The 57,180-nt window shown below is 73.0% G+C and carries 50 protein-coding genes (2 of these 50 running past the window's edge); 27 read left to right on the forward strand and 23 right to left on the reverse strand.

Annotated elements, in window-relative coordinates; all coding sequences use genetic code 11:
* The 3 genes in view from BU204_RS02650 to BU204_RS02660 are tightly spaced (at most 19 nt apart) and all read left to right on the forward strand, a layout consistent with a single transcriptional unit that may run on beyond the window.
* On the forward strand, positions 1 to 439 hold the 3' portion of the coding sequence (locus BU204_RS02650; protein WP_075123870.1) for an ABC transporter ATP-binding protein. 356 nt of this gene lie to the left of the window's left edge; 439 of the gene's 795 nt are visible here — the last part of the coding sequence; its start codon lies off the left edge, out of view; the stop codon is at positions 437 to 439.
* A gap of 19 nt (positions 440 to 458) precedes the next feature.
* On the forward strand, positions 459 to 1,469 hold the full coding sequence (locus tag BU204_RS02655) for an aliphatic sulfonate ABC transporter substrate-binding protein (RefSeq protein WP_075123871.1): 1,011 nt from the start codon (positions 459 to 461) through the stop codon (positions 1,467 to 1,469).
* Positions 1,462 to 2,253, forward strand: coding sequence for an ABC transporter permease (locus BU204_RS02660; RefSeq protein WP_075123872.1), 792 nt, complete (start codon positions 1,462 to 1,464; stop codon positions 2,251 to 2,253). The genes BU204_RS02655 and BU204_RS02660 overlap by 8 nt, the downstream gene beginning before the upstream one ends.
* 19 nt (positions 2,254 to 2,272) lie before the next feature.
* On the opposite strand, the gene BU204_RS02665 is transcribed toward BU204_RS02660, so the two are convergent.
* The gene (locus BU204_RS02665) at positions 2,273 to 3,514 is read right to left on the reverse strand and encodes an NAD(P)-binding domain-containing protein (RefSeq protein ID WP_075123873.1); all 1,242 of its coding nucleotides are present in this window, start codon (positions 3,512 to 3,514) and stop codon (positions 2,273 to 2,275) included.
* A gap of 6 nt (positions 3,515 to 3,520) precedes the next feature.
* Entirely contained in the window at positions 3,521 to 4,078 is a 558-nt protein-coding gene (locus BU204_RS02670) for an OsmC family protein (protein WP_075123874.1), read from the reverse strand.
* A 97-nt stretch (positions 4,079 to 4,175) separates the two neighbouring features.
* Between BU204_RS02670 and metX the strand changes: the two genes are divergently transcribed.
* The 5 genes from metX to BU204_RS02695 all read left to right on the forward strand — a co-directional run bounded on the left by metX (position 4,176) and on the right by BU204_RS02695 (position 11,326).
* A complete protein-coding gene (gene metX / locus BU204_RS02675) occupies positions 4,176 to 5,372 on the forward strand; it encodes a homoserine O-acetyltransferase MetX (protein WP_075123875.1) in 1,197 nt (398 codons plus the stop codon).
* Positions 5,373 to 5,385: 13 nt separating this feature from the next.
* On the forward strand, positions 5,386 to 6,723 hold the full coding sequence (locus tag BU204_RS02680) for an O-acetylhomoserine aminocarboxypropyltransferase/cysteine synthase family protein (RefSeq protein ID WP_075123876.1): 1,338 nt from the start codon (positions 5,386 to 5,388) through the stop codon (positions 6,721 to 6,723).
* A complete protein-coding gene (locus BU204_RS02685; protein WP_075123877.1) occupies positions 6,720 to 7,202 on the forward strand; it encodes a CoA-binding protein in 483 nt (160 codons plus the stop codon). The genes BU204_RS02680 and BU204_RS02685 overlap by 4 nt, the downstream gene beginning before the upstream one ends.
* 91 nt (positions 7,203 to 7,293) lie before the next feature.
* A complete protein-coding gene (locus BU204_RS02690; protein WP_233159068.1) occupies positions 7,294 to 10,176 on the forward strand; it encodes an AfsR/SARP family transcriptional regulator in 2,883 nt (960 codons plus the stop codon).
* The gene (locus BU204_RS02695) at positions 10,160 to 11,326 is read left to right on the forward strand and encodes a sensor histidine kinase (RefSeq protein ID WP_075123879.1); all 1,167 of its coding nucleotides are present in this window, start codon (positions 10,160 to 10,162) and stop codon (positions 11,324 to 11,326) included. The genes BU204_RS02690 and BU204_RS02695 overlap by 17 nt, the downstream gene beginning before the upstream one ends.
* On the opposite strand, the gene BU204_RS02700 is transcribed toward BU204_RS02695, so the two are convergent.
* A complete protein-coding gene (locus BU204_RS02700; RefSeq protein WP_143229267.1) occupies positions 11,323 to 11,946 on the reverse strand; it encodes a transcriptional regulator in 624 nt (207 codons plus the stop codon). The genes BU204_RS02695 and BU204_RS02700 overlap by 4 nt on opposite strands.
* Before the next feature lie 144 nt (positions 11,947 to 12,090).
* On the opposite strand from BU204_RS02700, the gene BU204_RS02705 reads away from it, so the two are divergent.
* Positions 12,091 to 13,395 (forward strand): hypothetical protein, encoded by a 1,305-nt coding sequence (locus BU204_RS02705; protein ID WP_143229268.1) that lies wholly within the window; start codon positions 12,091 to 12,093, stop codon positions 13,393 to 13,395.
* 18 nt (positions 13,396 to 13,413) lie between these two features.
* Here the strand turns inward: BU204_RS02705 and BU204_RS02710 are convergent, their stop codons facing one another.
* On the reverse strand, positions 13,414 to 14,724 hold the full coding sequence (locus tag BU204_RS02710; protein ID WP_075123882.1) for an MFS transporter: 1,311 nt from the start codon (positions 14,722 to 14,724) through the stop codon (positions 13,414 to 13,416).
* Positions 14,725 to 14,826: 102 nt separating this feature from the next.
* Positions 14,827 to 15,477, reverse strand: coding sequence for a TetR/AcrR family transcriptional regulator (locus BU204_RS02715; RefSeq protein ID WP_075123883.1), 651 nt, complete (start codon positions 15,475 to 15,477; stop codon positions 14,827 to 14,829).
* Positions 15,478 to 15,581: 104 nt separating this feature from the next.
* Here BU204_RS02715 and BU204_RS02720 point away from each other — a divergent pair, with 104 nt between their 5' ends.
* Positions 15,582 to 16,577: a helix-turn-helix transcriptional regulator gene (locus BU204_RS02720; RefSeq protein WP_075123884.1), complete on the forward strand. Its 996-nt coding sequence runs from the start codon at positions 15,582 to 15,584 to the stop codon at positions 16,575 to 16,577.
* Between the two features lie 116 nt (positions 16,578 to 16,693).
* Positions 16,694 to 18,376 (forward strand): long-chain fatty acid--CoA ligase, encoded by a 1,683-nt coding sequence (locus tag BU204_RS02725; RefSeq protein ID WP_075123885.1) that lies wholly within the window; start codon positions 16,694 to 16,696, stop codon positions 18,374 to 18,376.
* Here BU204_RS02725 and BU204_RS02730 read toward each other — a convergent pair.
* Positions 18,351 to 20,144, reverse strand: coding sequence for a helix-turn-helix domain-containing protein (locus BU204_RS02730; protein WP_233159070.1), 1,794 nt, complete (start codon positions 20,142 to 20,144; stop codon positions 18,351 to 18,353). The genes BU204_RS02725 and BU204_RS02730 overlap by 26 nt on opposite strands.
* 145 nt (positions 20,145 to 20,289) lie before the next feature.
* Here BU204_RS02730 and BU204_RS02735 point away from each other — a divergent pair, with 145 nt between their 5' ends.
* Positions 20,290 to 21,678, forward strand: a complete 1,389-nt coding sequence (locus tag BU204_RS02735; RefSeq protein WP_075123886.1) for an MFS transporter — start codon at positions 20,290 to 20,292, stop codon at positions 21,676 to 21,678.
* Between the two features lie 216 nt (positions 21,679 to 21,894).
* On the forward strand, positions 21,895 to 23,388 hold the full coding sequence (locus tag BU204_RS02740) for a tannase/feruloyl esterase family alpha/beta hydrolase (protein WP_408607979.1): 1,494 nt from the start codon (positions 21,895 to 21,897) through the stop codon (positions 23,386 to 23,388).
* 9 nt (positions 23,389 to 23,397) lie between these two features.
* On the opposite strand, the gene BU204_RS02745 is transcribed toward BU204_RS02740, so the two are convergent.
* From BU204_RS02745 to BU204_RS02760, 4 genes are all read right to left on the reverse strand, one after another.
* Entirely contained in the window at positions 23,398 to 24,048 is a 651-nt protein-coding gene (locus tag BU204_RS02745) for a lysozyme family protein (RefSeq protein WP_198942745.1), read from the reverse strand.
* Between the two features lie 101 nt (positions 24,049 to 24,149).
* A complete protein-coding gene (locus BU204_RS02750) occupies positions 24,150 to 25,313 on the reverse strand; it encodes a M23 family metallopeptidase (RefSeq protein ID WP_075123888.1) in 1,164 nt (387 codons plus the stop codon).
* A gap of 165 nt (positions 25,314 to 25,478) precedes the next feature.
* Positions 25,479 to 27,053, reverse strand: a complete 1,575-nt coding sequence (locus BU204_RS02755; RefSeq protein WP_143229269.1) for a hypothetical protein — start codon at positions 27,051 to 27,053, stop codon at positions 25,479 to 25,481.
* Between the two features lie 122 nt (positions 27,054 to 27,175).
* Positions 27,176 to 28,552, reverse strand: a complete 1,377-nt coding sequence (locus BU204_RS02760; RefSeq protein WP_083660941.1) for an alpha/beta hydrolase — start codon at positions 28,550 to 28,552, stop codon at positions 27,176 to 27,178.
* Between the two features lie 142 nt (positions 28,553 to 28,694).
* Between BU204_RS02760 and BU204_RS02765 the strand changes: the two genes are divergently transcribed.
* The 4 genes from BU204_RS02765 to BU204_RS02780 all read left to right on the forward strand — a co-directional run bounded on the left by BU204_RS02765 (position 28,695) and on the right by BU204_RS02780 (position 32,340).
* Positions 28,695 to 29,648 carry a TIGR03564 family F420-dependent LLM class oxidoreductase gene (locus BU204_RS02765; protein WP_075123890.1) on the forward strand — a complete coding sequence of 318 codons (954 nt, stop codon included), beginning with the start codon at positions 28,695 to 28,697 and terminating at the stop codon, positions 29,646 to 29,648.
* An 88-nt stretch (positions 29,649 to 29,736) separates the two neighbouring features.
* Entirely contained in the window at positions 29,737 to 30,648 is a 912-nt protein-coding gene (locus BU204_RS02770) for a MetQ/NlpA family ABC transporter substrate-binding protein (protein ID WP_075123891.1), read from the forward strand.
* A 4-nt stretch (positions 30,649 to 30,652) separates the two neighbouring features.
* Positions 30,653 to 31,681, forward strand: a complete 1,029-nt coding sequence (locus tag BU204_RS02775; protein WP_075123892.1) for a methionine ABC transporter ATP-binding protein — start codon at positions 30,653 to 30,655, stop codon at positions 31,679 to 31,681.
* Positions 31,681 to 32,340, forward strand: coding sequence for a methionine ABC transporter permease (locus tag BU204_RS02780; RefSeq protein WP_075123893.1), 660 nt, complete (start codon positions 31,681 to 31,683; stop codon positions 32,338 to 32,340). Before BU204_RS02775 ends, BU204_RS02780 begins: the two co-directional genes overlap by 1 nt.
* Positions 32,341 to 32,346: 6 nt before the next feature.
* On the opposite strand, the gene BU204_RS38825 is transcribed toward BU204_RS02780, so the two are convergent.
* Positions 32,347 to 35,307 carry an AfsR/SARP family transcriptional regulator gene (locus BU204_RS38825; protein ID WP_075123894.1) on the reverse strand — a complete coding sequence of 987 codons (2,961 nt, stop codon included), beginning with the start codon at positions 35,305 to 35,307 and terminating at the stop codon, positions 32,347 to 32,349.
* A 53-nt stretch (positions 35,308 to 35,360) separates the two neighbouring features.
* Entirely contained in the window at positions 35,361 to 36,353 is a 993-nt protein-coding gene (locus tag BU204_RS38830; RefSeq protein ID WP_075123895.1) for a calcium-binding protein, read from the reverse strand.
* Positions 36,354 to 36,515: 162 nt separating this feature from the next.
* Here BU204_RS38830 and BU204_RS02795 point away from each other — a divergent pair, with 162 nt between their 5' ends.
* Complete coding sequence (locus tag BU204_RS02795; RefSeq protein ID WP_158073386.1) at positions 36,516 to 37,652, forward strand: trypsin-like serine peptidase; 1,137 nt, start codon at positions 36,516 to 36,518, stop codon at positions 37,650 to 37,652.
* A 71-nt stretch (positions 37,653 to 37,723) separates the two neighbouring features.
* On the opposite strand, the gene BU204_RS02800 is transcribed toward BU204_RS02795, so the two are convergent.
* Both BU204_RS02800 and BU204_RS02805 read right to left on the reverse strand, forming a co-directional pair.
* Positions 37,724 to 38,065, reverse strand: a complete 342-nt coding sequence (locus tag BU204_RS02800; RefSeq protein ID WP_075123951.1) for a VOC family protein — start codon at positions 38,063 to 38,065, stop codon at positions 37,724 to 37,726.
* Between the two features lie 137 nt (positions 38,066 to 38,202).
* Positions 38,203 to 38,919 (reverse strand): MBL fold metallo-hydrolase, encoded by a 717-nt coding sequence (locus BU204_RS02805; protein ID WP_075123897.1) that lies wholly within the window; start codon positions 38,917 to 38,919, stop codon positions 38,203 to 38,205.
* Between the two features lie 77 nt (positions 38,920 to 38,996).
* On the opposite strand from BU204_RS02805, the gene BU204_RS02810 reads away from it, so the two are divergent.
* Positions 38,997 to 39,572: a TetR/AcrR family transcriptional regulator gene (locus BU204_RS02810; protein ID WP_075123898.1), complete on the forward strand. Its 576-nt coding sequence runs from the start codon at positions 38,997 to 38,999 to the stop codon at positions 39,570 to 39,572.
* Positions 39,573 to 39,641: 69 nt separating this feature from the next.
* On the opposite strand, the gene BU204_RS02815 is transcribed toward BU204_RS02810, so the two are convergent.
* From BU204_RS02815 to BU204_RS02840, 6 genes are all read right to left on the reverse strand, one after another.
* Positions 39,642 to 41,783, reverse strand: coding sequence for an SGNH/GDSL hydrolase family protein (locus tag BU204_RS02815; protein WP_075123899.1), 2,142 nt, complete (start codon positions 41,781 to 41,783; stop codon positions 39,642 to 39,644).
* 92 nt (positions 41,784 to 41,875) lie between these two features.
* Complete coding sequence (locus BU204_RS02820; RefSeq protein WP_143229271.1) at positions 41,876 to 42,790, reverse strand: hypothetical protein; 915 nt, start codon at positions 42,788 to 42,790, stop codon at positions 41,876 to 41,878.
* 172 nt (positions 42,791 to 42,962) lie between these two features.
* Positions 42,963 to 44,165, reverse strand: coding sequence for an NAD(P)/FAD-dependent oxidoreductase (locus BU204_RS02825; protein WP_075123901.1), 1,203 nt, complete (start codon positions 44,163 to 44,165; stop codon positions 42,963 to 42,965).
* A complete protein-coding gene (locus BU204_RS02830) occupies positions 44,162 to 44,386 on the reverse strand; it encodes a ferredoxin (protein ID WP_075123902.1) in 225 nt (74 codons plus the stop codon). Before BU204_RS02830 ends, BU204_RS02825 begins: the two co-directional genes overlap by 4 nt.
* Positions 44,387 to 44,388: 2 nt before the next feature.
* A complete protein-coding gene (locus BU204_RS02835) occupies positions 44,389 to 45,315 on the reverse strand; it encodes a pyridoxamine 5'-phosphate oxidase family protein (protein ID WP_075123903.1) in 927 nt (308 codons plus the stop codon).
* 32 nt (positions 45,316 to 45,347) lie between these two features.
* On the reverse strand, positions 45,348 to 45,812 hold the full coding sequence (locus BU204_RS02840) for a VOC family protein (protein ID WP_075123904.1): 465 nt from the start codon (positions 45,810 to 45,812) through the stop codon (positions 45,348 to 45,350).
* A gap of 152 nt (positions 45,813 to 45,964) precedes the next feature.
* Between BU204_RS02840 and BU204_RS02845 the strand changes: the two genes are divergently transcribed.
* The 5 genes from BU204_RS02845 to BU204_RS02865 all read left to right on the forward strand — a co-directional run bounded on the left by BU204_RS02845 (position 45,965) and on the right by BU204_RS02865 (position 49,455).
* Positions 45,965 to 46,549: a CGNR zinc finger domain-containing protein gene (locus tag BU204_RS02845; protein ID WP_075123905.1), complete on the forward strand. Its 585-nt coding sequence runs from the start codon at positions 45,965 to 45,967 to the stop codon at positions 46,547 to 46,549.
* A 193-nt stretch (positions 46,550 to 46,742) separates the two neighbouring features.
* Entirely contained in the window at positions 46,743 to 47,384 is a 642-nt protein-coding gene (locus tag BU204_RS02850) for a hypothetical protein (protein ID WP_083660947.1), read from the forward strand.
* Between the two features lie 132 nt (positions 47,385 to 47,516).
* Positions 47,517 to 47,813, forward strand: coding sequence for a hypothetical protein (locus BU204_RS02855; protein ID WP_075123906.1), 297 nt, complete (start codon positions 47,517 to 47,519; stop codon positions 47,811 to 47,813).
* Entirely contained in the window at positions 47,813 to 49,012 is a 1,200-nt protein-coding gene (locus BU204_RS02860; protein ID WP_075123907.1) for a WXG100 family type VII secretion target, read from the forward strand. The genes BU204_RS02855 and BU204_RS02860 overlap by 1 nt, the downstream gene beginning before the upstream one ends.
* Positions 49,013 to 49,029: 17 nt before the next feature.
* Positions 49,030 to 49,455, forward strand: coding sequence for a hypothetical protein (locus tag BU204_RS02865; RefSeq protein WP_198942746.1), 426 nt, complete (start codon positions 49,030 to 49,032; stop codon positions 49,453 to 49,455).
* A 10-nt stretch (positions 49,456 to 49,465) separates the two neighbouring features.
* Here the strand turns inward: BU204_RS02865 and cobF are convergent, their stop codons facing one another.
* The 3 genes from cobF to BU204_RS02880 all read right to left on the reverse strand — a co-directional run bounded on the left by cobF (position 49,466) and on the right by BU204_RS02880 (position 54,628).
* Positions 49,466 to 50,233 carry a precorrin-6A synthase (deacetylating) gene (gene cobF, locus BU204_RS02870; protein WP_075123908.1) on the reverse strand — a complete coding sequence of 256 codons (768 nt, stop codon included), beginning with the start codon at positions 50,231 to 50,233 and terminating at the stop codon, positions 49,466 to 49,468.
* On the reverse strand, positions 50,230 to 53,811 hold the full coding sequence (gene cobN, locus BU204_RS02875; RefSeq protein ID WP_075123909.1) for a cobaltochelatase subunit CobN: 3,582 nt from the start codon (positions 53,809 to 53,811) through the stop codon (positions 50,230 to 50,232). The genes cobF and cobN overlap by 4 nt, the downstream gene beginning before the upstream one ends.
* Before the next feature lie 157 nt (positions 53,812 to 53,968).
* The gene (locus BU204_RS02880) at positions 53,969 to 54,628 is read right to left on the reverse strand and encodes a (2Fe-2S)-binding protein (RefSeq protein ID WP_075123910.1); all 660 of its coding nucleotides are present in this window, start codon (positions 54,626 to 54,628) and stop codon (positions 53,969 to 53,971) included.
* Positions 54,629 to 54,667: 39 nt separating this feature from the next.
* On the opposite strand from BU204_RS02880, the gene BU204_RS02885 reads away from it, so the two are divergent.
* The 3 genes in view from BU204_RS02885 to BU204_RS02895 are tightly spaced (each overlapping or abutting the next) and all read left to right on the forward strand, a layout consistent with a single transcriptional unit that may run on beyond the window.
* On the forward strand, positions 54,668 to 55,528 hold the full coding sequence (locus tag BU204_RS02885) for a hypothetical protein (RefSeq protein WP_075123911.1): 861 nt from the start codon (positions 54,668 to 54,670) through the stop codon (positions 55,526 to 55,528).
* Positions 55,525 to 56,196, forward strand: a complete 672-nt coding sequence (locus BU204_RS02890; protein ID WP_075123912.1) for a precorrin-8X methylmutase — start codon at positions 55,525 to 55,527, stop codon at positions 56,194 to 56,196. Before BU204_RS02885 ends, BU204_RS02890 begins: the two co-directional genes overlap by 4 nt.
* A protein-coding gene (locus tag BU204_RS02895) for a precorrin-2 C(20)-methyltransferase (RefSeq protein ID WP_075123913.1) crosses the window boundary here: on the forward strand, positions 56,193 to 57,180 show its 5' portion. The gene runs 533 nt beyond the window's last position; the window shows 988 of its 1,521 coding nt (coding positions 1–988); the start codon lies at positions 56,193 to 56,195; the stop codon falls past the right edge of the window. Before BU204_RS02890 ends, BU204_RS02895 begins: the two co-directional genes overlap by 4 nt.

Raw genomic sequence — 57,180 nt, forward strand, 5'->3', positions numbered from 1 at the left:
CGAACTGCTCGACCTGGTCGGCCTGGCCGACTCGGCGACGCTGCGCCCCCGCCAGGTCTCCGGGGGGATGGCGCAGCGGACCTCGCTCGCCCGTGCCCTGGCCCGGGACCCCGGCGTCCTGCTGCTCGACGAGCCGTTCGGCGCGCTGGACGCGCTGACCCGGCTGCGCATGCAGGACCTGCTGGTGAACGTGCACGAGACCCGTCCGACGACGGTCCTGCTGGTCACCCACGACGTGGAGGAGGCGCTCTACCTCGCCGACCGCGTCGTGGTGCTCCGCGGCCTGGCCGACCCGGCGACGGCGCCGTCCGCCGGCAGCGTCGCGCGGGTCGTCGACGTGCCGGGCGAGCGGCCGCGCGACCGCGCCGACCACGTGCTGACCGACCTGCGCGCCGAGCTCCTCGAGGACCTCGGCGTCCCCACCCACGTCCGTCCCTGACCCCCACCGAAGGAACCCGATGCGACGCCTACGCGCCACCGTCCTCGTGCTGACCGCCGTGTTGACGCTCGGCATGGCCGGCTGTGTCGCCGGCGAGGACACCTCCGGCGACGGGGAGGGCGCCGGCACCTGGAGCACCGACACCCTCGCCATCGACTTCGCCACCTACAACCCGCTGAGCCTGGTGGTCAAGGACCAGGGCTGGCTCGAGCAGGAGCTCGACGGCGTGCGGGTCACCTGGACCCAGTCCGCCGGGTCGAACAAGGCGAACGAGGGCCTGCGTTCGGCCGCGCTGGACGTCGGCTCCACCGCCGGGTCGGCCGCGCTGCTCGCCAGGGCCAACGGGTCGCCGATCAAGGCCATCGACATCTACAGCCAGCCGGAATGGTCGGCCATCGTGGTGCCCGAGGCGTCGGGGATCAGGAGCGTCGCGGACCTGAGGGGGAAGTCGGTCGCCGCGACGAAGGGCACCGACCCGTACTTCTTCCTGCTGCAGGCGCTGGACGAGGCGGGCGTACCGCTGGACGCGGTCGAGGTGCAGAACCTGCAGCACGCCGACGGGCGGGCGGCGCTGGACAACGGGTCGGTCGACGCGTGGGCCGGCCTCGACCCGATCATGGCCGCGGCCCAGGCCGAGTCGGGCGCCAGGCTGCTCTACCGCAACATCGACTTCAACTCCTACGGCTTCCTCAACGCCCGCGAGGACTTCCTCGCCGACCACCGGGACGTCGCACAGGTGGTGGTGGACGCCTACGAGCGGGCCAGGACGTGGGCCTCGGACCACCCCGACGAGCTGGTCGCGCTGCTCGCCGAGGTCGCCGGGATCGACCGGGAGGTCGCCGCCACGGTGATCGAGGAGCGCACCGTGCTCGACCTGGACCCGGTTCCCGGCGAGGCACAGCGGAAGGTGCTGGAGGTCGTGGGGCCGATCTTCGTCGCCTCCGGCGACGTGGCGTCCCAGGCGGACGTGGACCGCGCGCTCGACGAGCTGTTCGAGCCGGCCCTCGCCGGCGAGGCACGGAATGGCTGAACGCGCCGGTCGGCGCGGGGCGCCGAGCCGGGGAGGCCGGGCACGGGCACTCGGGCTCGGGCTGGTCGTGCCCGCCGCGCTGCTGGCGGTGTGGTACCTGGTCACCGCGTCGGGTGCGGTGCCGGCCTACCAGCTGCCGGGGCCGGGGGCGGTGTGGCGGGCGGCGGTCGACCTCGCCGCGCGCGGCGACCTGGGCCACCACGTGGCGATCTCCGTGCAGCGCGTGCTGAGCGGGTTCGTCCTCGGCGCCGGGGCGGGGCTCGCGGTCGGCGCCGCCGTGGGGCTCTCCCGGCTCGGCGACGCCCTGCTCTCGCCCACGCTCGGGGCGGTTCGGGCGGTGCCGTCGCTGGCCTGGGTCCCCCTGCTCATCCTGTGGCTCAAGATCGGCGAGGACTCCAAGGTGACGCTGATCGCAATCGGGGCGTTCTTCCCGGTCTACACCACGGTCTCGGCCGCCCTGCGGCACGTCGACCAGCAGCTGGTGGAGGCCGGGCGTGCGTTCGGCCGGGGCGGGGTGCGGCTGCTGGCCACCGTGCAGCTGCCCGCCGCCCTCCCGTCCGTTGTGGCCGGGCTGCGGCTGGCCCTGGCGCAGTCCTGGCTGTTCCTGGTCGCCGCCGAGCTGATCGCCTCGTCGATGGGTCTGGGCTTCCTGCTCAACGACTCCCAGCAGAACGGTCGCGTGGACCGGATCCTGCTGGCCATCGTCCTGCTGGCCGTGCTCGGGAAGCTCACCGACGCCCTGATCGGCCTCCTGGAGCGGCGCCTGCTCAGGTCGTGGACCTGAACAGGCCCAGGTCGCCAGCTCAGTGCCGGCGTGCCAGGTGTCCGGAGAGGTGGTCGACGACCTCCCGGGCGTCGTCCTCGATGCCGTGGATGAAGGTGGACTTGCGCCGGCGCAGCACGGGAAGCCCGAGGGCGTAGAGCCCGGGGCTGTCCAGGACGACGCCGCCGTCGTGGTTCAGGTGGCCCTTCTCGTCGACCACCGGCACGTCGAGCCAGGTGTAGTCCGGGCGGAAACCCGTCGCCCAGACGACCGTCGCGACCTCGCCGCCACGCAGGTCCAGCCGCAGCCGGGTGGCGGAGGGCACGCGGGTCGGCTCGAAGCGTTCGGCGGGCTTGACCTCGTCGTCGGTCCCGGTGGTCGCGGCCCACGCGTCGAACGTGTTCAGCAGGCGGTCCATCTTGAGGTCGGCGAGCGAGACCACGGCACGCAGCCCGCCGGAGAACAGCATCTCGCCGTCCCGCACGGCGGCGGACCGGCCGACCAGCTCCACGCCTGTCGCGGTGAGCGCGTTGAGGTCGAGCGAGGTCCGGTCCGGGGTGCCGGCGAGCTGTGGCGAACCGAGCCGACGCGCCCGGGGGAGGTCGGGCACCTCGTCGTGTCGCTGGTCCCACACGCCGGAGGCGTCCATCCACCACAGCACGTCGCGGCCGCGGTAGGTACGCGGCATCCGGACGTGCTCGCCGGTGGACAGGATGACCGGCCGGCCCGACCGCCGCAGCTCGGCGGCCAGCTGCACGCCGGTCGCCGACGCCCCGACGACGAGCACGCCGCCGTCGGGGAGCTGGTCGGGTCCGCGGTAGTCGAACGGCGTGACCTGCTCGACGGTGCCCGGCACCGCCTCGCTCAGCCGGGGCACGGACGGCCGGTTGCAGGCGCCACTGGCGAGGACGACCGTGCGGCAGGCGATCTCGCCCTGGTCGGTGCGGACGTGGTAGCCGTCGTCGGTGCGGCGCAGCGACGTGACCGTGGTGCCGGTGCGGACCGGGGCCCGCGTGCGAGCGGCGAAGCGGTCGATGAGCTCGACCACCTCGCCCATGGCCATGTAACCGTCGGGGTCGGAGCCGTCGTAGGGCTGGCCCGGCAGGCGGCTCTGCCAGTTGGGGGTGAGCAGCCGCAGCGAGTCCCAGCGCTCCCTGCGCCAGGAGTTCGCCACGTCACCGCGCTCGAGCACGACGTGGTCGATCGCCCGCTCGGACAGGAAGTGGCTCGCGGCCAGGCCGGCGTGGCCGGCGCCGACGACGACGGTTGTGGTGCGCTCCAACGAAACTCAGGCGACCTCGACCGTGACGTCCGTGGGGTTGGTCAACGCGTCGAATACCGCTGACCGCTTCTGGGACTGCGCGACCAGCGCCTCGATGTCCTCTCTGGACGCGTCGGCGTCGATGTTGAAGGTCACCTTCACGCCGTTGAAGCCATTGCGGACGTCGCTGTCGGCGCCGAGGATCCCGCGGATGTCGTGCGCGCCCTCCAGGGTCGCCTCGACCGAGCGCAGCTGGATGCCGCGGTTCTGCGCGACGGACGCGACGCCGGCCGCCAGGCAGCTGCCCAGCCCGACCAGCAGGTACTCGATCGGCGTGATGCCGTGGTCCTCGGCCGCGAAGACCTCGGGGTGGTCGGCGGTGAACGTCGACTCGGCCTTGTGGGTCTGTTCCGCACCGAGCCCGAAGAAGTTCCTGACAGTCGTGGTGCTGTGCACGCCGTTCTCCCACCGGGTGGTGGAGCGCCAGGTGAACTGCGCCGCCTCCGGTGCGCCCTTGAGAGCCTCGCGCGCATCGAGCAGCGCCTGAACGTTGACCCCGTTGTCGATGCCGTCGATCGTCGTCATGGGACGGACCGTACACCCGCTCCACACGGCTTCTCACATGCTGAAACGCGGTTCCGGGGCTGGTCGTGCCCGGGGCCGGACTGGCTACCATGCCGGCATGGTGCCCGCGTCGACTCTCGCCGCCGGTTCGGTTGGCAAGGTGACGACGCGATACGTCGACCTGCCCGAGCCGGTAGGACTCGACTGCGGACGGGAGCTACATCCGGTCCGCGTCGCGTACGAGACCTACGGCACCCTCTCGCCGGAGCGGGACAACGTCATCCTCGTCTGCCACGCGCTCAGCGGCGACGCCCACGCCGCCGGCCTGTCCACCGCCCCGGCGGCAGCCGGCACGCGGGACGGGTTCGGGGCCGAGGACCGCGACGGTGCCGCGGGCGCGGCGCTCGGCTGGTGGGACGGGATGATCGGTCCGGGCAAGGCGTTCGACACCGACCGGTTCTTCGTCGTCTCCACCAACCTGCTCGGCGGCTGCCGGGGCACGACGGGGCCGTCGTCGGTCGACCCGACGACCGGCGAGCCCTACGGGCCGGACTTCCCGGTGGTCACGGTCGCCGACATGGTCCGCACGCAGCGTGCCTTCCTCGACGTGCTGGGCATCGAGCGGCTCGCGGCGGTGGCCGGCGGCTCCCTCGGCGGAATGCAGGCCCTCGAATGGGCGATCATGTACCCCGACCAGGTCGACTCGATCGTGGCGATAGCCAGCACCCATGCCCTGCACCCGCAGGGCATGGCCTGGAACGCGATCGCGCGTGAGGCAATCCTGCGCGACCCGGCCTGGCAGGGCGGCCGCTACTACGGCACGGGCCGCACCCCGGACGCCGGCATGGGCGTGGCGCGCATGGTCGGCCATGTCACCTACCTGTCGGGGCCGGCCCTGCACGACAAGTTCGGCCGCCGGCTCCAGTTCGCCGACGACATCCGGTACACGATCACCGAGCCCGAGTTCGAGGTGGAGAGCTACCTGCGCCACCAGGCCGACTCGTTCGTCAGGCGGTTCGACGCGAACACCTACCTGACGATGTCGCGTGCGCTGACCTACTTCGACATCGCGCGGCAGTACGGCGGCGGCTCGCTCTCCCGGGCGCTGCGCGGCGTCGCGGCGCGTACGCTGCTGATCGCGTTCAGCTCCGACTGGCTGTACCCGCCGGCCGCGTCCGAGGAGGTCCACGAGGCGTTGCGGGCACTCGGCAAGCCGAGCGAGCTGCACCTGATCGACGCGCCGTACGGCCACGACTGCTTCCTGCTGGAAGAAGCACGGCAGACGCCGATCGTCCGCCGCTTCCTGGCCGGATGAGAAAGAGGTATCGGTGACCGACAATTCCCCCCGGCTCGAACCGGAGCACGAGTTCGGCTTCGAGACCCGGCAGCTGCACGCCGGGCAGCGACCGGACCCGAACACGGGCGCACGCGCGGTGCCGATCTTCCAGACGACCAGCTACGTGTTCGAGGACCCCGAGTCCGCCGCCGCGTACTTCAACCTGCAGGAGTACGGGAACACCTACTCGCGCATCATGAACCCGACGGTCGCGGTGTTCGAGGAGCGGGTCGCGAACCTGGAGGGCGCGGCCGGTGCGGTGGCGTTCGCCAGCGGGATCGCGGCACAGGCGGCCGCGCTGTTCACCCTGTTGCAGCCGGGCGACCACGTCGTGTCGTCCTCGGCTCTCTACGGCGGGACCGTGAACCAGCTCAAGCACCTGCTGCGCAAGATGAACGTCGAGCTGACCTGGGTCGACCCGGACGACCTCGGCGCGTGGAAGCAGGCGGTCCGGGCCGAGACCAAGGCGTTCTTCGCGGAGACGATCGGCAACCCGGCCGGCAACGTGCTCGACATCGAGGCCGTCGCGGCCATCGCGCACGAGCACGACCTGCCGCTCGTCGTCGACAACACCTTCGCCACGCCGTACCTGTGCCGCCCGATCGAGTGGGGCGCCGACGTGGTGATCCACTCGGCGACCAAGTTCCTCGGCGGCCACGGCACGAGCATCGGCGGCGTCGTCGCCGAGGCCGGCACCTTCAACTGGTCCAACGGACGGTTCCCCGTCATCGCGGACCCCTCGCCGGCCTACCACGGCCTGCAGTTCCACGAGACGTTCGGAACCTACGGCTACCTCATGAAGCTGCGTGCCGAGACCCTGCGCGACCTCGGCGGCGCGCTCTCGCCGTTCAACGCCTTCCTGTTCCTGCAAGGGCTGGAAACCCTGTCGCTGCGGATGGAACGCCACGTCGACAACGCCCGCCGGGTGGCGGAGTTCCTCTCCGCGCACGAGCTCGCGTCCCGCGTGACGTACCCGGACCTCCCGGCGAGCCCGTACCGGCCGCTGGTCCAGAAGTACCTGCCGCGAGGTGCCGGCGCGGTGTTCTCGTTCGACGTCGCCGGCGGCCGGGCCGGGGGACAGGCGCTCATCCGCGGCCTGTCGCTCTGGTCCCACCTGGCCAACGTCGGCGACGCCAAGAGCCTGGTCATCCACCCCGCCAGCACCACGCACCGCCAGCTGGCCGACGAGGAGCTGCAGGCGGCCGGCGTCGGTCCCGGCACCGTACGGCTGTCGGTCGGCACCGAGTCGGTCGAGGACCTCATCTGGGACCTCTCCCAGGGTCTCGCGCAGGTCGCCGCCACCGTCCGGGAGGAGGTCGCCACCGCATGACCGACCTGACGCGCTACCAGAACCCCCTGGAGATCCAGCGGGTCCTCAACACCGCCAGGACCGTCGCCATCGTCGGCCTGTCCAACAACGAGCTGCGGGCCAGCTACTTCGTCGGCTTCTACCTCAAGCGCCACGGCTACCGCGTGGTCCCGGTGAACCCCCGGGCCACCGAGATCCTCGGCGAGACCAGCTACCCGAGCCTGCTGGACGTCCCGGAGAAGGTGGACGTGGTCAACGTCTTCCGCGCGCCGGACGCACTGCCCGAGATAGCCCGCGACGCGGTCCGGATCGGCGCCGGAGCGCTCTGGTGCCAGTTCGGCGTCATCAACGAGGCCGGCGCCGCGACGGCGGAGGACGGCGGCGTGTCGGTGGTCATGGACCGCTGCATCAAGATCGAGCACGCGCGCTACGTCGGGCGCATGCACTGGCTGGGCTTCAACACCCACCGCATCACCGCCGTCCGCTCCGGGCTGCAGTAACCCGGCCTCGCCCTTGCGGTAACCCCCCGGAGGGGCCACCATCGGTGCCCTGGGTGGGCTGCTGTGACGAGGGATCACGGGCGGTGGGGGCGTGGAGTTACGGCTGCTGGGTGAGATGCGGCTACGGGCCGGCGGGACGTCGCTGGACGTCGGGGGAAGGCGGCAGCAGGCGGTGCTGGCCGCACTGGCGGTGGACGCCGGGCGGCCGGTGGGCATCGAGACGCTGATCGACCGGGTGTGGGACGCCGCGCCACCGGCCAGGGCCCGCGACCTGCTCTACTCCCGCCTGAGCCGGTTGCGTCAGCTGGTGCGACAGGCGAACGCCGCGGCGGGCGAGCCGGTGGCGAAGCTGGAGCGCCGGCCGGCCGGTTACGTGTTGGACCTGGACGCGGACCTGGTGGACCTGCACCGGTTCCGCCGCCTGGTCGAGCACGGGCGTGACCCACGGCTGGGTGATGCGCAGCGGTCCGCCGCGCTGGGCGAGGCGCTGGCGTTGTGGCGGGGCACCCCGCTGGCGAACCTGTCGGGCGCGTGGGTGGAGCAGGTCCGCGACGTGTGGCACCAGGCGCGGCTGGACGCGCTGGTGCAGTGGGCGCGGCTGTGTCTGCGGCTCGGCCACGCGGCCGAGGTGATCGGCGTGCTGCAGGACGTCGTCGCCGAGCACCCGCTGGTGGAGCCGCTGGAAGTGCTGCTGATGCGGGCGTTGCGCGCGGCCGGGCGGGACGCGGAGGCGTTGCACCGCTTCGCCGCCGTCCGGCAGCGGCTGGCCGACGAGCTCGGCACCGACCCCGGCGCCGAGCTCCGTGACCTGCACCAGGCGATCCTGCGCGGTGAACCCGAACCGGCCCCCGCCTCGGCGCGCCCCGTGTCGCCCCCCGTGTCGCCCCCCGCGCAGCTGCCGCCGGACACCGCCGTGTTCACCGGTCGCGGGAGCCAGCTGCGCCACCTCGACGGGCTGCTGGCCGGGGTCTCGGCCGCGGGGTCGACCGCGGTGGTGATCTCGGCCGTGTCGGGTACGGCCGGGGTCGGCAAGACGGCCCTCGCCGTGCACTGGGCCCACCAGGTGCGTGACCGGTTCCCCGACGGGCAGCTGTACGTGAACCTGCGCGGGTTCGACCCCGGCGGACCGCCGGTCGCCCCGGCCGAGGCGGTGCGCCGCTTCCTGGACGCGTTCGACGTGGCCCCGGCCAGCGTGCCGGTCAGCCCCGAGGCGCAGGTCGGGCTGTACCGCAGCCTGCTCGCCGACCGGCGGGTCCTGGTGGTGCTGGACAACGCCCGGGACACCGAACAGGTCCGCCCGCTGTTGCCCGGCGCCGCGACCTGCCTGGTGCTGGTCACCAGCCGCCAGCAGCTCACGGGCCTGATCGCCGACGGCGCCCACCCGATCACCCTGGACCTGCTCACCGTCGCCGAGGCGCGCGAGTTCCTCGCCCGGCGCCTTGGCGCCCACCGGGTCGCCGCGGAACCCACCGCGGCGGACCGGATCGCCACCCGGTGCGCGCGGCTGCCACTGGCGTTGGCGGTCGTGGCGGCCCGCGCCGCCACCCATCCCCACTTCGAGCTGGCCGTGCTGGCCGACGAGCTGCACCAGGCCCGTGACCTCACCCCGTTCGCCGGCGCCGACCCCACGGCCGACGTCCGGAGCGTGTTCTCCTGGTCCTATCGGCAGCTGACCTCCGCGGCCGCTCGGCTGTTCCAGCTGCTCGGGCTGCACCCGGGCCCGGACATCGCCGTGCCGGCGGCGGCCGAGCTCGCCGACCTGGCGCCACCGTACGTGCGTCCCCTGCTCGCCGAGCTCGCGCACGCGCACCTGCTCGTCGAGCACAGGCCCGGTCGCTACACCTTCCACGACCTGCTGCGTGCCTACGCCGCCGAACAGGCGGCGACCCTGCCCGCCCGAGAACGGCAGCGGGCGCTGCGGCGGCTGGTCGGCCACTACCTGCGCACCGCCTATACCGCCGACCGGATCCTCCACCCGCACCGGGACCCGATCGAGGTCCCGACCGGTCCGCACGACCCGCCCGCCCTCCTGCCCGACGAGGCGGCGGCGTGGGCGTGGTTCTCCGCCGAGCACCCCTGTCTGCTGGCCGTCCAGCAACTGGCCGCCGAGCGGTGCTGGCACCGCGAGGTCTGGCAGCTGGCCTGGACCCTGGACACCTTCCAGTACCGGCGAGGACGCCGCCAGGACCTGGTCACGGTGTGGCAGGCCGGGCTGGCCGCGGCCCAGCGCGAGGGCGACACCGCCACGGTCATCCTGGCGCACCGGCGCCTCGGCCACGTGTGCGCCAACGCCGGCCGGCACGACGACGCGCTGGACCAGCTCGGCCGCGCCCTGGCCCTGGCGAACGACAGCGGTGACCTGCCGGCCGAGGCGCACGCCCATCACGCGCTGGCCTGGGCCTGGGGACGGCAGGGCGAGGACGAGCGGGCACTGGAGCACGCCGCCAGCGCCCTGGACCTGTACCGGGCGCTCGGCCAGGCGGTGTCGGAGGCCGCCGCGCTCAACTCCGTCGGCTGGTACTCCGCCCGGCTCGGCCACCACGAGCGGGCCGACACCCACCTCCGGGCGGCCCTCGAGCTGGCCCGGCGGCACGGTCACCGCGAGGGCGAGGCGGACACCCTGGACAGCCTGGGCTACCTGGCGGAGCGCTGCGGCCAGCACGACCGCGCCCTGGACCACTACCAGCGGGCCCGTGCCCTGCTCCGCGGCATCGGCGACACCTACGGCGAGGCCGACATCCTGGAGCGCCTCGGCAACGCCCACACCGCCCTCGGCGACCACGACCAGGCACGCCAGGCCTGGCGCCAGGCCCACTCGCTGTTCCAGGCCCAACGCCGCGGCGCCGACGCCGAACGCGTCCAGCGCCGGCTCGACGCCGCCCGCGGCGAACCGGGTGGCGGGTCCTCGTCGAGCACCGCGCGGGGAACGGGGGCGGGCGGTGTCGTCGAGATACCACGTGAGCCGGCCCGGTGAGGAGCGCGCGCTCCGGTTCGTGGCGATGATGCTGTTCCTGCAGCGGGTCAGCTACCTGGCGCCGGCCGTCGCCGACGTGGCCAGGTCGGCGACCCCCTACCGGAGCCCGGCGCTCAACCTCGCGATGGTGGTCGGCGCGGTGGGCTGGAACATCGGGCTCGCCACCGTCGTCCACCGGCGGGGCTGGTTCCCCCGGTGGGCGGTCGCCGTCGACGCGGTCCTCGCGGCCGGGCTGCTGGCCGCGGGCACGACCAACGTCGCCCCCCAGGACGTGTTCAAGCACATCAACTGGCCCAGCAAGCTCGCGCTGGCGACCGGCGCCCTGGTCGGCGCGGCGCTCGCACCGTGGCTGGCGGCCGGGGCCGTTGCGGCACTGATCACGACGCACTTCACCGTGACCGTGGCGCGGCTGGGCGAGCTGCCCCTGTCGGGCAACGGGATCGTCGGGGTGCTGAACTCCTACTTCTGGTTCGTCCTGATCGCCTACGTGATGAGGCGCTACCTGTGCGGGCAGGGGCGGGCCCTCGACGAGGCCACCGGGCGGCAGCTGGAGCTCCAGGCGCGCCGGGCGGCCGACCGCGCCCGCTACGCCGAGCGCATCGCGCAGTACCGCAGGCTGCACGACACGGTGCTCACGACCCTGACCGCGATCGCCCGGGGCGGGCTTGACCACCGGACCGAGGCGGTGCGCGCCCGGTGCGCGACGGAGGCCGACTACGTCCGACGGCTGATCCACGAGGACACGGCGGGACCGGCGACCGAGCTGGGCACGCGGCTGGACACGACGATCACCGAGGTCGAACAGCTGGGGTTGCGGGTGCGCTACCAGCACGACCGGCTTCCCGCCGCGCTGCCCGAGCACGTGGTGGAGGCACTCGCCGGAGCGAGCCGCGAAGCGCTGAACAACGTGCTGGTCCATGCCGGCACCCGCTCGGCCTGGGTCACCGCCGTCCAGGACGAGGGCCAGCTGCTGGTACGGATCGTGGACCGCGGGCGCGGGTTCGACCCGGACGCGGTGCCGGCCGGCTTCGGCCTGCGGAACTCCATCGTGGGGCGGATGCGGGACGCCGGCGGCGAGGCGACGGTGGTGGGGATGCCCGGTGCCGGCGTGCGGGTCGACCTGGTCTGGCCCTCGGGAGAGAACGCCTAGGCGATGCCGTCCTCGCGGACCCGGGCGGCCAGCTCGACCTTGGTGTAGGCCGGGCGACCAGCCCTGGCGTACTTCTCCTTGACCCGGTCCAGGTAGCCCTTGGCGGTCGCCGGCCGGATGCCGACCTGGCGGGCGGCCGTGGCCAGGGTCAGCCCGGACGCGTAGGCCAGCAGGACCGCTCGTTCCTGAGTGGACAGTTGGGGCCGGTCGGGTCGGTCGCTGCGGCACCAGGCGAAGGCCAGCTCCGGTGAGTGGACGGTCTCGCCGGCCGCGGCCGAGCGCACGGCGTCGGCCAGCACGTCGAGGTCGTGGTCCTTGGTGAGATAGCCGACGGCGCCCGCGCGCACGACGTCGATCCCCCGTTCCCCGTGCGGCACGACGCTCACGACCAGCACCCGGGAACCGGTCTCGACGAGCCGGCGCACGTTGCGGACCGGATCGGACCCGTCGGCGAGCAGCAGGTCGAGCACCACCACGTCCGCGGCCGGTCCGCCGTCGGCGAGCAACTCGTCCACCGTACGCACGCGGCGGCCCAACACCAGGTCCTCCACGGAGGAGAACCAGGCCGCCATGCCGTCGAGCAGCATGCGGTCGTCGTCGACGACGGAAACTCTGGTCACCGGTCCCCCCAGGAATCGCGTTCCCCGGCTTTACCTCAGCGTCGGCCCTGGGGTCAAGACGGCAAAAGCGCCGCCATGACCTCGGCTTCCCGCCGGACGACGATCGGCGATGTCCGTTCCGCAGCAGGTCGACAGGGAGGAACCATGTACTCACGACGTTCTGTACTGACGGCGGTCGTGGCGGCGGCCGGGGTGGCCGCCGGCGCCGAGGCGGCCAGGGCCACCGGGCTGTCGCTCGCCCCCGCGGCGCCGGTCGACGACCCCTTCCCCACCTCGCGCGACGTCTTCCAGTGGCCGTTCGCGCGGGACAGCATCTGGAACATGCCCATCGGCTCGGCCGCGCGGTACCACGATGCCGGCTTCCAGCCGCTGAACCCGGCCGACCCGCTGGCCACCGGTGACCAGTACATCGCCCGCAACGGCTACCGGATCGAGCACGAGATCATCTGCCTGCGGCCGGACGCCCCGCTGACCGACGTCTGGTGGAACGCCGGGTCGTTCAACGAGGCCGCGGACCGCTGCACGATCATGGACGACCCGAGCAACGGCAACCGGCCCCGGCTGCTCGACCGGATTCCGATCCCCTCGAACTGGACGTTCCACGAGGGAACGAACGCCGGCGAGGGGAAGGTCAACGGCTGCTTCTGCGGAATCCGTCCGGCGGACGGCTCGGGCACCGCTCGGGAGCTGGTCGGCCTCTTCGCGTTCGCGCGGTGCGCCCCCGGTACGCATGCCGCCGCCCGCATGGTCAGCTCCTCCACCACGGGGAACTGGCCGCTGTCCTGGCGCCTCACCGGCAGCGACATCTTCGGCGAGGGCCGCTTCGGCGAGCACGGCGGCACCCACCTCAGCGTGCTCGGGGGAGCGTTGCGCCTGGGCGAGCTGCGGCCGGGCGGAGGCCGGATCCGGCATGCGCTGAAGCTCATCCTGCCCCAGCGCGTGCAGTGGCATGCCCCCGACGGCGCGAACAACTGGGTGTGGCCGGCGTTCAACGGCGACAGCAACAGCGGGAACCAGGGTTTCGACCAGCACGTCGTGCAGGGCGCGCTCTACGCGCTCCCACCGACCCTGGAGCTGGCCGCGCTCGGCCTGGAGACCGAGCCTGCCAGGCAGATCGCCTGGACCCTGCAGAACTACGGCGCCTACTGCGTGGACACCACGCCGGCCCAGACCTGTGCGGTGGGCGTGGAGGTGGGCCCCGCCGGTGACTTCCGGGAGCAGTTCCGCGCCGACTGGGGCTTCCCCATGGAGCGGCACGTCTACACCAACCCGAACATCGCGAGGCTGCGGCAGGACTACTCGGGCTGGTCGGACGGTGCCAACACCGGCCCCTGGATCCGGGACCTGGACCGGGTCTTCTCGAACCTGCACGTGATCACCAACAACGGTCCCAACACGATCGGTGGCGGCGGGACACCGCGCCAGCCCCTCGCGCCGCCGTTCGCCTGATCTGGTGCGTCGCGGTGCTCATCCCCGCCCGACCGGCTCGCCGAGGCGTTCGGTGGGAACCCGGTAGGTTTCCCGCGCCGAGGCGACCGCGACCACGTTGACCAGGCACAGCGCGGCGGTGAACACGGCGACGGGAACCCAGTTCCGGCCGTCGTCGCCGTCGAGGGCGGCCGCGATGGTGGGGGAGAAGCCGGCGAGGGCGAAGCCGAGCTGGGTACCGATCGCCATGCCGGACAGCCGGACCCGGGTGGGGAACATCTCGCCGTAGAAGGACGGCCAGATGCTGTTGGTGGCGCTGTAGACGACGCCGAACATGAGGACCCCGACAATGAAGATCATCGGGTAGTTGCCGGCCGAGATCGCGCCCAGGTAGCCGAACATGAGGACCCCGGAGCCCAGGGATCCCGCGATGAAGACGGGTTTGCGGCCGACGCGGTCGGCGAGCGTGGCGCACAACGGCAGCGCGACGAGCGCCACCGCGTTGGCCAGCACGCCCACCCAGAGCATCGGCGTCCGTTCCAGCTCGACGGTGTTGACCGCGTAGCTCAGGGCGTACACCGTGAAGATCGTGCTGACCGAGGCGATCACCGAGGCGAACACGACACGCAGCACGTCGCGCCAGTGGTGGCGGAACAGGTCGGCCATCGGCAGCGAGGCGACCCCGGCCGTGGACGCCTCGCGGGTGAACACCGGGGTCTCCTCGAGCCGCCGGCGGATGACGTAGCCGACGACGACCACGACGACGCTGGCCCAGAACGGCACGCGCCACCCCCAGGACAGCAGGTCCTCCTCGGGCAGCGCGGCCACGGGCAGGAACGCCGCGGTGGCGATGATCTGGCCGGCCTGAGTGCCGCTGAGCGTGAAGCTGGTGTAGTACGCCCGCCGGTGCGGCGGGGCGTGCTCGAGGGTCATGGAGTTCGCCCCGGCCTGCTCGCCCGCGGCCGAGAGCCCCTGCAGCAGCCGCAACACCACCAGCAGCACCGGCGCCAGCACCCCGACCTGCTCGTAGCTCGGCAGGCACCCGACGAGGAAGGTCGTCACGCCCATCAGCAGGAGGGTGAACACGAGGACCCGCTTGCGCCCGAGGCGGTCGCCGACGTGGCCGAGCACGAACGCCCCCACCGGCCGGGCCGCGTAGCCGACGCCGAAGGTCGCGACCGCGAGCAGGGTGCCGGTGGCCGGGTCGGACTCGGGGAAGAAGACGTCGTTGAACACGAGCGCGGCCGCGGTGCCGTAGATGAAGAAGTCGTAGTACTCGAGCGCGCTGCCGATCCACGCGGCGACCGCCGCCCGCCGTGGGGTGCCGTGGGTGGTGGGGTCGGTGCTCACGGGACTCCTCTGTCGGGCATCGTCGCGGAACAGAAGAACTGGCGTACGAACTGGATAGTTAATAGAGGTGGCCGCGACGGGTTGTCAAGGACCGGCGTCGGCTCAGCGCGCGGTCAGGTACTCCAGGACGAGGTCGCCGAGCAGCGCGCGCTGGCGTTCGCGGTGCTCAGGGTCGAGCATGTCGCGCTTGAAGATGGCCTGCCAGGTGTGCCGGTTGGCGATCCGGAACACGCAGTACGAGCTGATCACCATGTGGACGTCGAGCGGGTCGACCCCGGCGCGGAACACCCCCGACTCGCGCCCGCGGTCCAGGATCCGGGCGAGGACGTCCAGTGCGGGCGTGGCGAGTCCGGACAGGACGGAGGAGCCGGCGACGTGCTCGGCCCGGTGGATGTTCTCGATACTGACCAGGCGGACGAAGTCCGGGTGGGACTCGTGGTGGTCGAAGGTCAGCTCGGCGAGTTGGCGCATGGCGTCGACGGGGTCGAGGTGCTCGACGTCGAGCCGCTGTTCGACCGACCGGATGCGGGTGTAGGCGTGCTCGAGCACCTCGACGTAGAGGCGCTCCTTGTTGCCGAAGTAGTAGTAGATCATCCGCTTGGTGGTGCTCATCTTCGCGGCGATCTCGTCCACCCGGGCACCGGCGTAACCCTTGTCGGCGAACTCGCGCGTGGCCACCTCGATGATCTCGGCGCGGGTGCGTTCGGCGTCGCGGGAGCGGTCCGTGTCGGGCTCGGACGGCTGTGCGGCCAACGTTGTCCCTCTCACCCCTCGTCGCTGCTCCTCCGCGCCACTCTACGCGGTGGGCGACAACGAACCACGACGTCCTGTGTCAGGTATTCGGTAGAGTTCCGCGGGTGCGCGCCGACCGGTTGGTCTCGCTGGTGCTGCTGCTGCGCCAGCACGGTCGGATGTCAGCGGCCGCGCTGGCCCGCGAGCTGGAGGTGTCCACCCGCACCGTGCTGCGGGACATCGAGGCGCTGTCCGCGGCCGGTGTCCCGGTCTACGCCGAACGAGGCCGACACGGTGGGTTCGCCCTGCTGCCCGGCTTCCAGACCGAGCTCACCGGGCTGAACCACGACGAGGCACTCGCCCTGCTGGTCGCCGGGTCGCGGCGCGGTGCGCAGGCGTTCGGCCTCGGCTCGGCGCTCGCCTCGGCCATGCGCAAGGTGGTCGACGCGCTGCCCGAGAGCTACCGGGCCACCGCGGCCGGCGCGGCCCAACGGCTGCTGATCGACCCGGAGACCGACCTCCTCTCCCGCCGGGTGGTGGACGAGGAGGTGCCCGACGCCGTCGTGGCCGAGGTGCGGCGCGCGGTGTTCGCCGGGCACCGGCTGCGCATCCACTACGCGGCAGCGGACCGGTCCCCGACCTGGCGCACGGTGGACCCGATCGGCCTGGTCACCGTGCGCGGTCAGGGCTACCTGCTGGCCACGCGGTCCGGCGCGGACCGCACCTACCGGCTGTCCCGGGTGCTGGCCGCCGAGGAGCTCGACGAGCCCGCGCAGCGGGCGGACCGGGTCGATCTGGACCGGGCGTGGCAGGAACGCGGCACCCGGTTCCGAGCCGGCGACGACCAGGTCACCGTGTTGGTCCGGCTGAACCCGGCGCGACGCGAGAACCTCGTGGGCACCGCGGTGGCCGTCCACGCCGAGGACGCCGACGCCGACGGCTGGCTGCGGCTGGAGGTGGCCTTCCAGGACACGAGACACGCCGAGTGGGCGTTGTGGCAGCTCGGCGCGAGCGCCGAAGCCCTGGCCCCGCAGTGGTTGCGCACATCGTTGCGCGACCGCGCCGCCGCGGTCGCCGCGACCTATGCGGTGCTGCCGGCAGACGACCGGCCCGAGGTGTGAGGAACCGCCGCCGGGAGGGGCGGACGAGTGGGAGGTTCGCACCTCCTGTCCACCCAGGACCTCACCTAGGGTGACTGGCGGTACCCCAGCGGATTCGCCGAACGAAAGAGACGCCGATGCCTGACCTGGACAGGGACGGGCTGATGCAGCCACGGCCGCTCACCATCGCGCACATCCTGGAGCGTGCCGAGCGGCTCTACGCGCACAAGCACGTCGTGACCGCCGATGCCGAGCGGGTCACCTACGCCGACGTGGCCGTCCACACCAGACGGCTCGCCACCGCCCTGGCCTCCCTCGACGTCCCGGTCGGCGCCCGGGTCGGCACGTTCGCGAGCAACAGCCGGCGCCACCTCGAGCTCTACCTCGCCGTGCCGGCCACCAAGCGGGTCCTGCACTCGATCAACATCCGGCTCCCCGCCGAGCACCTCGAGTACATCGTCGGTCACGCCGAGGACGACGTGGTGTTCGTCGACCGCGCACTGCTCCCGAGGATCTGGCCGAGCGCCGACCGGCTGCCGCGGGTGCGGTACTGGGTCGTGCTGCCCGACGACAGTCCCGAGGACAACCCCGACGACAATCCCGAGGACGGCCCCGTGCCGATCCCGTCCGACCCCCGCGTCCTGGACTACGACGAGCTGGTCTCCGGCAGCGCACCGTTCGCGGGTTCCTTCGAGGACACCTTCGTGCTCGCGGACGAGAACCTGGCCGCCGGACTGTGTTACACCTCCGGCACGACCGGCCGTCCCAAGGGTGTGCTCTACAGCCACCGGTCGACGGTCCTGCACTGCCTGGGAACGCTCGCCGCCGGCTTCATCGGCCTCAGCGAGAGCGACGTCGTGATGCCGATCGTGCCCATGTTCCACGCCAACGCCTGGGGCCTGCCGTACGGCGCGATGATGACCGGTGCCGCACTGGTCCTGCCCGGCAGGTCGGCGGACCCGGCCCACCTGCTGCGGCTGATGGAGGCGCAGCGGGTGACCGTCGCCGGTGCCGTGCCGACGGTGTGGACGAGCCTGGTACCCCAGCTCCACGCGCACGACCTGAGCGCCGTGCGGTTCCTGCTCGGTGGCGGCTCCGCCGTTCCTCCGGCGCTGGCCGAGACCTACCGCGCCACGGTCGGGGTACCGATCACCCACTCCTGGGGGATGACCGAGATCAGCCCGGTCGGGGTCATCGGCGGTACGCGGACCCAGCACTTGGACGCCACCGAGGAGGAGCGGGTCGCTGTGCGAGCGGCCCAGGGACAACCCCTGCCGCTGGTCACCCTGCGGATCGTCGACGTCGAGACGGGCCAGGAGCTGCCCCGTGACGGCCGTGCCGTCGGCGAGGTGCAGGTGGCCGGCCCCTGGGTGGCCGGTGGCTACTTCCGCGGCGAGGGCGGCGACAGCTTCACCGAGGACGGCTGGCTGCGCACGGGGGATCTGGCCACCATCGACGCCGAGGGTTACCTGCGGCTCGTGGACCGGATGAAGGACCTGATCAAGTCCGGTGGGGAGTGGATCTCCTCGGTCGAGCTCGAGGCCGCCGTCTCCTCACATCCCGACGTCGTCGAGGTGGCCGTGATCGCCCGCCCGGACCCGCGGTGGATGGAGCGCCCCGTCGCCTACGTCGTGCTGCGCGAGGGCAGCACCACCACGGCCGACGAGCTCGCGCGGCACATCACGCCGATGGTCGCCAGCTGGTGGCTTCCCGACGAGTTCGTCTTCATGGCGACGTTGCCCAAGACGGGCACCGGCAAGCTGTCCAAGAGCGCGCTGCGGGAGTCGTTGCGCCTCACGGGGGAGTCGCGACCGGTCTGAGCTGGTGCAGCCGGAGTCCGAGCCGCAGCTCCAGGTCGTTGTCCTGGCGCAGGTCCAGACCGAGGACCTCGCTGGCCCGGTCCAGGCGCTTGAGCAGCGTGTTGACGTGCACGTGCAAGGCTCGTGCGGTCGCCGCGACATTGGCCCGGTGGACGAAGTAGACAGCGAGGGTGTCCACGAGGTCGGTGCCGCGTCGACGGTCGTAGTCGAGCAGCGGGCCGATGGTGTCGGCAACGAACCGGTCGAGCTCGCGCACCCGTTCGGTGTCGAAGAGCATGGCGTAGAGGGCGTAGCGACCCGTCGTGGCGCCCAGGTCGGTGTGCCCGATCGCCCGCATCACCGCGCCGCACCGACTGGCCAGGGAGAAGGCGCGGGCCCAGTCCTGGTTGACCGCCCGTTCGCCGACCACGACGACGGGGCGGCCCAGCGTACGGCGTAGTCTACTGTGGACCTCCTCGACCGTTCGGTCGTCGTCCGCGCGGGGCAGGATCATCGTGGCGCGGCCGAGGTGCTCCCCGGCCAGTCCGGACCGCTCGCGCGCGATGTCGTGGAGGTGGCGGGAGAGCGCGGTCGCCGACAACGCGGGGGAGTCCGCGACGAGGACCAGCTCGAGGCGGTCGGCGTCGATGTTGCGGGCCCGGGTCCTTGCCCGTTGGGTGGGGCTGATCCCCGGGCCGCCGACCATGAGCTCGGTCAGGAGCTCTCCGCTCAGCCGCTCGCTCGCCTCGGCGACCGCCCGCTCCTTGAGGATGAGCAGCCCGAGGATGTGCGTTGCGCGTTCGAGGGTGCGCAGGTCCATGTCGTCCCGGACGCCGCGGTAGGCGACGGCGTCCCGGCTCCAGGCCAGTGCGCCGAGGTAGCTGTCGCCCGCCCGGATCGGAGCCACGCTGCGCGCGACCCCGTCCGGGTCGACCGACGTGGCGCAGCGGCCGGTTCGGTGTACGTTCTCGACGGCGTCGGCCAGGTCGGCCCCGGCCGGTGCCCGGCTCGAGCTCGACGCCGACTCCCGGTGGAGGAGCGTGACACCCGTCCGGTCGAGGAGCGTGACGCTCCCGCCCAGCTGGTCGGCGAGCAGCTGCGCGACGTCGTCCGGAGTGCCGCCCTCCAGCACGACACCGGTCAGTGCCTCGTGCATCGCCTGCGCCCGTTCCACGACGGCGACTTGTTCCTCGATCCTCCGGTAGGCGTTCTGCAGCTCCCGCAAGGAGTTCCGGCTCGCCTCGTAGAGGCGGGCGTTGTCCAGGGCGACCGCGGCGTGGTCGGCGAACGCGCTCAGCAGCGCGATCTCGCCGGCGTGGAAGGAGCGCTCCGCGCGGTCCGCGGCGAACAACGCGCCGACCACGTCACCCCGGATGACCAGTGGCACACCGAGAAGCGCGACGAGGGCCTCGGGACCGACCAGGCGGTCGAAGGTCGGATCGTGGTCGATGACCGTACTGGCGGCGTAGTTGCTCACCCAGTGCGGGCTCCGGGAGGCCAGCACCTTCCCGCCGAGCCCGACGTCGGCCGGGATCGACGCCGTGAGGAAGGAGGGGGAGATCGTTCCCTCCGCGGCCCTGGCCGACAGCCTGCCGTCCGGGCCGACCAGCGAGAGGTAGGTGAAGTCCGTGCCGATCAGCTCGTGGGCGTGGTGGACGATCGACTGCAACACCTCGTCGAGCTCGCCCAGGGCGGTGAGCGACTTGGCGGTCGCGTACAACGACGCGAGCTCGCGCTGCCGGCGCACCAGCGCGCGCGACTCGATCTCACCCTCGGGGTCGCTGGCCACGGTGCCGTCCCTTCTCGGCCTCAGGTGGGGGAAAGACCCACCCAGCCGGTGTGAGGCGTGGAGGATGCATACCTCAAACACAGCGTAACGGCGCCCTAACATGACCGTCATCACTTTGCCGGTGTCATCGACGAAGGCGGCATGTATGGCAACTCCGCTCGCCCAGCCAGAAGAACGCCCCGGCTACGTCGGCGCCGGCGTGCCGGCGACCCGGCGTCGCGCCTTCCGCAAGCTACTGACCGCGGGACTCGTCGGCAGCTCGATCGAGTGGTACGACTTCTTCCTCTACGGCACCGCCGCCGCCCTGGTGTTCCCGCGGGTGTTCTTTCCGGAGTCCTCCACCCTGACCGGGACCCTCCTCGCCTTCAGCACGTTCTGGGCGGGCTTCGTGGCGCGGCCGATCGGCGGCGTGCTCGCCGGACACTTCGGTGACAAGTACGGACGCAAGCCGGTCGTCGTCACCTGCCTGGCACTCATGGGAGCGGCGACGTTCCTCATCGGCTGCCTGCCCAGTGCCTCGGCCATCGGCGCGCTGGCACCGACGCTGCTGGTCACCCTGCGGTTCCTCCAGGGACTCGCGGCCGGCGGCCAGTGGGGCGGCATCATGCTCCTGCTCACCGAGTCAGCGAGCCCCAAACGACGCGGTTTCGCCGGAACCTTCGGGCAGACCAGCGTCCCGGTCGCGGTGATCATCTCGAACCTGATCTTCGTCGCGGCCAGCGGCCTGATGCCGGACGACGCCTTCCTCAGCTGGGGCTGGCGCGTCCCGTTCCTCCTGAGCATCGTGATGTTCGTGGTGGTGCTCTACGTCCAGGCCAAAGTGGAGGACACTCCGGAGTTCCGCGAGCTGCAGCGGGAGGTGGCCCGGCCGGAGGGTGCGGTGGTCCGGGCTCCGCTGGCGAAGGTCATCCGGAGCAAGTGGAGCACCATCCTGCTTGGCTGCGGCATCCTCTCGGCCACCAACAGCCTCTTCTACGTCAGCATCTCCGGGCTGCTGAGCTACGGCACCAACTCCCTCGGGCTCGAACGCAACCCCCTCCTCGCGGTCGTGCTGCTCAGCTCCGTCGCGATGCTCGTGACCATCCCCTGGTCCGGGCACATGTCCGACAGGATCGGCCGGCGGCCGCTGATCCTGGTCGGTGGTCTGGGGGTCGCGGTCTGGGCCTTCCCGTACTTCTGGCTCGTCGACACCGCGTCGCTGCCGCTGATCTTCGTCGCGGTGGTGGTGGGGTTCGTGTTCCAGTGCCTCACCTACGGCCCGATCGCGAGCTTCCTCGGCGAGCTCTTCGCGCCCAACGTCCGTTACTCGGGGGCGTCCCTGTCCTACCAGCTCTCCGCGATCATCGTCAGCGGTGGCACGCCGTTCCTCATGACGGCGCTCATCGCGGGGACCGGGAGCACCATGCCCGTCGCCGCCTACATCATGCTCATGGGACTGATCACGTTCGTCTGCGCGTGGTTCCTGCCCGAGACGAACTCCGCCGAGGTGCGCGCCGACCCGGACGCCATCCCGGGAACGCACCTCTACCGCTGAGGACCCGGGGACGTGACGAGACGCAGAGGAGTCAGCGTGAGCAGGATTTCGGCAAGGGGCACGCGTCGGCTCGCCGTGCTGGCGACCGTGGTTCTGTTGGCCGGCGCGGCGGTGGGCACCCAGGCCGCCACCGCCACGACCGCACCCGGCGCCGGCCGCCCGACGACGGTGCCGAACTGCGCGGGGTTGGCGCAGCTGAGGATCCCGGCGTCGGTCATGAGCCTGCCGACCACCGGCGGGCGTGTCGAGTCCACTTCGGTCATCACCAGCGTCCTCAGTGGCCGGACAGTCACGTACTGCCGGGTCGACGCCGCCATCTCACCCGTCGACCCCGCCGCGCCCGACATCAGGATGCGGGTCGCCCTGCCGCACGGCTGGGGCCGCGGCGCGATGATGTTCGGCGGTGGTGGCTACAACGGCACCGTTCCCGACCTGACGGCGAACGTGCCGTTCGGTCCGGCGGACCGACCGGTGCCGCTGGCCCGGGGGTACGCGACGTTCGCGAGCGACTCCGGCCACCAGGGGAGTCCGACGGCTCCTCCGTCACTGGACGGGTCATTCGGCGCGAACGACGAGGCCCTGCACAACTTCGCCGCCGGTGACGCGCTCAAGAAGACCCGCGACGCGAGCCTGTTCCTCATCCGGCACGCCTACGGGACGAGCCCTGCCCGGGTCTACTTCGCGGGCGGGTCGACGGGCGGCCGCGAGGCACTTGTCGTCGCCCAGCGGTGGCCCCGGGCGTTCGACGGCGTGATCTCCGCCTACCCCGCCTGGAACAACCTCAGCGAGATCCTGTACCTGGGGTACCTGGCGCAGGTGCTGTCCCGCCCCGGCGCCTTCCCGGGGCCCGAGAAGCAGGGGCTCCTGTACGGCAGCGTCATCGACGCGTGTGACGGTGTGGACGGTGTCCGGGACGGCGTCGTCTCGAACCTCCGCGGCTGCCGCTTCGACCCCCGGGTGCTGCGCTGCCCGGGCGGTGCCGACACGGGCGTGAGCTGCCTGTCGGACCGCCAGCTCGCGGCGGTGACCGCCATGTCCTCGCCGTTCCGGTGGCCGTACCGGATCGCCAGCGGCGAGACCGGGTACCCGGGCTTCCCGTTCCTGTCGGGGGCGGACATGCGCACCCCGTTCCTCGGGTTCGGCACGACCCCGCCGGCCAACCCCATGCCGGTGACGAGCGGCTACGGGATGCAGTACTGGGACCAGTGGGTCAAGTACTTCCTGACCCGGAACTCCGCCCAGAACTCCCTCGACGTGGACCCCCGGCGTCCCGGGCGGTGGCTCGGGCGGATCAGCCACCTGTCCACGGTCCAGGACCGCAACACCGTCGACCTCCGCCCGTTCGCCCGCGCCGGCGGCAAGCTGATCCTGCTGCACGGGGCGGCCGACGAGCTGGTCTCCCACCGCTCGACGAACGACTACTACGAGCGGGTGCGCGACGAGCTGGGTCCCGCGTCGACCCGCGCGTTCCTGCGGTACTACCTCGTACCCGGGGCGAACCACGCGAACTTCGGCACGCCGGCCTTCGCCGCCGGCTGGGACTCCCTGTCCGCGCTCGAGCGCTGGGTCGACAGGGGACAACCGCCCGCGAACCCGGTCGTGGCCGACCTGCGGCAGGACCGAACCCGTCCACTGTGTGACTACCCGGCCTGGCCCAGGTACCGCGACGGCGACCCGCACAGCGCCGCGAGCTTCGTCTGCACCCGCTAGGGCACGTCCTCAGGAGGCGACCGGCACCGACGGGCGGGGCGGCTGCGGGGCGGCGAGCGCCGCCTCGGCGCGCTGCCAGTGCTCGCGGAGCCGGTCGAGGTAGGCCGCGGCGCGGGGACCGGGCGGTGTGCCGTGGGCGAACCGCAGCATGTTCCGCACCCCGGCGTTGTAGCCCATCCCGACGAGCTCGTCGGCGGTGAACGTGCCGACGATGACCAGGGGGAGCCGGGCGCGGAGGTCGTGGAGGTGCCAGGCGGCGGCCTGCACGGCCAGGTCCGGGTCCCCCGGCAGCTCGGTCCAGGCGCGTCCGGCAAACGGGCGTCCCGGCCGGGTGCGCTCGTAGGCGAGGCGGTGCATGTTGGCCACGCCGAAGGCGGAGTCGCGGTGGACCACCTGCCAGGCCCGCTCCAGCAGCGGCACGTGCGGTTTGTACGACTCGGCGTAGAGGATCGCCATCAGCAGCACCGGGTTCACACCGGCGGCCTCTGCGTGCCCGCGAACCGCCGGGACGAGCCGCGCCGGGTCGCGGCTCGGGGCCTGTGGGGTCACCCCCGCGATACCGGTGCTGTGCGCGTGCACGGCGACCCGCCGCACCACCCACCCGACCCCCACCACCGCGGCGGGCACGGCGACCAGCGCCCAGCTCCGGCGTTCTACCACCACGGCCTCCCGGTCTCGAGGGATGCCGACACCTTACGGTCCGACCGGGCCGGGGGGTGAACACGGGCGACGGGAGTGCGCTCTCCCGTCGCCCGTGCCCGTCAGCAGGAGCCGTTGACTGCTCCGCCGACGCCTGTCCACGTGAAGGCATCGCTGACCCACGTGCCGTCGGTGAGCTTGTTCCACAGGCTGGAGGTTCCCCACCGCCCGGTGTGGCTGGTGCCGTTGGACGAGCAGGCCACGCTCACGGTCGCCCCGTCCGCCACCGTGCCGGCGAGCGCGTAGCCCGAGCCCGGGCCGGTGCGTTTGTTCGCCGGGCCGCCGCCGTTGGTGTCGATGACGGCCTGGGTGAGGCCCAGGTCGCCGTAGTTGTACAGCGATCCACCCACGTTGACGCGGGTACTGCCGTGCAGCGCCGAGCCCTGGTAGGCGGAGCCGCCGTTCTGCAGCACCCACTTGCCGAGGTTGTGGTCGGCGATGCCGATGTAGGCGCTGTTCTGGCGCAGTCCGAAGTGCACGTGCCGGCCGGTCGCGGCCCCGCCGCAGGTGACGTCGGTGCCGGTGGTGCCCAGGTACGTGCCGAACCCGACGGCCGCACCGTTGACGTTGATGCTGCTCCACAGGTGGTAGTAGTCGGTGGAGTAGCCGCGGTCGTGGATCACCCGGATCCAGCCCGTGCACATCGTGTACGCGGTACCGCGCCGTACCGAGCGCACGACCTGGTCGCCGCCCGACAGGTCGATCGAGCTCCACGGCGCCGCGCTACCGCTCCAGCCGTGCGGACCGCCGTGCATGCCCCACGACTGGCCGTTCAAGAACGGCAGGGCCATACCGGTGCGGTAGTCGCCGCCCGCGGCTCGCACGTGCGGCTGGTCACCGTCCTGTGCGGTCAGCAGGGGTCGCTCCACCTCGGACACCACCGGCGCCTTCGCCGTCAGGTCACCGAAGGCGGCCTCGCCCTCGAGCGCCACCCGCCAGCGGTCGCCGTCCTCGCGGGCGACGAACAACCAGCCCTCCGGCATGGCCGGCGAGTTGGGCGCGGTCGCCAGCACGGCGGTGCCGAAGGCCCAGCCGTCGGCCTGCTTGGTGATGGTCACCCTCGGCGTCGTCGCCGCGACGGCCTTCACGGCGGCCCGCTGGCCGTCCAGCCGTGCCACCACCGCCGAGGTGAGGTCGGGCGCCGGTTCGGCCGACGCGGCACCGGGCACCACCTGGGTGGCGAGTACCCCGGCCGCGACCAGGCCGGTCAGGAATCGTCGTCTCATGTAGGTCCTCCGCTCTCCGCGCGTGACGGCCGGAGGGGGGACACGGCTCATCCGAAGCGTCGGAAGCCTTCAGACGACAGGGCAGCCGGCCGACTACGCGGGGTCGATTCCACCGGACCGCCGGCTGCCGCAGCGCGTTGTTGCCAGAGCCGCGGAGGGTCGCAATTAGTCCTCGGCCACCGGTCCGGAGTGGACGAGCCACCAGCGGGCGGCCGCGCGGACCTCCGCGGGCAGGTCAGGCCGGCCTCCCACGTCCGACAGAACCGGCGTGGCGCGCTGCATCCCGGCCGCGTAGAGCGAGGCACGCAGCACCTCCTCCGCATCGGCCCGCCGGGTTCGCTGCCAGGCGTGGCCGTGGCGACGCACGGTCTCGGTGAGCACCGCCGGGTCGCTGCGTCCGGGCAGGTTGCCGAGGCTGATCGCCGCCTGTGCGGCCACGGCGCCGGACACCGGACCGGTCAGCACCGCCTCGAGTGCCGGCCGGTGGGCGGCGCCGCCGATCGCGCCGAGCGCCCAGGCCCACTCGCTCACCGGCGAGCGGTCGCCGGCCGGGGAGGCCGCGAGGGCACCGGCCAGCGCGTCGCCCAGCGGCCCGCCGAACGGGCTCGCCGCCAGCACCGCCGCCGCGCCCGACCGCACGTCTGGCTGGCGGCTGAAGAGCAGCTCGTCCACCAACCGGGACAGCATCCGGTTCTCACCGGCCGATGTCCCCCTGGTGGTCACGTCGAGCGCCGCCTCCGCGGTGGTGGTGAGCGAGGCGACGGCCGCCGCGACGTCCCGTTCGCCGCGGCGCGGCGCGCGCGTGGTCCTGGTGCCGGGCGGCGCGAGCCTCGCCGTCAGGTCCTCGGCTGCCCGGCGCAGGTGCGCTGGCAGGCCGTTGTCGGCCAGGAGGGTGCGGACGTGCATACCGAGTGCCGTGGCGTCCTCGCCGCCGAACCGGCCCCCCTCGGCGGCCAGCTCGCACACGGTCAGGGCGGCGAACAGCGTGCGCTCATTCGCCGGCGAGGCCACCTCGTTCACCAGCAGCTGGGTGGCGTGCCGGTCGTGCACCAGCAGCATGAGCGGGTCGAAGACGACCTGGCTGGCCGGATCCGTCACCATCTCGGTGACCGCCGCGGCGACCGCCTCGCGGGCCACCGGGTGGCCCTGCAGCCTGCGCAACGCCTCCCAGCGGTGCTGGTAGCCGCGCCCGCGCGAGACCGCCATCTCGGCGAGGAGGCGGTCCGCCAGCGTCCGCCAGGACGCCTTCGGCAGGTAGACGTGCGGAATCGCCAACAGGCGCGCGCTCATCCCGTCCCAGTCCACGCCGCGGACCAGCGCGTCGCCGAGGCAGCGGTCGAGCAGGTCGTCCAGCTCGGCGGTGAGGCGCGTGTCCGGCACGAACCGGCGGTCCAGCCGCGGCGTGCCCGGCCGGACCGACCTGACCTGGTGCACCGCGTCGATCGCGGCGCTCAGGTGGCCGGGCGGCAGCTCGAGGACGTTCTCGTAGGCGCGGATCACGCGGTAGGGCACCGGCTGCGCCCCGTTCTCCCAGCGGGAGACCTGGCTGGGCGCGACCGGCCCGTGGTGCGCGGCGAGCGCGACCACGAAGCGGGTCGCCACGGCCAACTCCGGATCCCGTCCGTAGAGCCGGCTCATCCGCAGCAACCAGGCGATCCGGGTGCGGCTGGCGAAGCGGCCGCCGTCGTCGGCGATCTTGTTGGGCCGTCCCGCGGCGACCCTACCGGTCGATGTGGACACGGTCGGGTTTCTAGCCGTGATCAGGAGCAGGCACAAGATGCCGCCCGGGACGTTCTGGTCACAGCGGTGCGCGGGAAACCGGCCGCCGGGTGGGACCGGCAACCGGTTTCCGCGCGCGGGAGCTACCGGGAGGGGCGTTGGAAGGTGCTCGGCGTGTACCTGGTGAACGCCGGCGGCATCGCTTTGTCCACCCAGGTGACGATGTCCTTGACAATGTGGTGTTCCGGCGCAAAGGCGCCGGCGGCGGCGTTCAGGGTGTCCGGCCTCGTGTCCGGCCAGCGGCCGGTCTCGATGCGGCGCTCGAGCACGCGCAGCGCGGTGACCTCCTCCGCCGCGCTGAACGCGCAGTGGTTGCCCCGGTCCGACCACAGGTGCCTGACCTGGCGGTCGTCGGTGTGCTCGGCGTACCAGCGGACCTGGTCGGCGACCGCGCCGCCGTCGGCCGGGTTGTGCAGGGTGAGGACCGGAGCGGGGGTGCTTCCGCGGGGGACGGCGAGGCGGTACATGTAGCCGAGGGCCCTCGGGTCGGCGGCGATGCGGGGTGCCCTGTTCAGCGCGGCGAGGTCGGCGGCCAGGTCGCCGCCCGCGGCGGCGTAGGCCTGGCGGACGGTGTCCAGCTGGCCGGAGATCGCGAGCTGGCGGCGGTAGTCGACGCCGGTGTTCCAGGACGGGTTGCCGCCGGCATGTCGTTCGACGTCTGGGCGGGCGCCGGGGCCGATGCCCTGGACGTAGGCGAGGTCGATCCAGTCGGCCTGCGCCTGCACCCGCTGCCACAGCTGCGCCGGTGCCGGGTCGTGGGCGGACATCCAGCCTGGCACGTTGCCGAGCGCGGCGATGAGCGCGAGCTTGGCGAGGCCGGCCTCGCTGGTGCGCGCCCTCGCGACGCCCGCGTGCAGCGCGTCGACCGAGGCCCGCGGGTTCTCGGGCCGCACCAGCTCCGCCGTGCCGTCGGTCAGCAGGGTGCGGACGGCGAAGGTGACGTCCAGCGCGATGTTCCAGCTGCCGGGCATGTCGTACTCACCGCACTGGGCGAGCACCCCGTCGAACCGGTGCGGGTTGCGCTCGGCGAGGAGCACCGAGATGCCGCCGCCCATGGACATGCCGCTGGCGATCGTGCGACGCGGGTGACCGATGTTGTCCTCGAACCAGTCGAGCAGCCGGATCTGGTCGCGCAGCGCCGGCTCCACGGTCCAGCCGACGACACCGCGGAAGTTGGACGCGGCCAGCGCGTAGCCGTCGTCGAGCAGCAACTCGGCGGTCTGCTCGGCGGTGGACAGCATCACGTGCCCTGGTGGCGGCGGGTAGGCCTCCGGGTAGTAGCCGTGGCTGAACAGCACGAGCGTGCCGTTCCAGTCCTCGGGCACCGTGACCAGGTACTCCGCGCCGTCGATGGTCCCGCGGTGCACCTGCGGCCCGGTTCCCGCCGGCTCCGCGGCAGCCGGCGCGACGAGCAGTGCGGCGACGAGGACGGCGAGCAGGGCCAGTAGCGACGATCTCATTCTTCCTCCCGGTGGGGTCCGTTCACAGCTACGTCGAACCAGGCCTGTGCGAACGGACACCGAAGCGGAGGTTTTCTCGCTGCTCCTCGTCCCGGATCGTGGGAGCGGGAAGACGGCGCCGCGAGAGCGTGTTGGGGCGCGCATGAGCATTGGGGTGGTGGTGCCGGTCGGCACCGGGAACGCGGTGGACTCGGCGGTCGCGTACGCGCGGCAGGCGGCCGAGGCCGGGGTGGCGTCGGCGTGGTTCGGGCAGCGGTTCGACGTGGACTCGGTGGCACTGGCCGGCTTTGTCGGACGGGAGGTGCCGGGTCTCGCGGTCGGCACCTCGGTGGTGCCGGTGTACGGGCGGCATCCGCTGACGGTGGCCGGCGCGGCCCAGACCACACAGGCGGCGACCGGCGGACGGTTCACGCTCGGCCTCGGTCTGGGGGCCAGGGCGTTCGTTGAGCCGGTGTTCGGCGAGCCGCACGACCGGCCGGTGTTGCGGTTGCGGGAGTTCCTCACCGTGCTGCGGGCGGTGGTGGAGACGGGCACCGCCGAGGTGGTGGGGGAGACGCTGGTAGCACGTACCCCCATGTCGGCAGCGGTGCCGGGTGGTTCGCCGCTGTCGGTGGTCGTGGCGGCGATGGGGCCGCAGGCGCTGCGCGTCGCCGGTGAGCTCGCCGACGGCACGCTCCCGTTCCTGGCCGGCCCCCGTGCGTTGGCCAACCACATCGTCCCGGCGATCACACGCGCGGCCGATCGGGCCGGTCGCCCGGCACCCCGGATCGTGGCGGCGGTGCCGGGCGTGGTGACCGCCGACGTCGACGCGGCGCGCGCGACCGCTGTCGCGAGCACGGCGTTCTACGACCAGATTCCGTCCTACCAACGCACCGTCTCCCTGTCCGGTGTGGAGCGGGCCGCGGACCTGGTCGTGCTCGGCGACGAGCAGACCGTCGCCGACGAGCTCGTTCGGTACTTCGATGCGGGCGCCACCGAGGTCGTGCTCACGCAGACGGACCTGACCACCGACGAGGACCGGCTGCGCACGTGGCGGTTGCTCGGCGAGCTGCGTCGAACGATCTCGTTACCACAGATCAACTCCTTTGTGGAGTGATCTCGGATGGCAGAACAAGATGCCTTGCGGCACAAGAAGCACCTAGTGTTCGCGGCGCTGATGACCAACACGGGATGAAAGGTCGGCAATGTCCGAGGAGCTAGTCGAGGCGCCGAAGAAGCGGGTAGGGCTGTTCGCGGTGATCGCCGCGGTGGTCGTTGTGGTGGTCGCCGGGGTGGTGTTCGCCGTCACCCGGGGCGGTGACGACGTGGAGACGGTCAGGATCGGTGTGGTCGGGGCGAGCGACCCGTACTGGGAGACCTACAAGCAGGCCGCGGCCGACGAGGGCATCACCGTCGAGATAGTCGACTTCACCGACTACGCCCAGCCGAACCCGGCGCTCGCGGAGGGGGAGCTCGACCTCAACCAGTTCCAGCACCTCGTCTACCTCGCCGACTACAACGTCTCCAACAACCAGAACCTGACGCCGATCGGCGCGACCGCCACCTACCCGCTCGGGCTGTACTCCAAGAAGTTCGACGCCACGGAGTCCATTCCGGCCGGCGAGACGGTCGCCGTGCCCAACGACGCGAGCAACCAGGCCCGGGGCCTGCTGGTGCTGCAGTCCGCGGGGCTGGTCAAGCTCAAGTCGGGTGGCACCATCTTCTCCGATCTGGCCGATGTGGACGAGTCCGCGTCGAAGGTGAAGGTGACGGCGCTGGACGCGGAGCTGACCGCCACCTCTCTCGACGACCTCGCCGCGGCGATCATCAACAACGACTTCGTCGAGCGCGCGGGACTGTCCTTCGACGACGCCATCGCCAAGGACGACCCGGCCGACCCCAAGGCGCTGCCGTACGTGAACGTCTTCGCCTCGCGCGAGAAGGACAAGGACAACCCGACCTACCTCAAGCTCGTCGAGATCTTCCAGAACACCCAGTCCGTGCTCGACGGTCTCCAGGACGTCTCCGGCGGCACCGCGGTGTTCGCCAAGACGCCGGCAGAGGACCTGCGGGCCTCGCTGGCGGACGTCGAGAAGATCACCGCTGCGCAGAAGTGACCCGATGGCGATCATCGAACTGGACAACGTGTCGAAGGTCTTCCCGCCGGCTCACCGGGGCGCGGCCCCGGTGAGCGCGGTGGAGGACGTCACCCTCCACGTCGAGGCGGGGGAGATCGCGGGCATCATCGGCTACTCCGGCGCGGGCAAGTCCACGCTCGTCCGGCTGGTCAACGCGCTCGAGAAAGCCACCTCGGGCACCGTCACGGTCGACGGCACCACGGTCACCGGCCTGTCGGAACGACGGCTGCGCGAGGTGCGGCTGGGAATCGGGATGATCTTCCAGCAGTTCAACCTGTTCTCGTCCCGGACGGTGTGGGGCAACATCGCCTACCCCCTGCAGATCGCCCAGGTGCCGAAGTCCCAGCACCAGAAGCGGATCTCGGAGCTGCTGCACTTCGTCGGGCTCGCGGACAAGGCACACAGCTATCCCGAACAGCTGTCCGGCGGCCAGAAGCAGCGGGTCGGCATCGCGCGTGCGTTGGCGACGTCCCCGAAGGTGCTGCTGGCCGACGAGGCGACGAGCGCGCTGGACCCGGAGACCACCCGGGACGTGTTGCAGCTGTTGAAGAAGGTCAACGTGGAGCTGGGCATCACCACCGTCGTGATCACCCACGAGCTCGAGGTCGTGCGGGCGATCGCCGACCGGGTCGTGGTCATGGAGCGGGGCCGGGTCGTCGAGGACGGTGCCGCGTTCGACGTGTTCGCCAGGCCCCGCCACCCCACGACGAAACGGTTCGTCGGCACGCTCATCGACGGCGTCCCCACCGGCGCGACCCTGGAGTCGTTGCGTGCCAACCACACCGGGCGGCTCGTGACGCTCTCGTTCGACGACGAGTCGCTGCCCCAGTCGCAGGCGTTCGCCGAGCTGATCTCCGGCGGCATCGAGTTCGAACTTGTCCACGGTGGCATGGAGGACATCCAGGGCCGGTCGTTCGGCAACCTCACCCTGGCGCTGCGGGGCGAGGACGCCGCCATCGACCACGCGCTCGGTCGCCTCCGCGAGCGTGTCGCGGTCACCGAGGCGGCGTGATGGAACGACTGTGGGAACTGCGGGACCTGTTCTGGGAGTCGGTCCTCGAGACGCTCTACATCGTCGCGGTCACGCTGGGGATCGGCGGGATCGGCGGCCTCGTCATCGGTGTCGCCCTGTACGTCACCCGCAAGGGCGGTCTGCTCGCCAACGCGCCGGTGTCGATCGTGCTGAACGTGCTGGTGAACTTCTTCCGCCCGATCCCGTTCGTCATCTTCATCGGCGCGGTCCAGCCGCTCGCGCGGCTCGTCGTCGGCATCGGCATCGGGAACAGGGCGATCATCTTCGCGCTGTCTCTCGCCGCGGCCTTCGGCATCAGCCGGATCGTCGAACAGAACCTCGTCAGCGTCGACCCCGGGGTGATCGAGGCAGCGCGGGCGATGGGAGCGGGCCGGTTCCGGACCATCCTCACCGTGCTGATCCCCGAAGCGCTCGGGCCGCTGATCCTCGGCTACACGTTCGTGTTCGTCGCGCTGGTCGACATGTCGGCCATCGCGGGTGTCATCGGCGGCGGCGGGCTCGGCAACTTCGCCATCGTCTACGGCTACCGGCAGTTCAACCCGGCGGTGACCTGGGTGGCGGTGATCGCCATCGTCGTCATCGTCCAGGTCGCCCAGTTCGCCGGCAACGTCCTCGCGCGAAGGATCCTGCGCCGCTGACCGCCCTCAGGCCACTCCCTCGACGCGGGTGAAGCGCCGGCGCCGGTCTCCGCCGCCGGCGCTGCCGACCGCGGCCCGCACTCTGTCGAGGGCGGCGCGCTCCACCAGCGGCACGGGCGTCCCGATCATCGCTCGGAGCTCGTCCGCCTGGTGGAGCAGCCGGGCCGCGCGGTCCACCTCGAGCGAGGCGGTGGCGACCGCCGCGAGCGCCTCCAGCACGCTGGCCTGGCGCCACCGGTCGCCGAGCTCCCGGTGCAGCGCGAGGCTGGTCTCGAGCATGCGCCCGGCTTCGTCGTGACGACCCTCCTCGTACTCGACGAGGCCGAGGAGGTTCAGCGACCACGCGATGCCCTCCTTGTCCTCCAGCTCGCCAAAGGCGTCCAGTGACTCGTCGAGCAGCCACCGGGCCCGCCCGCGGTCGCCGCGGTAGAGCGCGACGGCCCCGAGGTAGGCCCGTGAGGAGGCGGCGCCGCGCCGGTCACCCTGCTCACACAGGACGGCCAGACTCGCGCTCAACGCGTGGCTCGCCGCGTCAAGGTCACCGGCCTGCCAGGACGTCGCGCCGGCGAACTGGACAGCGAAGGCGGCGCCCGCCCGGTCGCCGCCGGCGCGGAAGGCGGTCGCGGCCGCCCGGTAGTAGCCGAGCGCACGCACGTACTCGGCCCGTTCCCTGGCCACCGCGCCGAGCAGGACGAGCAGCCGGCCGACCTGGCCCGTGTTCTCCGCGGCGGTGGCCAGCTCGAGCGCCTCGGTGGCGTGGCGTGCGGCCCCCGGGTAGTCGCAGGCCGCCAGGGCGAGGGAGGCCGCCGCTGTCAACGCCCCGACCCGCAGGTCGGACGGGGCCCTGGCGGACCTGGCGATGGCCTGCTCGAGCCAGCGCCGGCCCTCGCGGTAGTGGCCCTGCAGGCGGCAGTAGCGGCCGAACGCCGTCGCCATGCGCAGCTCACCCGTGCCGTCGGTCGCCCTCGCGCCGGCGAACCACGCCATCGCCGCGCGCAGGTTGCCGTAATCGGCACGCAGCCCGGGCAGGCGCAGGCCGGTGGGGTCGAGAACGGCCTCCTCGAGGCAGGTCAGGAAGAACTGTGCGTGCGCCCGTCGGGTCGCGGCCTCGGCCACCGGGTCGGCGGCCAGCCGGTCCGCGGCGTAGGCGGCGATCGTCTCCAGCATGGTGAACCGGGTGGCGGCGCCGTCGCGTCCGGCCCGCACCAGTGACCTGGCCACCAGGGCGGTGAGCGCGTCGAGGGGCCGGCCGGGCGTCGCCACCGCCTCGGCCGCGTCGACCGAGAACCCGCCGACGAACACCCCGAGCCGGGCGAACAACGCCGCCTCCTCCGGCGACAGCAGCTCGTAGCTCCAGGCGAGAGCCGCGCCGAGGGCGTGGTGGCGGCCCGAGGAGGACGCCGCCGGGGTGGCGAGGTCGAGCAGGCCGAACCGGTCCCGGAGCCGTCGCACGATCTGGGCGGGGGTGAGCACCGGCGTGCGTGCCGCCGCCAGCTCGATCGCCAACGGCAGGCCGTCGAGCGCGGCGCACAGGGCGGCCACGTGCCGTGCGTCGTCCTCGCAGGCCGGCCGCCCGTGCTCGGCGGCGCGGTCGAGGAAGAGCCGCACGGAGTCGTAGGTGGCCAGCTCGGCGAGCGTCCTCGGCACGTCGGGATCGGGTGCGGCCAGCGGCGGCACCACGAGGACGGACTCGCCGCCGACCCGCAGCGCCTCCCGGCTCGTCGCGAGGAAGGCCGGGCCCGAACAGCGTACGAGCAGCCGCTCGACCAGGCCCGCGACCGCGCGTACGAGGTGCTCGCAGTTGTCCAGGACGACGAGCACGGCCCGGTCGGCCAGCGCCTCGACGAGGGTGGCCGCCCGGTCGGTCCCCGGCTGCTCCGGGACGTGCAGCGCGGTGGCGACCGCGTCGGCGACCAGCTCCGGTGCCCGGACGGGCGCGAGGTCGACCAACACCGCCTCGCGCGTTTCGGCGATCCGGTCCATCGCGGCGACCGCCAGCCGGGTCTTCCCGCAGCCGCCCGGGCCGGTGAGGGTGACCAGCCGGCCGACGGCCAGCGCCGCGAGCACCTCCGACAGCTCACGCTGCCGGCCGACCAGACCCGTCCGCTCCGCCGGGTGCCGCTCGAGCGGAGGCGGCGGCGTGGGGTCCGGGCGGGGCGGTCCCGCCGGGGCTCTGGTCGCCACGGCGACCGGTGCCGTCGCCGGGTCCAGCTCGGTGTCCCCGGCGAGCAGCGCCCGCTCCAGCCGGCGCAGCCCCGGTCCCGGGTCCACGCCCAGCTCGTCGTGCAGCACGGCCCGGGCACGCCGGTAGGCGCGCAGCGCCTCGGCCGGACGACCGCCCCGGTGGTGTGCGACGACCAGCAGCTCCCACAGCCGTTCCCGGAGTGGATGCCGCACCACCAGCCGTTCGAGGTCGCCGGCCACCTGGCCGTGCTCGCCCAGCATCAGCTCGGTCTCGGCCAGGGTCTGCTCGGCGCCGACCGCCGCCTCCCGCAGCCGGGTCACCTCGGCCTGGCCCCAGTCCTCGACCGGGCAGTCGGCCAGCGGGTCACCACGCCACAGCGCGAGAGCGGCGCGCAGCTCGGCGGCGGCCGCGGCCGGCTCGCCGCCCTGCACGGCTCGTCGTCCGGCCGCGAGGTGCTCGGCGAACTCGGTGACGTCCAGGCATCCGGGCGGCAGCGTCAGGGCGTACCCGGGTTCCCTGGTGACCAGCAGCTCACCGAGGCCGACGGCCGCGAGTGCCTGACGGACCCGGGCGAGGTAGCTGTGCAGGGTCTTCACCGCGGTTCGCGGCGGGTTCGCCCCCCACAGCCCGTCGACCAGGTCCGACCGCGACACCACGCCGGGAGCACGCAGTGCGAGCAGGGCCAGGACGGCGCGCTGCCGGGACCCGGACAGGCGCAGCGCACCGCCCGGGCCGGTCAGGTCGAGCGGTCCGAGCAGGCGCAGTCGCGCGGGCGCATCCACACGGAGATCCTCGTTCCCGGCTGGAGGATCGTGACGCCCGCGCGGCGGACCGATCAGGTGCAGGGCGCCAGCTCCACCCCGTCGTCGCCGTCGGGATCGCACAGGTCGGACCCGCCGCCGCTGATCATGACCGGGTTGCCGCCCGACCCGATGAGGACGTCGTCGCCGTCGCCGGTGCTGATGTCGTGCACGTCGGTGACCGTGTCCCGCTCGACGAGGGTGCCGTTCGCGCCGAGGGCGCCGGCGTGGCCGGCGGGCAGCTCGACCGACGGCCCGTCGTAGGACGTGGCGGAGAGGTTGACGCCGACGGCGGCGACGCGGTCGTAGACGACCATGTCGCGCATGCCGGCGCCGGCACCGACGATCGTGTCGTCGCCCTTGCCGCCGTCGAGGCGGTTCGCCCCCGAGATCGGCTCGTCCAGCGTGTCCTCGCCGTCGCCGCCGAACAGGTGGTCGCCCGACTCGCCGCCGGCCAGGTGGTCGTCGCCCTCGTCGCCGTGCACCGTGTCCGAGCAGGGTTGGCCGAGGCAGCCGCTCTCGCTGGACTTGCCGTCCCCGTAGAGCTGGTCGCCGCCCGCCCCGCCGTGGATCGCGTCCTTGCCGGCGCCGCCGTCGAGGGTGTCCGCGCCGCCGTTGCCGTGGATCGTGTCGTCGCCGGCGCCTCCGGAGAGGGCGTCGTCGGTCCGACCGCCGAGGATCTTGTCGTTCCCCGGCCCGCCGCTGCCGGCGACCGGAACCAGCACGTGGAACGCGGCGTTGTCGTCGCCCTCGCCGAGCTGGAAGGACACCGAGCGCACGTCGCCGAGCGGGCACGCGACCTCGGTCCCGGTCACCTGCTGGCAGCCGGCCCTGGACTCCAGCGGCAGCGCGTCGGTGAGGTACAGCCGGTCGCCCCGCACCGCGGCGACGAGCCGGTTCGCGCCGTCGGCACCCGCGCTGACGGTCAGCTCGCCCTGTACCAACTGGACGGAGGTAGGGGTCGCGGCGGCCGGCGTCACTCCCTGCGCCACCGCCAGTCCCACCATGAACCCGGCCACCACGCTCATCAGCGTCTCCCCTGTCGATGTGACGTACGCGGTGAGGGTTCGCGGCACGGGTTGTGGCCGGGTTGTGGCTCGGTTGCGGGGATGTACAACCCGCGGCCAGCACGGCCGCAACCGGCCACGTCTTGGCTGTGCCCACAGGCATCGAGCCGAGAGGAAGACGAGATGACAGCACGAAAACGGCACGTACTGACGCTGATGGCGGTGGGGGCCCTGCTCGCCACGACGGGGGTGTCGACGGCGACCGCGACGAGCGCGGCGAGCGCGGCACCGGCGCCCGACCCCTGTGCGGAGCGGCCGGCGACGGCGCTGGACCAGCGCGGCGACTGGCAGTGCGTGGGGCTGGCCACCATCGCCGACGCCAACGCGCAGCCGGAGACGCCGACGCTCACCGAGGAGCAGGCCACCCAGCTCGACGTGGCCCGGCCGGTCAACTACGAGCTGGGGGTCGCGATCTCGCCGGACGGTCGGCTGTACCGGCAGACCACCCCGCCTCCGGCGGGTCCGGTGGAGACCAGGCCGAGCGAGGCGGGCGGGGCCGAGGACGAGGGCGAGCCCCGTCCCGCTCGGCCGGTCGAGACGCGCACGATCTTCGGCGCCGACGACCGCACCAGGCGCGCGGCCACGACCAGCTACCCGTGGCGCGCGATGGGCTCCATCCTCGCCCCGAACGCGACGACCTCGAACTGCTCCGGCGCCCTGATCGGGCCGCGCCACTTCCTGACCGCGGGCCACTGCATCCACCAGGGTGGCGGGGGCTCCGGGCAGGGCTGGTACACCAACCGCAAGGTGGCACCCGGGCAGAACGGGATCAACTCGTTCCCCAACGGTCTGAAGAACCACGCCTGGTACTTCAGCGTCTCCGGCTGGTTCGACCACGCCGACCCGGCCTACGACTACGGGATGATCGTGCTCGAGGACCGCGCGGACACCGCGAACCTCGGCTGGCTGGGCTGGCGGAGCACCGGGCACACCGGCGCGCACTGGACGTTCGGCTACCCGGGCTGGTCCTACACCTGCGCCGCGTCGCCGTCACCGAGCAAGAGGTGCGACAACTACCTCTACGGTGACGACAACTCGCCGTTCCTCCTGACGACCAACCAGATCGGCACGCAGGCCGACATCCAGAGCGGACAGAGTGGATCACCGATCTACAAGTACAACAACGGCGACCGGCGGGTCATCGGGATCGTGGCGTACCACGGCAACTGGGGCACCCGGGTGACCTCCGCCCGTTCGGCGAACTTCTGCAACTGGATCCGCGTCTCCCCGAGCGCGTTCAACGACCACCCCTGCGAGTAGCGGAGGAAGGAGCACACGGGCGAAGCCCCTGGGGACACCGTCGTTCCCCAGGGGCTTCGCCCGTATACCCCTCAGGCCTGCGCCGCCGGTTCGTACAGGCTGAACGGCGTGCCCTGGTCGTCCCGGCAGTGCACCAGGCGCCCGACGCCGGGCACGTCCTGGATCTCCTCGGCGGTGCCACCGAGCTCGTGGACGCGTTTGACCGAGACCTCGACGTCGTCGGTGGCGAAGTACACCCGCGGGTGCGTGAACGTCTCCGCACGAGGCGCGATCGCGCCGGCGGGCCCGTTGTCGACGGTGTGGTAGTCGCCGCCGAACTCGGTCGTGGTCCAGCCGAACAGGCCGCCGTAGAAGGTGCGGGCCTTCGTCGTGTCGGCTGCGGGCAGTTCCACCCAGGCGATGTCTCCGGACATGTCGATCCCTTCGATGTCGTCGTCGTGACGCACCAAGGACGGTCGGGCGGCCCCGTTCTCGACAGCCCGCTCGACGCGGTCCTCGTGGAGAAGACGAACGGCCGGGGCGGAACTCGACGCCGGTCACCAACTCGCGCTCAGCGGCCGGCCGCTCTGGTCCTGCGGATCGCCTCGTCGACGCCGCCGTTCCAGGGGGCGCCGTGGCCGGGGAGCAGCCAGCCCGCCTCAACGTGGGTGAGGCGCTCGAGTGAGGCGAGGGCCTGGTCGGGGTCGTCGGTGAACGGAGCCGGTTGGGGACCGTGTCGGCCGGTCAGGACGTGCCGCGTGGTGAGGGCGTCGCCGGCGAACACGGCGTCGGCGGCGGGGGAGTGGACGGCGACGCTGCCGGGGGAGTGGCCGGGCATGCCGATAACGCGCGGCGCGCCCGGGAGGTCCAGGACGTCGCCGTCCGCCACCTCGACCACCTCGGTGAGGTAGGTGGTGCGCAGGCCGCCCTTGCGGGCGGCGTACCCGAGGAACCGGGCGGTCGCACCGAGCTTCATCCCGCCGCCCCAGTCGGGCTTGGGCCTCGTCTCGCCCCGGGCGCGGGCCGCGTCCGCGCCGTGGACGTACACCGGGACGCCGTGGTCCCGGCGGAGGCGTTCGGCGAAGCCGAGGTGGTCGGTGTCGCCGTGGGTGAGGACGACGCCGCGGATGTCGTCGACCGAGCGGCCCAGCGCGGCCAGCTCGGCGGTCAGCTCTCGCCAGTGACCGGCGAGTCCGGCGTCGACGACGGTGACCCCCTCGTCGGTCACGATCAGGTGGACGGCGACCAGGTCGTTGCCGATCCGGTGCAGGTGGGTTCCCAACTTCATGATGGCTACGATACATAGCCATCATGGCTACTGCCCATAGCTATGATGAACGCGACACCGGAGCGGAAGGAGAACGGATGCCCACCCCCGAACGGGCCTCGCTCGCCGACATCGTGGGAGCGGCCCGGACCATCGTGGAGGAGGAAGGGCTCGCGAACCTGACCATGCAGGCGGTCGCCGTCCGCGTCGGGGTGCGGGCACCGTCGCTCTACAAACGGGTGCGCAACCGCGACGACCTCGTCCGGCTGGCCATCGAGGACACCGTCCGCGAGCTGGGCGAGCAGCTCGCCGCGGTGGCGGTCGGCGGAGAGACGCGGCGGGACCTGGCGGAGCTGTGCCGGGCCTTCCGGGCGTTCGCCCACGCGCACCCGGCCGGTTACCGCCTGATCTTCGCCGCGGTGTCCGAGGTGAGCAGGCCGAGCGTCGGTTCGCTCAGCGCGGCGGCCGCCCCCGTGCTGCGGGCGGCCGCGGAGCTGGCCGGGCCCGCCAGGGCGCTCGAGGCGGCCCGGACGATCACTGCCTGGGCGCACGGCTTCGTCAGCATGGAGCTGGCGAACGCCTTCAACCTGGGCGGGGATGTCGAGCGCGCCTTCGAGTACGGGATCAGCCGGCTCGCGGCCGCCCTGACCACGTCGGAGGAGGGCCCGGTGTGACCGCGGCGCCGCCGGGGCGGTGACGACACCGTCGCGGAGAACCGGTCGGCGCGGCGCCGCGGCCACGGGTCAGGAGACCGGCGTACTGCCCGATCCGCTGCCCGGGCTCTGTTGGGGTGGCGTCGTCGTCGGTGGCGGCGACGGCTGCGTGGGTGGTGGGGACAGCGGCGAGCCGTCGTCGGGGACCTTCGAACCCGACAGCGGCGGGTCGGTTCTCTTGCCGCCGCCCAGCGGGTACGGGCTGATGGGGGTGCGGGGCGAGGGCAGGGTGGGGCCGGGCGGGGTCGGCGGTTTCACCCCGAGCACGCCACCGCCGATGTTCGGCTGCCGGACTCCCTGGGGGTGGAAGTTGGGGTCGAATCGGGGCGTGGACGGCGTCTTCGGCAGGTTCGGCGGCGACGGTGTCCGCATCGGGGTCGAGGGCGGGATGACCGGTGAGCTGAGCTTCCGGGCGCTCGCCGGTTTCGGTTGGGTCGTTCCCCCGCCGGCGTTGCCGTCCTGCCGCGGAGGTGTCGGCGGCTGGGGCGCTGGCCCGCCGCCGGAGTTCGGCGGGTTGGGTGGCGTGGGCGGCTGGGGGTTCGGCGGTTGGGGGTTCGGCGGTTGGGGAGTCGGCGGCCGAGGGGTGGGGGGTTGCGGCCTCGGTGGTTGCGGCCTCGGTGGGTGCGAGGTCGGTGGCTGGGGGTTCGGTTGCTGGGGAGCCGGTGACGGTGGCGGGGTGCCGTCGCCGCCGGCGGCGCCGTTGCCGTCGCCCGGGCGTCGAGGCGGTGGCGCCGGGTCGGTTCCGGTGTCGCGTGGACCCGGGGCGGGGCCGCTCGGGCCGAGCGCACCCCGGTCGGCCCCTCGGTCGGCGCCGTCCCGGGTGTTCGGGCCGCTGTCTCCGCGCGATCCCCGAGCCCTCGGTGGCGCGGTGTCGGTCCTGGGCTTGCGGACCGGCGGAGGCGGGTTCGCGACGTTCGGGTCCTGGTCGGCGAAGTTGGCGTACCCGTCGCCGTCCCAGTCCCCGTCCGCGTAGTCGGCACGGCCGTCGCGGTCGGTGTCCGGCGCCGCCGTGTTCCTGACCATGACCCCGCTGGTGTCGGTGGGCGCGTCCTTCTGCCGCTCGGGCACGGTGAGACCGAGGTCGCGCGCCAGCGTCGTGCCGATGTCGTCGGACATGAGAGCCGCGCCCTCGCGGTTCGGGTGGAACGGCTCGCTCATCTTCATCTGGCCCGCGTCGCCCCGGGTGCCGAACCACACGCTGTTGATCGCCGGGTTGTCGCTGTTGAGCTCGCGCCCCTCCAGTGCCTTCGACACGTCGGCGAGCTTGGCGCACTGGCAGATCTGGACGGCCCGCTCGATCGCGGAGTTCACCAGACCCGCGAAGTTCTGCATCCGCCGCAGGTCCGTCTCACCCAGGTCCTCGCCCAGCATGTCCGACCACGAGGGCTTGTTCGGGTCGACGCCTACCGGGTAGTTCTGGAGGAACAACGCGGCGTTCTTCGCCTTGTTCTGGATCGCCTGGGTCACCTGGAGCAGCCGGGCGATCAGCGTGGGCGCGTAGCCGTCCGGATAGTCGTCGGCCTGCTGCCGGTAGAACTCGTCCGGTTTGGTGTTGTCGAGAATCTGGTCCGCCGCGCCCTGCAGAGCCCGGGCCTCCCCCCGCTGCGCGGCCACGAACGAGGTGACCATCGACTTGACGAGCGGACCGAAGAGCGAGTCGTTGCCGCCGAGCCCGATGATGATCGCGTCGGCGTCCGCCGGGATCTGGTCCAGCTGCGCGTAGTTGACCGCGAGGTCGTTGTCGTGGTGCCAGGTGCTCTGGTCGAGTGGGTTCTGCGGGGTGCCGCCCGGGATCGTCGCCGCCGGGTCCTTGCGCTGGGTCTCGAACACGTCCGAGGTCGTCGCGCCGGAGGAGGCCACGATGGTCACCTCGACCTGGAGGCCCGGGTTCGCCGCCTGCAGCCGCGCGGCCGCCTGGATCGCCGCGCTCTCCCTGGACTGGTGGCGCGGGTCACGCGCCTCGATGTAGGTGCCCCGGATGCCCTCGCCCGAGGAGAACGAGTCTCCGACGACGACGAGCTTGAGTACCCGCTTCTGTTGCTGCTGCCCCGGTTGCCGTTGCGCACCGGGCGCCGCGGTGGCGGCCTCCGGCGCGGCGGCACAGAGCACGGCCAGCGCGGCGCCGAGCGCCACGATCCGACCGAAGGCACGGCCCCGGTCACGAGCACGCATCGAAAACCTCCGTCGCGTTGCGGACGTTGCCTACGCCGGATCCTCCAGCGCCGCACCGGGAACGGGTAGCGGAAACTTCCGGCGCGCGACGCTCAGCCGCAGTCGTAGACGTCCCCGATGACCAGCTCGAGAATCCTGACCAGCGGCGAGATCGCGCCGGTGTCCGACGAGTAGTCCATCGCGACGGTCACCCGGTCGGCGTCGACCGAGGGCCGCTCGAAGCGCATGTCGGCGAACGACGCGGCGTCGGGGTCGTCCGCGGTCAGCCGCTCGGCGTCGGGTGAGTCGGCCACCACGACCAGGCGGCCGCGGTCCTCGTCCACGTCGTCGGCGACCGCGAGCGCCCGTGGACAGTCCATTCCGTACTCGTAGGCGGCGGCGGCCGGTGCGGACAGCTCGTCGACCAGCGAGCGCACCACGCCGCGGATTCCGGGGGCGGTGCCCTCGGCGGCGGCCCGCACGATGTCGACGGACCGGCCGACGGCGATGACGCCCTCCCCGCCGGCCACCACCGACGCCGCCCCGGCGAACTCCGTCCGCGCCGGGTCCTCCTCGCGCACCAGGGAACCGTCCCGGGTGTAGCCGGCGGCCACCAGCGCCGCGGCGACCTCGTCGAAGGGCTGGTCGGTGGCCAGCACGGCCACCGCCTCCTCGCCGAGGTAGCCGTTGCTGGCGACGGCGGACACCCGACCGAGGTCGACCGCGTCGAGCACCGGCAGCTGCCGTGGCTCGCCGGTCAACGGGAAGGCGGCGGCGTACAGGTCGGCGTAGTGGCGCCGCGCCGGGTCCTCGAACGACCCGGTGCGCGGGTCGACCGCGCCGACCCCGAGCTTCTCGCGCGCGGCCCGGAGGTCCACGACCACGGCGCGCGTGGTCTCGCCCGGGGTGAGCCGGTCGAGCAGGGCGACGGGTTGGCCCAGCCTTCTGCCCCAGCTCGTCCCGTCGTCGGCGCTACAGCCGACGGCAAGCAACGCGAGCACCACCACGCCGGCCGCAGTCCGCCCCACTGTCCACTCTCTCCCTCGCCGCACCCGCTGGACGCTACGGTACCGGCGGAAACCGACCGCACCGGAAACGTCCGGCGACCACACGTCGCCGCGTCCGTGCCGAGCCGGCGTCAGGGTCAGCCGCGCGGGCTCGGCGAGTCGCTCAGGCCGAAGGGCCCACGCTGAACGCCCCTCACCCGGCGAGCTCGTGCAGCTCCGTCGCGAGTCGCGCCCGGTAGGCCGCGGTCCTGCCCACCCGGTTGGCGGTGAACGCCCCGACCAGCCGGCCCTGCCGGTAGTAGGCGACGTCCAACCGGCGCGCGTCCGGGTCGTTCTCGCGCACCTCCGCCGAGTCGGCTAGTGCGGGGAGCCCGACCGAGCGGAACCGGACGCCGTACTGGTCCGACCAGAACGAGGGCACGGGGCGGTACACCGCCGGGATCTGCGGGCGGAGCAGCGACCGCGCGGCCGTGTCGGCCTGCTCGGTGGCATGGCTCCAGTGCCCGAGCGTGAGACCGGGGCCTGGCGCCCACGGGTGCGGCCAGCGGGTGACGTCACCGGCGGCCACCACGGCGGGGGCGGGGGTGCCGTCCTCGAGGAGCACGCGGGCGTGGTGGTCGCACACGACTCCACCCGCGACGCGCAGGCCGGAGCCGGCCAGCCAGTCGGTCGAGGGCGCCGCGCCAACGGCGACCACGGCAGCCCCGGCCCTCACCTCCGTCCCGTCGGAGAGGCGCGCGCCGGTGAACGTCGGGTCACCGATGAGGGACACCGCGGTGGTCGAGGTCCTGAGGTCGACGCCGGCCCGCCGGTGCAGCGCGGCGACGAACGCTCCGGCGGCCTCGCCCACCGCGCGGCGCATCGGCTGGGGCTCCGGCTCGACGACGGTCACCGGGACGCCGGCGCCGTGTGCGCTCGCCGCGACCTCGCTGCCGAGGAAACCCGCGCCCAGCACCAGCAGCCGCCCGCCGCGGCGCAGGGCGGTCCGCAGCGCGCGGGCGTCGTCCAGTCCACGCAGGACGTGGACGCCGACGGCGGGTGTGGGCCCTGGCCAGCGCCGGGCGGTGGAACCGGTCGCGATCACGAGACCCGCGAAGGGAAGGAGGGTGCCGTCGTCGACCTCCACGGTGCGGGCGCCGAGGTCCAGCGCCCTCGCGCGCCGGCCCAGCCGCCAGTCGATGTCGAGCCCGTCCGGGAGCGGCAGGCGCACGTCCTCGTCCTGGTTGACGAGGAACCCCTTGGACAGCGGCGGCCGGTCGTAGGGGAGATGGGGTTCGTCGCCGACCACCGTCAGGCGGCCGTCGTACCCCAGCTCGCGGAGGACCACGCAGGCGCGCAGCCCGGCGAGCGAGGCGCCGACGACCAGGATGCCGGCCCCCTGGAGACCCTGGCTCATGCCGCGGCCCCACCGCTGACGTCGCCCTCGTCGGGAGGTCCGACGTGGACGGCCCGGACGGGGCAGGCGGCCGCCGCCCTGACCACGGCCTCCCGCATGCTCTCGGCGGCGGTCTCCTGGTGGACGAGGTTGTCGTCCTCGTCGAAGGAGAAGACCGCCGGAGCGGCGAAGACGCACTGCCCGTGGCTCTGGCACAGCTCCATGTCCACGTGCACTCTCATGTTCATCCCACCCTTTCCGAGTGGACGGTTGGCGGGTTGAAGCGGGAACGGACCGGGGCGCTCCAGCGCAGCGGGCTGGAGCCGCGGAGCTGGACGACCTCGTCCACGGTGAACTCGACAAGCCGTTGCGCCCCTGGTACGGCCGCCGCGCGTCGCGCGTCCCAGTCCACCCGCGCGGTGCCGGTGAGCTGGAGCGTGTCTCCGGTCTCCCAGTCGGGAAAGAGGAGGCCCGCCGCGGGGTTGACCTCGAGGTTGCCGAGCGTCCCGAACATCGAGTTCCCGACGTAGTCGGGCCAGCGCAGCCGGGTGGGCGAGAGGACCTCGACGAAGCCGGGGTTGCCGCCGCGGTGCGACGCGTCGGCGTTCCCCTCGCGGTCCGCCGTCGCGACGAAGAACGTGTCGGCCAGCGTCACCAGTGCGGCCTGGCCGTCCCGGAGCCCCTCGGTGCGCAGGGGAGCGGCGGGGACGGTCCCCGTCCACCGCGGTTCCCGTTTCTGGATGTACTTGGGACAGTTGGCGTACACCTGGTCGAGCCGCACGCGGACGCCGAGGCCGGCGGCGGTGGCGCGGCCGTTCATCCGCATGCGGCGCCGGCCGGCGAAGTCGACGGCGACCATGCCCACGGGGAAGGGCTCGGCGGCACCCGCGAGCTCGGCGTGCAGGGGGTCGCCCGGAACGGGGAGCGCGTCGACGGACAGCGCGCTGTCCCCCTGCGCCCGCAGGAATCCGGGCGCCCCCGTCAGCAGGGACGCCCACGGCCGCCCGTCCCGGTCGGCCGCGCCGAGCACCAGCATGACCTGCCCGGCGAGGAAGTCCCGGGCCACGTCCGGGATGCGGGCGTGAATGGCGGCCGAGGAGAACTCCGCCTGGTCGAGCACGCCGGCGCGTGCCTGCACGGCGCGTTCGCCCTCGTGGTAGACGTCCGGCACAGCGCGTTCCTTCCCTGTCGCCCTGCGAGCCCTCAGAAGAACCCGCAGGTGGGTGCGGCCCCCGCCGGTGCGGGAGCGGTGTCAGCGCCGGTCGGTGCGTAGACCTCCAGGCGGATGCCGTCCGGGTCGCTGAAGAAGATGCCGCCGGAGGAGGCACCCTCACCGTGCGGCACGACGCCGTCGTACTGGAACGAGGCGTCCAGGCCGCGCAGCACCTGCTCGACCGCCCGCACCTCGTCGATCGCCTCCACCTGGAAGGACAGGTGGTGCAGCCCCGCCGAGGACGCGGCGAAGCCCGAGCGGCTCTGCTGCCAGAGGGTCACCAGCAGCCGCCCTTCGCGGCCGAGGAAGGCCCACCGGCGGCCCTCGTCCTTGCCCTCGGAGAGCACCTCGAAGCCGAACACCTCGACGTAGAACGGCAGTGACCGCTCGATGTCGGTGACGTTCAGGCCGACGTGCCCGGTCTGGAGCGCGCTGATCGCTACGGACTGTCCCATGTGCGTACCTCCCAGTTGTCCGGCCGCGGTGGCCGGGGTCCTAACCAATGAAAGGGACTCTAATGGTTAGAAAAACAGGTGTCAACCGCCGTAATTCTGTTGACCGGTTAGACTTCGGGTGTCGAGCCGCGAGCCGAGAGGAGGCAGACCCCGTGTCGGGAGGTCCGAGCCACGTCACCACCACGGACCCGCGTCCGCTGACGGGCGAGCCGCTGGCGCTCGACCTGCTCAACACCCGCTGGATCGACCACGGCGTTCGCCACGACCTCCTGGCGACGGTGGACGGACTGGCCACCTGGCTGAGGTCAGCCGGCCTGGCCGGGGACGTGACTCCCGACCGGCAGACGTTGGACGTGCTGCTGGCGGTCCGGGACACCCTGTGGACCCTGGTGACCGGCGACGACGACTCGGGGACGGCGCGTGCCGCGCTCAACCGGACGCTGGGCCACGGCTGGCTGCGCCGGTCGCTGGGACCCACGGGTCCGGAGACGGCGGTGGAGACCGATCCGCCCGGCCAGCTGCCCGCCTGGCTCGCCGCGGCCGACTACCTGCGCCTGCTGGAGGAGAACCCGGCCCGCCTCCGGCGCTGTGCGAACCCCGACTGCGTCCTGCACTTCTACGACGTGTCCAAGAACGGCAACCGCCGATGGTGCTCGATGGCCGGCTGCGGCAACCGCGCCAAGGCATCGCGCCACTACCAGCGCCAGAAGCAACCCCGGCCGGACGGCACGCGCTGATCGGCTCCGCCGTGGCCCGGCCGACGCACCGCACCGGCCGTCGCGGAAGTGCGGTGAGGCGAATGTCCTTTCGGGTGTGTGTCAAATGAGCATTGTCCCGGTCGGTATGCCGCATAACATCGCTGACCTGTCGCCAATTCGGCCGGGGGATTTCATGGTCAACGTCAGGTCGCATACGCGCGCGGGTCACCGGGTGCGCTCGTACCGCCGGTCGAGCCCGGGCGGGGGAAAGGGCGGTGTCGGCACGGCGACCGTGGCGGCGGTGGCCGCGATCGTGATCTTCGGCGGTGGCGGTGGGGTCGTGGGCGGGGGAGCCCTCGGCTCCTCCGCCGGCGGGGCGGCGCAGTCCACGCTGGCGAGGAACCTCGGGGCGAAGAAGGCGGACGCGAAGAGCGCCGCACGGCGCGGCGACACCAGGAGCGCCTGGCAGCGCATGGGGCTGCGCCAGCTGCGGGAGCGCGCCGAGCGGTACGGCGAGTGCGTCACCCACTCCACCGGGCAGGTCCAGCGGTTCCTGGCCAGCACCCCGTGCCGCCGCCTCGACCGACTGCTCGTCGTGCTCGGCGACGGGAGCGGGAACGTCGCCGTGGTCGCGGTCGCCTGGGTGGAGTTCCGTGGCCGGGCGGCCGCCGGCCGCTACCTGGGCATCAGCGACGACTTCGGTACCGGGTACGTCAGACCCATCGGCGGCGTCGAGCTCACCGGACAGCACTACGACTCGAGGGTGGCCGGCGCGGTGGCGGTCACCGCCGAGGCCGAGCCCGCGACCGGGCTGTTCGACGACCGGGTGCTCGACGCCATCGCCGAGGTCGCCGCCTGGATACCCCGACGCTAGGGCGCGATAATTCCCCTGCTCTTCGCCCGGGACGACCGCGGCCGGGAATTCCGTGGAACCATTCGTGGGTGCTCGTCGTCTAGTTTGCCGAGCGTTCGGAAATACGCCACTGGGGGGCGACGGATGAGCGACATGAACGGGTTCGAATGTGATCTCTCGGTGCTGCGCCAGCTGACCGGGCAGCTGACCGAGCACGGCGGCGCGGCGGGCTCGGTGGCCGACTCGCTCGGGGCCGTGACCGCGGACACGGGCCGGCCGGACAGCGACGAGATGGGCCGGATCGGTCCGGGTGCCGTCGCCGACCTGGTCGCCAAGCTGCGTGACCAGCTGGTCGACGACAGCGGCGGGGTCGACGCCTGTGCCGTCCTCTACCAGGAGACCGACGAGGGCCTCGACCGCCGGTTCACCACGCTCCTGGGGAGGCCGTGATGCCCCAGTACACCTCGGCAACCGCCCTGATCGGCGGCGACCCGGCCCAGCTCGCCGCCACCGCCGACGTCCTGGCGAGGTCCGCCGAGTCGGTCGACGGGCTGGCCACGGCACTGCGGCGCAGCGCCGAGGGCACGGACGCCACGTGGCGGGGGCCGGCCGGCACGGCGTACCGGGCCAGGGCGGGCCGGCAGGTCGGCACGCTCGGCAAGCTGCCGACCTCCCTGTCCACGGCCGCCACCGCGTACCGGACGCTGTCCGCGGAGCTTTCCTCGGCGCAGCAGCGCTCCGCCGCCGCCCTGCGGCGAGCGGAGTCGATGGGGCTGCCGCAGGAGGCCCTGTTCGGAAACCCGTTCGCGGTGGCCCGGTTCGTGGTGGCCAGCCCGGACAAGGCGGGCGCGGTGGCCGAGTTGATCGGCGAGGTCGTCTCGGCGCGGTCCGACGCGAACGAGGGCCGCAACCAGTTCGTCGCGAGCATGGGCACGCTGCAGACCCAGACGATCGCCGCCGGCACCGGCGGGGACGACGACCGGAACGCCGGTGGCGACCGGGACCGGCGTGGCTCCGACGGCGACTGGGGCGCCCGCCTGCGCACCGACGACCTGTTCGGTCGCGAGGAGGGCGGCAGCCGCGGCAACAGCCACTTCGACTCCGACTGGGCGGGCCGGGCGATCCTGGACCGCTACCTCAGCGGCGGCGGCGACTGGACGATCGACGACGACGAGGACTGGACGAGGTACATGACCTCGAACGAGCAGCTGAGCCGTCAGCTCGTCGGACCGGCCCAGGAGCAGGCGCAGCAGGCGTTGAGCGGCTACCTCGCCGGCGACGGCCCGACCGGCTCGTTCGACCAACGCTTTCCCGCCGAGATCCAGAACGGCGAGGGCATCGTCGGCTACGAGTACCTGCACGGCACCAACTCCGATGCCGGCGGCTTCCAGTTCGCCGGGAACACCACCGTCTCCCCGCGCGCGGACGGCACCTACGAGGTCACCATCGACGGCAGCTACACCTGGCACGACACGATCGACCCGAACCCGCAGTACAGCACCGACCGGTGGAAGAGCGGGCTGGCCGAGGTCGTCACGCTCGGCGCGGCCGACCCGTACGACATCCACATCAACTGGGACAAGCGAACGACGGTGACACTGGACGCCCAGGGGAACGTGCTGAGCATCTCGGGGTATCCGGCGCCGTGAACCGAGGAGGAGGGTCCGTGTCCCGAATACTGCTGGCCGGTGGCCTGGTCATCGCGCTCACCGTGGTGGTGGGGTGCTCGATGTTCGGCGGCGACCGCGGCGGCGGCGAGGACCGGTACGTCGAGCTGGACCGGCCCCAGCGGTCCCCGTCCGGCGAGTTCACCGCGTCCCTGGTCGCGGGCCCGGAGCAGGACGGGGTGGCGACCCGGGTCGTGGTGGTCACCGACACCGACGGCCACGAGGTGTTCCGCGACGACTACGCCTACAGCACCCGCCACGGCGTCGGCGTCACCTGGCTGTCCTCGGCCGACCAGCTGTGGATCCTCTCCGCGGACGTGGGCACCGCCCACGTCGACCGCGCGGCCGACGGGACCTGGACCAAGACCGCGATCTCGCCGGAGACCGCGGACACCGTCCCCGAGGAGATCGAGCGGCTGCGCTGACGGGGTCTGGTCAACGGTCGCGGCGGAGCAGGTAGACGTCCATCAGCCAGCCGGCCTCGTGCCTCGCGGCGGCGCGGGTGGCCTCGATCTCGGGGAGCACGTCGGCCAGCGGGCCGGACACCAGGCGCTCGCTCGGGGTGGCGAGGTTGGCGCCCCACCAGACCAGCCAGCCGGCCGGGTCGACCGCGCGGAGCTCGTCGAGGGAGCGGTTGAGCAGGACCGCGATGTTGGGATGTCCCTGCGCGACGGCGTCGGGGAGCAGGCGACCGGTGGTGACGTGCAGCGGCTCCCCGACGCCGTGGGGCACGATCCGGTGGCGCGCTGCGAGCAGGGACAGGCTCGACACGCCCGGCACGACCTCCAGCGTGGCGCCGACCGCGTCGGCGACGCGTTCCAGTACCCGGATCGTCGAGTCGTAGAGGGCGGGGTCGCCCCAGACGAGGAACCCGGCGTCCCCGTCCCGGGTGGACAGCGCCGCCGCGTACCGGTCGGCTCGGGCCGCGTGCCACTCGGCGACGGCCCGGCGGTAGTCCGCCGGGTCCGCGGTGCCGGAGGGGGTCCGGTCCCGTTCCGCGTCCTGGACAAGGACCACCTCGGGGACGTCGGCCGCGTGGCGGGCCAGCAGCTCCGCGCGGGCGGCGGCCAGCGGGTCGCCGCCGGGCCGCCGCTTCTCGGTCACGACGACGAAGTCGACCTCGTTCATGGCGCGGACCGCCTCGACGGTGACCTGGTCGGGACCTCCGGGCCCGACGCCGATGAGGACCAGGCGCCGGGTCACGGCCCCGTCCCCTCCTCGAGGTCGCCCTCGATCGACAGGTACACCGACTGGAGCTCGGCCAGCAGCTCGGGGGCGGGCTCGGCCCACAGCCCGCGGTCCGCGGCCTCGTGCAGACGCTCGACGATCCCGCGCAGCGCCCACGGGTTGGCCTGGCGCATGAACTCCTGGTTGGTCTCGTCCAAGACGTACTCACGGGCCAGCCGCTCGTACATCCAGTCGTGCACGACACCCGTCGTGGCGTCGAACCCGAACAGGTAGTCCACGGTCGCCGCCAGCTCGAAGGCCCCCTTGTACCCGTGCCGGCGCATCGCGCCGACCCACCGCGGGTTCACCACCCGGGAGCGGAAGACCCGGTTGGTCTCCTCCTGCAGCGTGCGGGTGCGGACGGCGTCGGGGGTGGTGGAGTCCCCGACGTAGGCCTTCGGGTCGGCGCCGGTGAGCGCCCGGACCGTGGCGATCATGCCGCCGTGGTACTGGAAGTAGTCGTCGGAGTCGGCGATGTCGTGCTCGCGGGTGTCGATGTTCTTCGCGGCGACCTGGATGCGGCGGTAGTTGGTCCGCATGTCCTCGGCGGCCGGGTGGCCGTCGAGCCCTCGTCCGTAGGCGAAGCCGCCCCAGGCGGTGTACACCTCGGAGAGGTCGGCGTCGTCGCGCCAGGAGCCGGACTCGATCACCTGGAGGATGCCGGCGCCGTAGGAGCCGGGTGCGGAGCCGAAGATCCGGGTCGTCGCCCGGCGCTCGTCGCCGTGCGCGGCGAGGTCGGCTCGGACGTGCGCGCGGACGTGGTTCTGCTCGTCGGTCTCCTCGAGCGCGGCGACCAGCCGGACCGCGTCGTCCAGCATCGCCACGACGTGGGGGAAGGCGTCGCGGAAGAACCCGGAGATGCGGACCGTCACGTCCACCCGCGGCCGGCCGAGCTCGGCGGGCGGTACGACCTCCAGGTCCCGGACGCGACGCGACGCCGGGTCCCAGACCGGACGCACGCCGAGCAGGGCGAGCACCTCGGCGATGTCGTCGCCGGAGGTCCGCATGGCCGAGGTGCCCCACACCGAGAGGCCGACCGACGTGGGGTACTCGCCGGTCTCGGCGAGGTGGCGGGCGAGCAGCGAGTCGGCCATGGCGACACCGGTCTCGTAGGCGAGACGCGAGGGGACCGCGCGCGGGTCCACCGTGTAGAAGTTGCGGCCGGTGGGCAGGACGTTGACCAGCCCGCGCAGCGGCGAGCCGGACGGCCCGGCGGGGACGTAGCCCCCGTCCAGCGCGTGCAGGACCGCGTCGAGCTCGTCGCTGGTGGCGGCCAGGCGGGGCACCACCTCGGTGGCGGCGAACTCCAGCACGCGGACGACCTCGGGGTCGGAGTGCAGCCGTGCGGCCGCCGCCGGGTCCCAGCCCGCCTCCTCCATCCCGTCGACCAGCGCCCTGGCGGCGGCCTCGACCGCGTCGACGGTGCGGGTCTGCTCGCTGCCCTCCTTCAGGCCCAGCGCGGTGCGCAGCCCTGGCACCGCGGCGGTCTCGCCGCCCCAGACCTGGCTGGCGCGCAGGATCGCGAGCACCAGGTCGACGCGGGCCTGCCCGCTCGGCGCCTGGCCGAGGACGTGCAGGCCGTCGCGGATCTGCGCGTCCTTCACCTCGCACAGCCAGCCGTCCACGTGCAGGATGAAGTCGTCGAACTCGGTGTCCGGCGGGCGCTCGTCGAGGCCGAGGTCGCGGTGCATGTGCGCGGCCTGCATCAGCGTCCAGATCTCGGCACGGATCGCGGGCAGCTTGGCCGGGTCCATGGCGGCGATGTTGGCGTGCTCGTCCAGGAGCTGTTCGAGGCGGGCGATGTCGCCGTAGGTCTCCGCGCGGGCCATCGGCGGCACCAGGTGGTCGACGATCGTGGCGTGCGCACGTCGTTTGGCCTGGGCCCCCTCGCCGGGGTCGTTGACCAGGAACGGGTACACCAGCGGCAGGTTCCCGATCGTCGCGTCGCTCGCGCAGGCCGCCGAGAGCGCGGCGTTCTTGCCCGGTAGCCACTCCATCGAACCGTGCTTGCCGAGGTGCACGACGGCATGCGCGCCGAACCCGTGCTCCAGCCAGCGGTAGGCGGCCAGGTAGTGGTGGGAGGGCGCCAGCTCGGGGTCGTGGTAGATCGCGACGGGGTTCTCGCCGAAGCCCCGTGGCGGCTGGATCAGCAGCAGCACGTTGCCCGCCCGGATCGTGGCGAGCACGATCTCCTTGGCGTCGTTCACGAACAGCGCGCCGGGCGGCGGCCCCCACGCCTGGGTGACCGAGGCCCGCAGTGCGGGGTCGAGGCCGGCGAACCACTGCTCGTAGTCCCGCGCGGGGATGCGCACGTGCGCGTCGGTGAGCTGGCCCTGGGTCAGCCACTCCTCGTCCTGCCCGCCGGCCGCGATCAGGGCGTGGATCAGCGCGTTGCCGGCCTCGGTGTCGTCGGCGAGGTCGAGGGCCGGCAGGTCGCCGACGTCGTAGCCCGCCGAGCGCATGCGGCGCAGGAGGCGGACCGCCGACACCGGCGTGTCCAGGCCGACGGCGTTGCCGACCCGGCTGTGCTTGGTCGGGTACGCGGAGAGCATCAGCGCGATCCGCCGCCGCGCCGGCGGGGTGTGCCGCAGCCGGGCGTGCGCGACCGCGATCCCGGCGACCCGCGCGCAGCGCTCCGGGTCGGCCACGTAGTGCGGCAGGCCGTCGGGGTCGACCTCCTTGAACGAGAACGGCGCGGTGATGATGCGCCCGTCGAACTCGGGGATCGCGATCTGGGTGGCGGAGTCCAGCGGGGTCACGCCGTCGTCGGAGGCCAGCCACTCCTCGCGGCTGGCGGTCAGGCACAGGCCCTGCAGGACGGGGATGTCCAGGGCCCGGATCCGCGCCACGTCCCACGCCTCGTCGTCGCCGCCCGCGCTCGCCCCGGCGGGTGTGACGCCGCCGGCGGCGAGCACGGTGACCACCAGCGCGTCCAGGGTGCCCAGAGCGGCGTACAGCTCGTCCGGCGCCGAACGCAGCGAGGTGGAGAAGATCGGCACTCCCACGGCCTGACCGGTGGCGTCGACGGCGTCGGCGAGCGCGTGCGCGAACGCGGTGTTCCCGCTGGTCTCGTGGGCGCGGTAGTAGAGGATGCCGATCCTGGGCAGGTCGCCGGCCGGGATGTCCCGCTCGGCGAGTCCCCAGGCGGGCACGGTCACGGGCTGTTCGAAGCCCGCACCGGTCAGCAGCACGGTGTCGGAGAGGAAGGCGTGCAGCTGGGCCAGGTTGACCGGGCCGCCCTCGGCGAGGTAGCGGTGGGCGTCCGCGGCGATGCCGGCGGGCACTGTGGACAGTCGCATCAGCTCGGCGTCCGGGGTCTGCTCGCCGCCCAGCACCACCAGCGGCAGGCCGCTCGCGCGCAGCGCGGCGAAGCCCTCCCGCCACGACTCCGCGGTACCCAGCAGGCGTACCACGACCACGTCGGCGCCGTCGACGGCCGCCGGCAGATCGGCGAGGTCGAGGCGGGCGGGGTTGGCCCATCGGTAGTCGGCGCCCGACGCCCGCGCGGACAGCAGGTCGGTGTCGGATGTGGACAGCAGCGCGACGCTGGGCATGCGGGTTCCTCCTCGCGGGGTTCTCGCCCCGGACGGCAGGCAGCGGCCGCGGTCAGTGTCTGGCTGACCGGCCCGTGGAGGCGCCGGTTCACAGTGGCGGAACCGCCCCGGAGTCGCACCGGAGTTCCTGGTCCGCGGCCAGCGGACACGTCCCACACTAACGGTCGGCGAGCACGCAGTCGCCGCAGTACCCGCCGCCGGGGATCCGGTAGTAGAGGCAGCAGGAGGACCGCCGGAAGCCGCCGCGCAGCTCGCCGGTGCCGGCGAGCGGGCCGGCGAGGAGGGCGGCGCCGACGTCGAGGGCGGCGGCCGCCAGGCCGGGCCGGGCGGTGCCGATCATGTGGACCGCGCCGAGCGCGGCCGAGGCGATGTTGCCCCGCAGCACGCGCCGGGACAGCGCGTACTGCCCGGCCAGCGCCTCCACGAGCGGTTCCAGCACGTCGGCGACCAGGTCGGAGAACCGGGGGCGGGCGTCGGGGCCGGTCAGCGCGAGCGGCCACGGGCCCTGCTCGACCGGCCGCCACCAGGTGTCGTCCAGGGTGGGCCGGGGCAGCGGGACGCCGAGGACGGCGGCGCCGAGCACGGGGGAGACCACGCGCGCGAACAGGCCGAGGGACATCGTCGACGCCGCGACCCTGGGTTCGATCTCGACCCCGGCGCGCTCGGCGAGCACCGTGTGGACGTGCCGCACCCGGGCGGCGAGCACCGGTTCGCGCAGCAGGTCACGCAGGGGCAGCCAGCGGTCGCCGTCGACCGCCCGCCGCACGCCGAAGAACGGGCCGAGCCCCGCCAGGTCGTCGGGGTCGGCGTCGGGCATGGCCACATCGTGACACGGGCCGGATGGCACTATGGCGCCGTGGCCACGCGCACCTACCAGGACCGCTGCCCGGGGGTGTTCCGCCCGTGGGCGGCCGATGACGGCGCGATCGTCCGGCTCCGCGTGCCTGGCGGTCGGATCAGCCCGGACGCTCTGCTCAGGGTGGTGGACGCGGCCGAGCGGTACGGCGACGGGACGGTGCTGTTGACCAGGCGGGCCAACCTCCAGCTGCGCGGCATCGGCACCGAGGGCGGCGCCGTCGCCGCCGGGCTGGTCGACGCCGTCGCCGCCGCGGGCCTGCTGCCCTCGCGCACCCACGAGCTGGTCCGGAACATCCTGGTCTCGCCGCTGACCGGGCTGCACGGCGGGCGGCTGGACCTGCGGCCCGTCGTCCGGGCGCTCGACGACGCCCTGCTCGCCGACCCGGCGCTGGCCGGTCTCGGTGGTCGGTTCCTGTTCGTCCTCGACGACGGGCGGGGCGACGTCGCCCGGCGCGACCTCGACCTGGGCCTGGTCGCGCTCGACGCGGCGCGGGTGCAGCTGCGGATCGGGGCGACGGGCTGGGGTCCGGTCGTTCCCGCCGACCGGGCGGCATCGGAGCTGGCCCGGCTCGCGGGGGAGTTCACGCGGGTGCGCGGCACCGGGCCGAGCGCCAGCTGGCACGTCGACGAGCTTCCCGACCCGTCCGTGCTCGGCGCCGGTGTGCCCCGGCACCCGGCGACCGAGGTCGCCGCCGACCCGCCGCCCCCCGGCCGGGTCCTCGGGGCCGACGGCCGGCGCCTCGAGGTGCTGGCAGTCCCGGACGGGCTGGTGCGGCGGCCGCTCGCCGAACGGTTGGCCGGCGCGGCCGGCCTGGTCGTCACGCCCTGGCGCGGCATCGTGGTGGAGGAGTCGTCATGACCACCGGTGAGCTCGCGGCACCGACGCCGCGCTACGACTACGTGCGCGACGGCGCGGCGATCTACGCGGAGTCGTTCGCCACCATCCGCGCGGAGACCGACCTGTCCCACCTGCCGGCCGACGCGGAGAAGGTCGCCGTGCGGATGGTCCACGCCACCGGGCAGACCGACCTGGCCGCGGCCCTGGTGGTCCATCCCGCGCTGGTGAAGAGCGCCCGCGCCGCGCTGCGGGCGGGCGCACCGGTGCTCACCGACGCGACCATGGTCGCCTCCGGGGTCACCAGGGCGCGGCTGCCGCGCGCCAACGACGTGCGCTGCCTGCTCGGCGACCCGCGGGTGCCCGACCTCGCCCGGGCGTGGGGCACGACCCGCAGCGCGGCCGCCGTGTCGCTGTGGGCCGACTCGCTCGCCGGGTCGGTCGTCGCGATCGGCAACGCGCCGACGGCGCTGTTCCACCTGCTGGAGCTGTTGGCCGACGGTGCTCCGCCGCCGGCGGCGATCATCGGCGTGCCGGTGGGTTTCATCGGCGCCGCGGAGTCCAAGGAGGCGCTCGCCTCGTTCTCCGCCGAGCACGGGATCGACGTGCCGTTCCTGACCGTTCACGGCCGGCGCGGCGGCTCGGCGCTCGCCGCGGCCGCGGTCAACGCGCTGGCCAGGGAGCAGGAGTGACCCCGCCGGCGGCGGGTCGGCTCTACGGCGTGGGGCTCGGCCCGGGAGATCCGGAGCTGGTCACCGTCAAGGCGGCCAGGATCATCGAGCGGGCCGACGTCATCGCCTATCACCAGGGCCCACGCAGGCGCTCCAACGCCCGGCGGATCGCCGACCCGTACGTCCGGGCCGGTGTTATCGAGGAGCTGCTGGAGTACCCGGTCACCACCGGCATCACCGACCACCCCGGCGGCTACGCGGGGGCCATGGCGCAGTTCTACGAACGCTGTGCGACGACGTTGGGCGCGCACCTGGAGCGAGGCCGGGACGTGGTCGTGCTGGCCGAGGGCGACCCGTTGTTCTACGGCTCCTACATGTACGTCCACGACCGGTTGGGCGAGCGCTACGAGACCGAGGTGGTGCCCGGCGTGCCCGCGTTCGCCGCCGCGACCGCCGCGCTGGGGACACCGCTGGCCCGGCAGGCCGACGTGCTCACCGTGCTCCAGGGCACGTTGCCGCGCCCCGAGCTGGCCCGCCGGTTGGCCGACACCGACGCGGCGGTCATCATGAAGCTCGGCCGGACGTTCCCCGAGGTGCGGGCCGCGCTGGCCGAGGCGGGCCGGCTCTCCGACGCGTGGTACGTCGAGCGTGCGGCGATGGACGACCAGCGGTGGCTGCCGGTGAGCGAGGTGGACCCCGCCGACGTGCCGTACTTCTCGCTGATCGTGGTTCCCGGCGACACCCACGCCGGACGACGCCGGTACGACGACCCGCGACCGGCGCCCTCCGCCGGGTCGACCGCGGGTGCGGAGGTCGTCGTGGTGGGGCTCGGCCCCGGCGCCGAGGAGTGGCTCACCCCGGAGGCTGCACGGGTGCTCGGCGAGGTGGACCACGTCGTCGGCTACGCGCCCTACGTCGACCGGGTCCCGCAGCGACCTGGGCTGCGCCGGCACGCCTCGGGCAACACGGTCGAGCTGGACCGGGCCCGGTTCGCGCTCGACCTGG

Source organism: Actinophytocola xanthii (assembly GCF_001921205.1).
GTDB lineage: Bacteria > Actinomycetota > Actinomycetes > Mycobacteriales > Pseudonocardiaceae > Actinophytocola > Actinophytocola xanthii.

Excerpts from the sequence above, each read along its gene's own strand:
- BU204_RS02655 (WP_075123871.1), top strand. The coding sequence starts at position 459 with ATGCGACGCCTACGCGCCACCGTCCTCGTGCTGACCGCCGTGTTGACG.
- BU204_RS02660 (WP_075123872.1), top strand. The coding sequence starts at position 1,462 with ATGGCTGAACGCGCCGGTCGGCGCGGGGCGCCGAGCCGGGGAGGCCGG.
- BU204_RS02670 (WP_075123874.1), bottom strand. The coding sequence starts at position 4,078 with ATGACGACGATCGACGGCATCGACAACGGGGTCAACGTTCAGGCGCTG.
- metX (WP_075123875.1), top strand. The coding sequence starts at position 4,176 with ATGGTGCCCGCGTCGACTCTCGCCGCCGGTTCGGTTGGCAAGGTGACG.
- BU204_RS02685 (WP_075123877.1), top strand. The coding sequence starts at position 6,720 with ATGACCGACCTGACGCGCTACCAGAACCCCCTGGAGATCCAGCGGGTC.
- BU204_RS02705 (WP_143229268.1), top strand. The coding sequence starts at position 12,091 with ATGTACTCACGACGTTCTGTACTGACGGCGGTCGTGGCGGCGGCCGGG.
- BU204_RS02725 (WP_075123885.1), top strand. The coding sequence starts at position 16,694 with ATGCCTGACCTGGACAGGGACGGGCTGATGCAGCCACGGCCGCTCACC.
- BU204_RS02735 (WP_075123886.1), top strand. The coding sequence starts at position 20,290 with ATGGCAACTCCGCTCGCCCAGCCAGAAGAACGCCCCGGCTACGTCGGC.
- BU204_RS02740 (WP_408607979.1), top strand. The coding sequence starts at position 21,895 with ATGAGCCTGCCGACCACCGGCGGGCGTGTCGAGTCCACTTCGGTCATC.
- BU204_RS02750 (WP_075123888.1), bottom strand. The coding sequence starts at position 25,313 with ATGAGACGACGATTCCTGACCGGCCTGGTCGCGGCCGGGGTACTCGCC.
- BU204_RS02760 (WP_083660941.1), bottom strand. The coding sequence starts at position 28,552 with ATGAGATCGTCGCTACTGGCCCTGCTCGCCGTCCTCGTCGCCGCACTG.
- BU204_RS02765 (WP_075123890.1), top strand. The coding sequence starts at position 28,695 with ATGAGCATTGGGGTGGTGGTGCCGGTCGGCACCGGGAACGCGGTGGAC.
- BU204_RS02770 (WP_075123891.1), top strand. The coding sequence starts at position 29,737 with ATGTCCGAGGAGCTAGTCGAGGCGCCGAAGAAGCGGGTAGGGCTGTTC.
- BU204_RS02775 (WP_075123892.1), top strand. The coding sequence starts at position 30,653 with ATGGCGATCATCGAACTGGACAACGTGTCGAAGGTCTTCCCGCCGGCT.
- BU204_RS02780 (WP_075123893.1), top strand. The coding sequence starts at position 31,681 with ATGGAACGACTGTGGGAACTGCGGGACCTGTTCTGGGAGTCGGTCCTC.
- BU204_RS38830 (WP_075123895.1), bottom strand. The coding sequence starts at position 36,353 with ATGAGCGTGGTGGCCGGGTTCATGGTGGGACTGGCGGTGGCGCAGGGA.
- BU204_RS02795 (WP_158073386.1), top strand. The coding sequence starts at position 36,516 with ATGACAGCACGAAAACGGCACGTACTGACGCTGATGGCGGTGGGGGCC.
- BU204_RS02800 (WP_075123951.1), bottom strand. The coding sequence starts at position 38,065 with ATGTCCGGAGACATCGCCTGGGTGGAACTGCCCGCAGCCGACACGACG.
- BU204_RS02805 (WP_075123897.1), bottom strand. The coding sequence starts at position 38,919 with ATGAAGTTGGGAACCCACCTGCACCGGATCGGCAACGACCTGGTCGCC.
- BU204_RS02810 (WP_075123898.1), top strand. The coding sequence starts at position 38,997 with ATGCCCACCCCCGAACGGGCCTCGCTCGCCGACATCGTGGGAGCGGCC.
- BU204_RS02815 (WP_075123899.1), bottom strand. The coding sequence starts at position 41,783 with ATGCGTGCTCGTGACCGGGGCCGTGCCTTCGGTCGGATCGTGGCGCTC.
- BU204_RS02825 (WP_075123901.1), bottom strand. The coding sequence starts at position 44,165 with ATGAGCCAGGGTCTCCAGGGGGCCGGCATCCTGGTCGTCGGCGCCTCG.
- BU204_RS02830 (WP_075123902.1), bottom strand. The coding sequence starts at position 44,386 with ATGAGAGTGCACGTGGACATGGAGCTGTGCCAGAGCCACGGGCAGTGC.
- BU204_RS02840 (WP_075123904.1), bottom strand. The coding sequence starts at position 45,812 with ATGGGACAGTCCGTAGCGATCAGCGCGCTCCAGACCGGGCACGTCGGC.
- BU204_RS02855 (WP_075123906.1), top strand. The coding sequence starts at position 47,517 with ATGAACGGGTTCGAATGTGATCTCTCGGTGCTGCGCCAGCTGACCGGG.
- BU204_RS02860 (WP_075123907.1), top strand. The coding sequence starts at position 47,813 with ATGCCCCAGTACACCTCGGCAACCGCCCTGATCGGCGGCGACCCGGCC.
- cobN (WP_075123909.1), bottom strand. The coding sequence starts at position 53,811 with ATGCCCAGCGTCGCGCTGCTGTCCACATCCGACACCGACCTGCTGTCC.
- BU204_RS02880 (WP_075123910.1), bottom strand. The coding sequence starts at position 54,628 with ATGCCCGACGCCGACCCCGACGACCTGGCGGGGCTCGGCCCGTTCTTC.
- BU204_RS02890 (WP_075123912.1), top strand. The coding sequence starts at position 55,525 with ATGACCACCGGTGAGCTCGCGGCACCGACGCCGCGCTACGACTACGTG.